Source organism: Streptomyces flaveus (genome assembly GCF_014647675.1).
In the GTDB taxonomy this organism is placed as follows: Bacteria; Actinomycetota; Actinomycetes; order Streptomycetales; family Streptomycetaceae; genus Streptomyces; species Streptomyces flaveus.
Genome location: NZ_BMPQ01000003.1, coordinates 1 through 55,804, shown reverse-complemented (window position 1 = coordinate 55,804; position 55,804 = coordinate 1). Strand labels below are relative to the sequence as shown.

General features: G+C 69.9%; 55 protein-coding genes, 2 pseudogenes and 1 riboswitch (1 of these 58 cut by a window edge). Of the genes and pseudogenes, 30 read left to right on the top strand and 27 right to left on the bottom strand.

The genetic code is table 11. The annotated features are described in order from the left end of the window. The 3 genes from IEZ21_RS06985 to IEZ21_RS06975 all read right to left on the bottom strand — a co-directional run. Positions 1–244, bottom strand: the 5' end (the start) of a protein-coding gene (locus tag IEZ21_RS06985) for an ABC transporter substrate-binding protein (protein WP_189321004.1). 1,091 nt of this gene lie to the left of the window's left edge; the window shows 244 of its 1,335 coding nt (coding positions 1–244); it begins with the start codon at positions 242–244; its stop codon lies off the left edge, out of view. 104 nt (positions 245–348) lie between these two features. Next, the gene (locus IEZ21_RS06980) at positions 349–1,299 is read right to left on the bottom strand and encodes a carbohydrate ABC transporter permease (RefSeq protein ID WP_033324525.1); all 951 of its coding nucleotides are present in this window, start codon (positions 1,297–1,299) and stop codon (positions 349–351) included. 4 nt (positions 1,300–1,303) lie between these two features. After that, entirely contained in the window at positions 1,304–2,233 is a 930-nt protein-coding gene (locus IEZ21_RS06975; RefSeq protein ID WP_033324526.1) for a carbohydrate ABC transporter permease, read from the bottom strand. 279 nt (positions 2,234–2,512) lie between these two features. On the opposite strand from IEZ21_RS06975, the gene IEZ21_RS06970 reads away from it, so the two are divergent. Further along, on the top strand, positions 2,513–3,502 hold the full coding sequence (locus IEZ21_RS06970; RefSeq protein ID WP_189321003.1) for a LacI family DNA-binding transcriptional regulator: 990 nt from the start codon (positions 2,513–2,515) through the stop codon (positions 3,500–3,502). A gap of 59 nt (positions 3,503–3,561) precedes the next feature. On the opposite strand, the gene IEZ21_RS06965 is transcribed toward IEZ21_RS06970, so the two are convergent. The 3 genes from IEZ21_RS06965 to IEZ21_RS06955 all read right to left on the bottom strand — a co-directional run bounded on the left by IEZ21_RS06965 (position 3,562) and on the right by IEZ21_RS06955 (position 6,625). Continuing rightward, positions 3,562–3,867 (bottom strand): transcriptional regulator, encoded by a 306-nt coding sequence (locus tag IEZ21_RS06965; RefSeq protein WP_373302184.1) that lies wholly within the window; start codon positions 3,865–3,867, stop codon positions 3,562–3,564. Then, a complete protein-coding gene (locus tag IEZ21_RS06960; protein ID WP_189321002.1) occupies positions 3,864–4,361 on the bottom strand; it encodes a hypothetical protein in 498 nt (165 codons plus the stop codon). The genes IEZ21_RS06965 and IEZ21_RS06960 overlap by 4 nt, the downstream gene beginning before the upstream one ends. 95 nt (positions 4,362–4,456) lie before the next feature. Then, the gene (locus IEZ21_RS06955; RefSeq protein ID WP_189321001.1) at positions 4,457–6,625 is read right to left on the bottom strand and encodes an acyl-CoA dehydrogenase family protein; all 2,169 of its coding nucleotides are present in this window, start codon (positions 6,623–6,625) and stop codon (positions 4,457–4,459) included. Between the two features lie 196 nt (positions 6,626–6,821). Here IEZ21_RS06955 and IEZ21_RS06950 point away from each other — a divergent pair, with 196 nt between their 5' ends. The 6 genes from IEZ21_RS06950 (at position 6,822) to IEZ21_RS06925 (ending at position 12,751) form a co-directional block, all read left to right on the top strand. Then, the gene (locus tag IEZ21_RS06950) at positions 6,822–8,396 is read left to right on the top strand and encodes an MFS transporter (RefSeq protein ID WP_189321000.1); all 1,575 of its coding nucleotides are present in this window, start codon (positions 6,822–6,824) and stop codon (positions 8,394–8,396) included. A gap of 153 nt (positions 8,397–8,549) precedes the next feature. Next, positions 8,550–9,200 carry a class I SAM-dependent methyltransferase gene (locus tag IEZ21_RS06945; protein WP_189320999.1) on the top strand — a complete coding sequence of 217 codons (651 nt, stop codon included), beginning with the start codon at positions 8,550–8,552 and terminating at the stop codon, positions 9,198–9,200. Positions 9,201–9,234: 34 nt separating this feature from the next. Then, positions 9,235–10,215: an N-acetylmuramoyl-L-alanine amidase gene (locus IEZ21_RS06940; RefSeq protein WP_189320998.1), complete on the top strand. Its 981-nt coding sequence runs from the start codon at positions 9,235–9,237 to the stop codon at positions 10,213–10,215. A gap of 161 nt (positions 10,216–10,376) precedes the next feature. Continuing rightward, a complete protein-coding gene (locus tag IEZ21_RS06935; RefSeq protein ID WP_189320997.1) occupies positions 10,377–11,273 on the top strand; it encodes a DUF5336 domain-containing protein in 897 nt (298 codons plus the stop codon). A gap of 112 nt (positions 11,274–11,385) precedes the next feature. Beyond that, positions 11,386–12,405 carry an LLM class F420-dependent oxidoreductase gene (locus tag IEZ21_RS06930; protein ID WP_189320996.1) on the top strand — a complete coding sequence of 340 codons (1,020 nt, stop codon included), beginning with the start codon at positions 11,386–11,388 and terminating at the stop codon, positions 12,403–12,405. 49 nt (positions 12,406–12,454) lie between these two features. Then, entirely contained in the window at positions 12,455–12,751 is a 297-nt protein-coding gene (locus IEZ21_RS06925) for a hypothetical protein (protein ID WP_189320995.1), read from the top strand. Positions 12,752–12,755: 4 nt separating this feature from the next. Here IEZ21_RS06925 and IEZ21_RS06920 read toward each other — a convergent pair whose 3' ends face one another. From IEZ21_RS06920 to IEZ21_RS06910, 3 genes are read right to left on the bottom strand one after another with little or no spacing between them, the layout of a single operon-like run. Further along, complete coding sequence (locus tag IEZ21_RS06920) at positions 12,756–13,826, bottom strand: prenyltransferase/squalene oxidase repeat-containing protein (protein ID WP_189320994.1); 1,071 nt, start codon at positions 13,824–13,826, stop codon at positions 12,756–12,758. Then, positions 13,823–14,581 (bottom strand): class I SAM-dependent methyltransferase, encoded by a 759-nt coding sequence (locus tag IEZ21_RS06915; protein WP_189320993.1) that lies wholly within the window; start codon positions 14,579–14,581, stop codon positions 13,823–13,825. Before IEZ21_RS06915 ends, IEZ21_RS06920 begins: the two co-directional genes overlap by 4 nt. After that, on the bottom strand, positions 14,575–16,002 hold the full coding sequence (locus tag IEZ21_RS06910) for a glycosyltransferase family 4 protein (protein WP_189320992.1): 1,428 nt from the start codon (positions 16,000–16,002) through the stop codon (positions 14,575–14,577). Before IEZ21_RS06910 ends, IEZ21_RS06915 begins: the two co-directional genes overlap by 7 nt. Before the next feature lie 220 nt (positions 16,003–16,222). On the opposite strand from IEZ21_RS06910, the gene IEZ21_RS06905 reads away from it, so the two are divergent. Next, a complete protein-coding gene (locus IEZ21_RS06905; RefSeq protein ID WP_189320991.1) occupies positions 16,223–16,927 on the top strand; it encodes a TetR family transcriptional regulator in 705 nt (234 codons plus the stop codon). Between the two features lie 26 nt (positions 16,928–16,953). On the opposite strand, the gene IEZ21_RS06900 is transcribed toward IEZ21_RS06905, so the two are convergent. After that, positions 16,954–17,187 carry a ferredoxin gene (locus tag IEZ21_RS06900; protein WP_033324547.1) on the bottom strand — a complete coding sequence of 78 codons (234 nt, stop codon included), beginning with the start codon at positions 17,185–17,187 and terminating at the stop codon, positions 16,954–16,956. A gap of 3 nt (positions 17,188–17,190) precedes the next feature. Next, positions 17,191–18,654, bottom strand: coding sequence for an aldehyde dehydrogenase (locus IEZ21_RS06895; protein ID WP_189320990.1), 1,464 nt, complete (start codon positions 18,652–18,654; stop codon positions 17,191–17,193). A 193-nt stretch (positions 18,655–18,847) separates the two neighbouring features. Between IEZ21_RS06895 and IEZ21_RS06890 the strand changes: the two genes are divergently transcribed. The 6 genes from IEZ21_RS06890 (at position 18,848) to IEZ21_RS06865 (ending at position 25,877) form a co-directional block, all read left to right on the top strand. After that, positions 18,848–19,873, top strand: a complete 1,026-nt coding sequence (locus IEZ21_RS06890) for a Strvi_7410 family MBL fold metallo-hydrolase (RefSeq protein WP_189320989.1) — start codon at positions 18,848–18,850, stop codon at positions 19,871–19,873. Between the two features lie 115 nt (positions 19,874–19,988). Then, positions 19,989–20,076, top strand: a riboswitch (cobalamin riboswitch). 144 nt (positions 20,077–20,220) lie between these two features. Next, positions 20,221–21,468: an SCO2321 family membrane protein gene (locus tag IEZ21_RS06885; RefSeq protein WP_189321380.1), complete on the top strand. Its 1,248-nt coding sequence runs from the start codon at positions 20,221–20,223 to the stop codon at positions 21,466–21,468. A gap of 59 nt (positions 21,469–21,527) precedes the next feature. After that, positions 21,528–22,151, top strand: a complete 624-nt coding sequence (locus IEZ21_RS06880) for an SCO2322 family protein (protein ID WP_189321381.1) — start codon at positions 21,528–21,530, stop codon at positions 22,149–22,151. 11 nt (positions 22,152–22,162) lie between these two features. After that, entirely contained in the window at positions 22,163–23,278 is a 1,116-nt protein-coding gene (locus tag IEZ21_RS06875; RefSeq protein WP_189320988.1) for an energy-coupling factor transporter transmembrane component T, read from the top strand. Then, positions 23,275–25,023, top strand: a complete 1,749-nt coding sequence (locus IEZ21_RS06870) for an ABC transporter ATP-binding protein (RefSeq protein WP_189320987.1) — start codon at positions 23,275–23,277, stop codon at positions 25,021–25,023. The genes IEZ21_RS06875 and IEZ21_RS06870 overlap by 4 nt, the downstream gene beginning before the upstream one ends. After that, positions 25,020–25,877 (top strand): ECF transporter S component, encoded by an 858-nt coding sequence (locus IEZ21_RS06865; protein ID WP_246567351.1) that lies wholly within the window; start codon positions 25,020–25,022, stop codon positions 25,875–25,877. The genes IEZ21_RS06870 and IEZ21_RS06865 overlap by 4 nt, the downstream gene beginning before the upstream one ends. Positions 25,878–25,981: 104 nt before the next feature. Here the strand turns inward: IEZ21_RS06865 and IEZ21_RS06860 are convergent, their stop codons facing one another. The 3 genes from IEZ21_RS06860 to IEZ21_RS06850 form a co-directional block, all read right to left on the bottom strand. Then, the gene (locus IEZ21_RS06860; protein ID WP_189320985.1) at positions 25,982–26,872 is read right to left on the bottom strand and encodes an LLM class flavin-dependent oxidoreductase; all 891 of its coding nucleotides are present in this window, start codon (positions 26,870–26,872) and stop codon (positions 25,982–25,984) included. Between the two features lie 48 nt (positions 26,873–26,920). Then, entirely contained in the window at positions 26,921–27,670 is a 750-nt protein-coding gene (locus IEZ21_RS06855) for a phosphotransferase family protein (protein WP_189320984.1), read from the bottom strand. Between the two features lie 205 nt (positions 27,671–27,875). Continuing rightward, the gene (locus IEZ21_RS06850) at positions 27,876–28,232 is read right to left on the bottom strand and encodes a DoxX family protein (RefSeq protein WP_189320983.1); all 357 of its coding nucleotides are present in this window, start codon (positions 28,230–28,232) and stop codon (positions 27,876–27,878) included. A 234-nt stretch (positions 28,233–28,466) separates the two neighbouring features. Here IEZ21_RS06850 and IEZ21_RS06845 point away from each other — a divergent pair. Further along, positions 28,467–29,030, top strand: a pseudogene (locus tag IEZ21_RS06845) (APC family permease); the annotation flags it as partial. A gap of 11 nt (positions 29,031–29,041) precedes the next feature. On the opposite strand, the gene IEZ21_RS06840 reads toward IEZ21_RS06845, so the two are convergent. Further along, a complete protein-coding gene (locus IEZ21_RS06840) occupies positions 29,042–29,416 on the bottom strand; it encodes a DUF6223 family protein (RefSeq protein WP_189320982.1) in 375 nt (124 codons plus the stop codon). A gap of 228 nt (positions 29,417–29,644) precedes the next feature. Between IEZ21_RS06840 and IEZ21_RS06835 the strand changes: the two genes are divergently transcribed. Then, complete coding sequence (locus IEZ21_RS06835; RefSeq protein WP_189320981.1) at positions 29,645–30,772, top strand: sensor histidine kinase; 1,128 nt, start codon at positions 29,645–29,647, stop codon at positions 30,770–30,772. Further along, positions 30,769–31,431: a response regulator gene (locus tag IEZ21_RS06830; RefSeq protein WP_189320980.1), complete on the top strand. Its 663-nt coding sequence runs from the start codon at positions 30,769–30,771 to the stop codon at positions 31,429–31,431. Before IEZ21_RS06835 ends, IEZ21_RS06830 begins: the two co-directional genes overlap by 4 nt. Positions 31,432–31,460: 29 nt before the next feature. Here the strand turns inward: IEZ21_RS06830 and IEZ21_RS06825 are convergent, their stop codons facing one another. The 4 genes from IEZ21_RS06825 to IEZ21_RS06810 form a co-directional block, all read right to left on the bottom strand. Then, positions 31,461–31,766 carry an Rv3488 family transcriptional regulator gene (locus tag IEZ21_RS06825; protein WP_189320979.1) on the bottom strand — a complete coding sequence of 102 codons (306 nt, stop codon included), beginning with the start codon at positions 31,764–31,766 and terminating at the stop codon, positions 31,461–31,463. Positions 31,767–31,891: 125 nt separating this feature from the next. Continuing rightward, positions 31,892–32,380 (bottom strand): pyridoxamine 5'-phosphate oxidase family protein, encoded by a 489-nt coding sequence (locus tag IEZ21_RS06820; RefSeq protein ID WP_189320978.1) that lies wholly within the window; start codon positions 32,378–32,380, stop codon positions 31,892–31,894. 1 nt (position 32,381) lies between these two features. Next, a complete protein-coding gene (locus IEZ21_RS06815; RefSeq protein WP_213089270.1) occupies positions 32,382–32,732 on the bottom strand; it encodes a hypothetical protein in 351 nt (116 codons plus the stop codon). Positions 32,733–32,885: 153 nt separating this feature from the next. After that, positions 32,886–33,320, bottom strand: a complete 435-nt coding sequence (locus IEZ21_RS06810; RefSeq protein WP_373302183.1) for an ATP-binding protein — start codon at positions 33,318–33,320, stop codon at positions 32,886–32,888. 93 nt (positions 33,321–33,413) lie between these two features. Here IEZ21_RS06810 and IEZ21_RS06805 point away from each other — a divergent pair, with 93 nt between their 5' ends. Together IEZ21_RS06805 and IEZ21_RS06800 are read left to right on the top strand one after the other, a co-directional pair. After that, positions 33,414–34,262 carry a helix-turn-helix domain-containing protein gene (locus tag IEZ21_RS06805; RefSeq protein ID WP_189320977.1) on the top strand — a complete coding sequence of 283 codons (849 nt, stop codon included), beginning with the start codon at positions 33,414–33,416 and terminating at the stop codon, positions 34,260–34,262. Then, on the top strand, positions 34,222–34,509 hold the full coding sequence (locus IEZ21_RS06800; RefSeq protein WP_189320976.1) for a DUF397 domain-containing protein: 288 nt from the start codon (positions 34,222–34,224) through the stop codon (positions 34,507–34,509). The genes IEZ21_RS06805 and IEZ21_RS06800 overlap by 41 nt, the downstream gene beginning before the upstream one ends. Here IEZ21_RS06800 and IEZ21_RS06795 read toward each other — a convergent pair. Beyond that, positions 34,493–34,639: pseudogene (locus IEZ21_RS06795) on the bottom strand (steroid 3-ketoacyl-CoA thiolase); the annotation flags it as partial. The gene IEZ21_RS06800 and the pseudogene IEZ21_RS06795 overlap by 17 nt on opposite strands. A gap of 246 nt (positions 34,640–34,885) precedes the next feature. Here IEZ21_RS06795 and IEZ21_RS06790 point away from each other — a divergent pair. Together IEZ21_RS06790 and IEZ21_RS06785 are read left to right on the top strand one after the other, a co-directional pair. Then, a complete protein-coding gene (locus IEZ21_RS06790) occupies positions 34,886–37,369 on the top strand; it encodes a beta-glucosidase family protein (RefSeq protein ID WP_189320975.1) in 2,484 nt (827 codons plus the stop codon). After that, the gene (locus IEZ21_RS06785; RefSeq protein WP_246567346.1) at positions 37,366–38,976 is read left to right on the top strand and encodes a carboxylesterase/lipase family protein; all 1,611 of its coding nucleotides are present in this window, start codon (positions 37,366–37,368) and stop codon (positions 38,974–38,976) included. Before IEZ21_RS06790 ends, IEZ21_RS06785 begins: the two co-directional genes overlap by 4 nt. A 52-nt stretch (positions 38,977–39,028) precedes the next feature. On the opposite strand, the gene IEZ21_RS06780 is transcribed toward IEZ21_RS06785, so the two are convergent. After that, complete coding sequence (locus IEZ21_RS06780; protein ID WP_189320974.1) at positions 39,029–40,198, bottom strand: steroid 3-ketoacyl-CoA thiolase; 1,170 nt, start codon at positions 40,196–40,198, stop codon at positions 39,029–39,031. A gap of 309 nt (positions 40,199–40,507) precedes the next feature. Between IEZ21_RS06780 and IEZ21_RS06775 the strand changes: the two genes are divergently transcribed. From IEZ21_RS06775 to IEZ21_RS06755, 5 genes are all read left to right on the top strand, one after another. After that, positions 40,508–41,743: a cytochrome P450 gene (locus IEZ21_RS06775; protein WP_189320973.1), complete on the top strand. Its 1,236-nt coding sequence runs from the start codon at positions 40,508–40,510 to the stop codon at positions 41,741–41,743. Between the two features lie 508 nt (positions 41,744–42,251). Beyond that, positions 42,252–42,674: a hypothetical protein gene (locus tag IEZ21_RS06770; RefSeq protein WP_246567343.1), complete on the top strand. Its 423-nt coding sequence runs from the start codon at positions 42,252–42,254 to the stop codon at positions 42,672–42,674. Between the two features lie 58 nt (positions 42,675–42,732). Further along, a complete protein-coding gene (locus IEZ21_RS06765; RefSeq protein WP_189320971.1) occupies positions 42,733–43,197 on the top strand; it encodes a hypothetical protein in 465 nt (154 codons plus the stop codon). Between the two features lie 133 nt (positions 43,198–43,330). Continuing rightward, positions 43,331–43,504 carry a hypothetical protein gene (locus IEZ21_RS06760; protein ID WP_189320970.1) on the top strand — a complete coding sequence of 58 codons (174 nt, stop codon included), beginning with the start codon at positions 43,331–43,333 and terminating at the stop codon, positions 43,502–43,504. Positions 43,505–43,678: 174 nt separating this feature from the next. Further along, positions 43,679–45,331: a DUF8823 domain-containing protein gene (locus IEZ21_RS06755; protein ID WP_373302198.1), complete on the top strand. Its 1,653-nt coding sequence runs from the start codon at positions 43,679–43,681 to the stop codon at positions 45,329–45,331. Here the strand turns inward: IEZ21_RS06755 and IEZ21_RS06750 are convergent. Further along, complete coding sequence (locus IEZ21_RS06750; protein ID WP_189320968.1) at positions 45,285–47,336, bottom strand: bifunctional glycosyltransferase 87/phosphatase PAP2 family protein; 2,052 nt, start codon at positions 47,334–47,336, stop codon at positions 45,285–45,287. The two genes, IEZ21_RS06755 and IEZ21_RS06750, sit on opposite strands and share 47 nt — an antisense overlap. Before the next feature lie 301 nt (positions 47,337–47,637). Between IEZ21_RS06750 and IEZ21_RS06745 the strand changes: the two genes are divergently transcribed. Next, positions 47,638–48,309, top strand: coding sequence for an O-methyltransferase (locus IEZ21_RS06745; protein ID WP_189320967.1), 672 nt, complete (start codon positions 47,638–47,640; stop codon positions 48,307–48,309). Between the two features lie 252 nt (positions 48,310–48,561). Here the strand turns inward: IEZ21_RS06745 and IEZ21_RS06740 are convergent, their stop codons facing one another. Continuing rightward, complete coding sequence (locus IEZ21_RS06740) at positions 48,562–48,957, bottom strand: hypothetical protein (RefSeq protein WP_033320636.1); 396 nt, start codon at positions 48,955–48,957, stop codon at positions 48,562–48,564. Positions 48,958–49,082: 125 nt separating this feature from the next. On the opposite strand from IEZ21_RS06740, the gene IEZ21_RS06735 reads away from it, so the two are divergent. Then, positions 49,083–49,496: a DnaJ family domain-containing protein gene (locus IEZ21_RS06735; RefSeq protein ID WP_189320966.1), complete on the top strand. Its 414-nt coding sequence runs from the start codon at positions 49,083–49,085 to the stop codon at positions 49,494–49,496. 67 nt (positions 49,497–49,563) lie between these two features. On the opposite strand, the gene IEZ21_RS47410 is transcribed toward IEZ21_RS06735, so the two are convergent. Beyond that, a complete protein-coding gene (locus tag IEZ21_RS47410) occupies positions 49,564–49,959 on the bottom strand; it encodes a hypothetical protein (RefSeq protein WP_373302182.1) in 396 nt (131 codons plus the stop codon). A gap of 5 nt (positions 49,960–49,964) precedes the next feature. Continuing rightward, entirely contained in the window at positions 49,965–50,645 is a 681-nt protein-coding gene (locus tag IEZ21_RS06725; RefSeq protein WP_189320964.1) for a hypothetical protein, read from the bottom strand. 144 nt (positions 50,646–50,789) lie between these two features. Between IEZ21_RS06725 and IEZ21_RS06720 the strand changes: the two genes are divergently transcribed. Continuing rightward, positions 50,790–51,320: a GNAT family N-acetyltransferase gene (locus tag IEZ21_RS06720; RefSeq protein ID WP_189320963.1), complete on the top strand. Its 531-nt coding sequence runs from the start codon at positions 50,790–50,792 to the stop codon at positions 51,318–51,320. Here the strand turns inward: IEZ21_RS06720 and IEZ21_RS06715 are convergent. Continuing rightward, positions 51,317–53,419, bottom strand: a complete 2,103-nt coding sequence (locus tag IEZ21_RS06715) for an MDR family MFS transporter (protein WP_189320962.1) — start codon at positions 53,417–53,419, stop codon at positions 51,317–51,319. The genes IEZ21_RS06720 and IEZ21_RS06715 overlap by 4 nt on opposite strands. 177 nt (positions 53,420–53,596) lie before the next feature. Here IEZ21_RS06715 and IEZ21_RS06710 point away from each other — a divergent pair, with 177 nt between their 5' ends. After that, positions 53,597–55,039, top strand: coding sequence for a peptidoglycan-binding domain-containing protein (locus tag IEZ21_RS06710; RefSeq protein ID WP_189320961.1), 1,443 nt, complete (start codon positions 53,597–53,599; stop codon positions 55,037–55,039). Between the two features lie 119 nt (positions 55,040–55,158). On the opposite strand, the gene IEZ21_RS06705 is transcribed toward IEZ21_RS06710, so the two are convergent. Beyond that, positions 55,159–55,602 (bottom strand): GNAT family N-acetyltransferase, encoded by a 444-nt coding sequence (locus IEZ21_RS06705; RefSeq protein WP_189320960.1) that lies wholly within the window; start codon positions 55,600–55,602, stop codon positions 55,159–55,161. Positions 55,603–55,804: the final 202 nt, after the last annotated feature.

Here is a 55,804-nt window from a genome sequence, read left to right as displayed (position 1 = left end):
CGGCGACGAGGTTGATCTTGACCTTGGGGTACTTCTTCTCGAAGTCGGCGGCGACCGTCTTGAGCGTCGGCTCCCAGGCCCAGACCGTGACCGTGCCGCCCTTCTCCAGGGCCGCCGTGATGTCGTCGCCGGAGACCGGCTCCCCGCCGGCGCTGTCGTCGGAGCCGCCGCAGGCGGTCGCGCCGAGGGCGAGGACGGAGAGGACTGCTATGCCGCGCATCAGGCGGCTTGTGGTTCTGCGCATGGAGGTGCTTCCACTTCTTCGTGGGTGGGACAGGGTGAGGGTTTTGACGTTGTGTGGGGGCGTGGGGCCTTCGGGGAGGGTCAGGGGGCTTCTGATGGGTCCCCCTATTCCTTGACGCTTCCGGCGGCGAGCCCGGACTGCCAGTACTTCTGCAGCAGCAGGAACGCGGCGATCAGCGGCACGATGGTGAGCAGCGAACCGGTGATCACCAGGTTGAAGATCACGTCACCGCCGATCGTCTCTGCCTGGGAGTTCCAGGCGCTCAGCCCCAGGGTCAGCGGATACCAGTCCGGGTCCTTGAGCATGATCAGCGGCAGGAAGTAGTTGTTCCAGGTCGCGACCGTGGTGAACAGCAGGACGGTCACGATGCCGGGGGCGAGCAGCGGCAGGGCGACCTGGAAGAAGGTGCGCGCCTCGCTCGCTCCGTCGACCCGGGCGGCCTCAAGGAGTTCGACGGGGATGGCCTCGGTGGCGAACACCCACATCAGGTACAGGCCGAAGGGCGAGACGAGCGAGGGCAGGATCACCGCCCACGGGGTGTCGGTCAGCCCCATCTTGCTGAACATCAGGAAGGTCGGCACCGCGAGAGCCGTACCCGGGACCGCGACCGCGCCGATGACCGTGGCGAAGACAGCGCGCTTGCCGGGGAAGTCGAACTTCGCCAGCGCGTAGCCGCCCAGGATCGCCAGGAAGGTGGCGCCGCCGGCCCCGAGGACGACGTACAGCAGGGTGTTCAGCAGCCAGCGGGTGAAGATGCCGTCGTTGTACGTGAACGTGTCGCTGATGTTGGACCACAGGGCGAAGTCGTCGGCGAACCACAGCCCGGAGGAGTCGGCAAGACCTTCCTGGGTCTTGGTGGCGCTGATGACCAGCCAGATCAACGGCACCACGGTGTAGAGCAGCATCAGGCCGGTGAGCACGGTCAGCAGAACACTGCGCTTGGGGCGCCCGGGGGTGTGCTTCTTGCCGGGCGTACGCAGCCGGGGGGTGCCCTTGCCGGAGCCTGCGGCCGGAGCGGCCGGGGTCTTGGCGGCGGCGGTGAGAGGGGTGCTCATCGGGTCACGCTCCCTTGCGCATGCCGCGAAGCTGCACGATGTAGGCGATCACCATGGTGATCAGCCCCATGATGATGGCGACCGCCGCAGAGTAGTTCTGCTGCTGGCCGTTGAAGGACAGCGAGTACGTGTAGAAGTTCGGCGTGTAGTCCGTGGTGATGGCGTTGCGCGCCAACTGCCGCAGGATGTTCGGCTCGTTGAAGAGCTGGAAGCTGCCGATGATCGAGAAGATCGTCGCGATGACGAGGGCACCGCGGATGGCGGGGAGCTTGATGGCGGTGATGACGCGGAACTGTCCGGCGCCGTCGATCTCCGCGGCCTCGTAGAGGGAGTGCGGGATGACCCGCAGCGCGGAGTAGAAGATCAGCATGTTGTAGCCGACGAACTCCCAGGTGACGATGTTGCCGATCGACGCCAGGACCAGGTCGGTCGAGAGCGGGTCGGGCAGCGTGACACCGAAGGCTTCGTTGATGTCGCCCACCAGGCCGTAGCGGGTGCCGTACATGAAGCCCCACATCAGGGTGGCGACCACGGCGGGCACCGCGTACGGCAGGAAGATCGTGATCCGGAAGAAGTCCTTGCCGTACAGCCGTCCGCTGTCCAGGGCGAGCGCGATCAGCAGGGCGATGCCGAGCATGATCGGCACCTGGACGACGAGGAAGAGCGAGACCCGTATGAGGGAGTCCCAGAACCGGTCGTCCTCGATGGCCTGGGTGTAGTTGTCCAGGCCGACGAACTGGTTGCCGCCGATCAGCTGGTCCCGGAAGAGGCTGAGGTAGATCGAGTAGGCGATGGGGGCCAGGAAGACGAGGGCGAAGACCGCCACGAAGGGGCCGATGAACCCCCACCCCTTCCAGGAGCGGCGGTTCCGTTTTGCCGGGGGCCGGGGGCCAGGGGGCCGGTCCGCGGCCACCGGCGGTTCTAGCGTCGTCATGTCGTTCCTCGTTCAATCCATCCCGGAACCGGCGTTGTGCGCCGCCGAAGATGTTTGCGTAAACATTCCTCTTTGCGAGGGTCCATGGGCTGTTATGTTTACGTAAACATCTGATGGCGGAATGTCTACACTGCCCCGATGACGACGGTCAAGGGTCGGCAGCGGAAACTGCGCCCCGAGCGACAAGGGAGACGGGTGGACACTGCGGACGGTGCGCCGGCGCCCCGGGCACGAGTGCGTACCAGAACAAGAGCAGGTCGTCGCGCACAGAGCGCTTCCATGGCGGATGTCGCCCGGCTGGCCGGCGTCTCCTCACAGACGGTCTCCCGCGTTTCCAATGGTTATGAAGGCGTGACCGAGGAGACCCGCCGCCAGGTGCTCGCGGCGATGGAGGAACTGGGCTACCGCCCCAACAGCGCCGCACGCGCACTCAAACGCGGCGAGTTCCGCACCATAGGGGTCATCACCTTCGGCCTGGCCACCACGGGCAACGTCCGCACCCTGGAGGCGATCGCCACCTCCGCGGCCCACGAGGGCTACGCCGTCACACTCCTGCCCGTGGCCCTCCCCACCCAGAACGAGGTCCGCGGCGCGTTCTCCCGCCTGGGGGAACTGGCCGTCGACGCCGTCATCGTCATCCTGGAGGTGCACCTGCTGGACGCGGTGACCCTCTCCCTGCCACCGCACGTCCACATCGTCGTGGCCGACTCGGACGCCGACGACCGCTACACCGTGGTCGACAGCGACCAGGCAGGCGGCAGCCGCACCGCCGTACGCCACCTCCTGGACCTCGGCCACTACACGGTCTGGCACCTGGCCGGCCCCGAGGAGTCGTACGCGGCGGAGCGCCGCGCCCAGGCCTGGCGCACCGAACTCACCGAGGCCGGACGCCCCACCCCGCCTCTCGTACGGGGCGACTGGTCGGCCGAGTCCGGCTACCGCGCCGGGCTCGAACTGGCCCGCCAGAAGGACTGCACGGCGATCTTCGCCGCCAACGACCAGATGGCGCTCGGCCTGCTGCGTGCCCTGCACGAACAGGGCCGGAAGGTACCGGAGGACGTCAGCGTCATCGGCTTCGACGACATCGCCGAGGCCGGGTCCTTTCTGCCTCCCTTGACCACCGTTCACCAGGACTTCGCCGAGGTGGGGCGGCTGTGCGTGGAAGGGGTGCTGCGGCAGATGCGGCACGACGAAACCGAACACGGCACCACGCTCGTCCCGACACGACTGGTGGTACGCGACAGCACGGCACCGCCGCCGCCCCGGTAACCGCCTCACCCCACCGGCTCCGGACTGTACGACGACCGTGCGCAGACGCGGCAGAAGCCCTACGGCCCGACGATGGCGCGCAGGGCGGCGAGATGGGCCTGATAGGCATCGCGTCCCTGGCGGGTCAGGCGTAGCCATACGCGTTGGCGGGTGTCACGGACGGCCTTGCGCTGTTCGACATAGCCGGCCTCCATCAGCACGGTGACGTGCTTGCTCAGCACCGAGGCGGAGACGTCGAGCTGCCGCTGGACCACAGCGAACTCGGCCTCGCCGGCGGTGTCGAGCAGGGCGCAGATGCGCAGCCGGTTGGGGGCATGGATGGTGGTGTCGAAACCGTCCATGGGGTCGGTGACGGCGTTGTTCACGAGGCTTTCCGGTGCAGGCGTACGAAGGCGAGGTGGAAGCCGATCGACACCGCGACGCCGACGACGGAAGCGGCGAACAGCCACAGCGGCTCACCGGTGAGGCGGAAGACGAGGGGCGAGCCCACCAACAGCGCGGGCAGCCCGATCATGAGCGGCACGACGGCACGCTTGGGCAATACGTCCAGGCGCAGCGCCACGCCGGTCGCCTTGCGCCAGTTCGCGGCGGCGACCCCGAACAGCACGAAGAAAGCCGCGGTCATCACCGCCATGAGGACGCCCCAGGCCAGATTGGGCAGCAGCCACTCGGGGCTTGCCACCATGCCCCCGTAGACCGGCGGGAAGGCAGCGATGTACAGCGCGTGTGCGGTGACGAACCAACGCGGCCACGGGGTGGCGGACAGAGCGGCGGCGGACGCCCGGACCTGCTCGGTGTCGGCGAGCGCGGCGCGGGCCTGCTCCGGGGTCGGGCGGACGACGCCTCCGTTGGTTTCCATAACGGAAAGACTAGCCGTGTGTTTCCAGCACGGCAAGACGCGACTTTCCATTACGGAAAACATCGGGCGCGGCGAGTCCGTACAACGGAGAAACGTCAGTCCCGCGGCAGTCCGAGAATCCGCTCAGCGACCACGTTCAGCTGTACCTGTGTCGTGCCGCCGGCGATGGTGAGGCACCGGGAGAGCAGGAAGCTGTGTACGGCCCGCTCCCCCGGTCCCTCGCACAACGCGCCCTCCGGGCCGAGGAGTTCGAGGGCGAGTTCGGCGACCTTCTGCTGGTGCACCGTCTGCATGAGCTTGCGTACGGAAGCTCCCGCGCCCGGCTCGAGGCCCGACACCTGCTGCATGGTCGTACGGAGGCCTATACAGGCCAGCGTGTGCGCCTCCGTGATCAGGGCGCTGAGCCGGAGCCGTACGGCATCGTCCAAGTCCCTGGCCAGGAGCGCCTCGATACCGGTGCCGAAGGTCAACTGGTCGGCCATGTGGACGCGTTCGTTGCCGAGGGTGTTGCGGGCGACCTTCCAGCCGTCGTCGACGGAACCGACCACCGCGTCCGCGGGAAGCAGGGCATCGTCGAAGTAGACCTCGTTGAAGAGGGATTCGCCGGTGATCTCCTTCAGCGGGCGGACATCGATACCCTCCGTGTTCTTCATGTCGACGACGAAGTACGTGAGCCCCTTGTGCTTGGGCGCTTCCGGGTTCGTACGGGCGAGGAGGATCCCGTAGTCCGCCCAGCGGGCCGAACTCGTCCACACCTTCTGCCCGTTGACCCGCCAACACCCGTCCTCCATCCGCTCGGCGCGCGTCCGCAGCGAGGCGAGGTCGGACCCGGCGCCGGGTTCCGAGAACAGCTGGCACCACAGCACGTCCCCGCACAGCGTCGGCAGCAGATACCGCTCCTGCTGCTCCCGCGTCCCGTACGCGATGAGTGACGGTACGACCCAGGTGGCGATCCCCAGATCACTCAGCCGTACGCCCGCCGCTGCCAACTCCTCCTGTGTGGCGAGCTGTTGGACGGGCCCGGCGCCGAGTCCGTACGGGGCGGGCAGATGCGGGGCGGCATATCCGGTGGGCGCCAACTCCCTTCGTACGGCGGCCGGTTCGAGCCCTCGCACGCGCTCGACGACCGCCCGGGCCTGAGCACGGTAGGCCGCTGCCTCCTCCGGCAGATCCAGCCGCAACTCCCTCCGTACGCCGCCCTCCGCGAGCCGCACGGCACGCAGCCGGTGTGCGTCACCGGTGCCGAACAGCTGCCGCGCCACCACCGCCCGCCGCAGATACAGATGGGCGTCGTGCTCCCAGGTGAACCCGATCCCGCCGAGGACCTGGATGCAGTCCTTGGCGCAGGAGTACGCGGCGTCCAGGGCATCGGCGGCGGCAAGGGCAACCACCAACTCCCGTACGTCGTCCGGTTCTTGAACCGCCCGTGCCGCGTCCCAGGTGAGCGCCCGGGCCCGTTCGACCCGTACCAGCATGTCGGCGCACAGATGCTTCACGCCCTGGAAACGCCCGATGGGCTGCCCGAACTGCTCACGGACCTTGGCGTATTCGGAGGCGGTGTGCAACGCCCAGGCGGCGGTGCCGCAGGCGTCCGCGGCGAGAACGACGGCGGCCAGGTCTCGCACCAGCGCGGAGTCGACGGCCTCGACGGGGAGCACGCGCTCGGCGGGGACGCGCACCCCGTCCGCCCGGACCTCGGCGGTCGCGCGCGTAGGGTCGGCGCTCTCGTGCGCCCGTACGACCAGGTCGGCGGCATCGACGGCCAACCACACCGGACCGCTTGCGCTGTCCGAGGCGGTCAGGATCAGCAGGTCGGCGTCGGCCCCGGACAGCACGGGCGGGGCGGTCCCGTCGAGGAGATACCCGCCCCCCTCACACGAGACAGCGGTCAGCGACCCCGCCCCGAACGCGACAGCCGCCACCCGCTCCCCCGAGGCCAGCGCCCGCACCAACTCGTCCGCGCCCGCGCGGACGAGCACGAGCGAAGCGATCAGGCTCGGGACGTACGGCCCCGGCAGCGCGGCCCGCGCGGCCTCCTCCACCACGACGGCCAGATCGAGGAGATCGCCGCCTCCACCGCCGTACGCCTCGGGCAGATGCACACCGAGCAGCCCCTGCGCGGCGAGCCCGTCCCAGTACGGAGGTCTGCCCTCGCCGGGCGAATCGAGGAGTTTGCGCACTTCTTCGGGCGGCACCGCACGCGCGATCCACCCGCGCACGGCTTCGGCCAACTCCCGCTGTTCACGCGTGATCCCGATGCCCATACAGGCCTCGCCTCCCCAAGGTCGGCGAAAGAGTAGAACACGTTCCAATCCGATGGAAGGTCAGACACTGCCCGGATACTGACGCCGGGTCAGATGGTCAAGAATTCGTTAGGGACCCGAAGCAACGGAATAGTTGCCTTGGCGCACGGGGTTCACCATGCACGTACCGCACTCACGTCCCCGGAGGCCCAACCCGATGCCCGAGACCCAGACAACGACGGACCAAGGCCCCACACGGAGGCCGATCGGGGCAGGCGCCGGCACCGGCGCCGGAATCGTCCCGGTACTGGCCTTCGCGGGCATCGTTGTCGCGGTGATGCAGACCCTGCTCGTGCCGCTCATCAAGGACCTGCCGGAGCTGCTGAACACCTCGCCCGGCAACGCCACCTGGGTCATGACCTCGACCCTGCTCGCCGGCGCCGTGGCCACCCCGATCATGGGCCGCCTGGGCGACCTCTACGGCAAGCGGCGGATGCTGCTGACGAGCCTGGCCGTGATGGTGGCGGGTTCGCTGATCGCCGCTTCAACCAGCGAACTGCTGGTGATGATCATCGGCCGCGCCCTCCAGGGCTTCGCGATGGGCGCCATCCCGCTCGGCATCGGCCTGATGCGCGACGCGCTCCCGCGCGAGAAGCTCGGCTCGGCGATGGCCCTGATGAGCTCGTCGATCGGCGTAGGCGGCGGACTGGCACTGCCCCTGGCCGCCCTGGTCGCACAGAACGCCGACTGGCACGCGCTGTTCTTCGGCTCGGCGGCCCTCGGCACCCTCTCCATCCTCCTCACCCTCGCCTTCGTACCGGAGTCCCCGCTGCGCGCAAAGGGCACCTTCGACGTACTGGGCGCACTCGGCCTCTCCGCGGGCCTGGTCCTCTTCCTCCTGCCGATCACGAAGGGCAGCGACTGGGGCTGGAGTTCGGGCACGACGCTCGGACTGTTCGCAGCGGCGGCGGTCGTCCTCTTCCTGTGGGGCGTGATGGAACTCCGCGTCCAGGCCCCCCTCGTGGACCTGCGCACCACAGCCCGCCGCCCCGTGCTCTTCACCAACCTCGCCTCGATCATGGTCGGCGTAGCCTTCTACGCCGTATCCCTGGTCCTCCCCCAACTGCTCCAGCTACCCACGACGACCGGCTACGGCCTCGGCCAGTCGATGGTCGTAGCCGGCCTGTGCGTGGCACCGCTCGGCCTGACGATGATGTTCACGGCTCCGGTGTACGGGCGCCTGTCCGCCAAGTACGGCCCTAGGACCACGCTCATGATCGGCATGCTGATCATCGCGGTCGGCTACGGCGCCGGCCTCGGCCTGATGAGCGCGGCCTGGCAGACGGTGGTCATCGCGGTGGTCCTGGGCGCGGGCATCGGCCTCGCGTACTCCTCGCTGCCCGCACTGATCATCGGCGCCGTCGACCCGTCCGAGACGGGAGCGGCGAACGGCCTCAACACGTTGATGCGCTCGATCGGTACGTCGGTGTCGAGTGCCGTGATCGGAATGGTGCTGGCGAACACGGCGAACCAGGTGAACGGGGTCGCGGTTCCCACGATGCACGGGTTCAGGGTGTCGTTCTTGATCGCAGCCGGGGCTGTGGCGGTGGGGCTGCTGTTCGCACTGCTGCTGCCACGCGCTCCGCGGGAAGGGCGGTTGAAAAGCCGCGGGTCGGCTGTAGCTGAGCACCAACCGCTCCGCGGGAAAGGGCCGCACGAAAGCCACGAGCCGGCTGTGGCCGAGCACGCCCGCGCGGCGGATCCGACCATGGATACAGCCGCTCGCCCCTGAAGGGACGCCCCGCCCTCTGCGCGGGCCGCCCGGGCACGGGGCGACATGTGTCCACCGCGAATGTGACACTTCGGGGGTCACCTGTCACATTTTCCAGAAACAGCCTCCCCCTCCCCGGCTGGCCGCCGCCCACGCACAATCAGGAGGATCCTCATGCCCGCGGCCCCCAAGCCCGAGACCCTCGCCGCCTTCGAGCGGGCCAAGGGCTTCATGCCCACCCGCGAGGGCCTCGCTCTGTACGCCGCCGCAGCAGAAGCGGGCACACTCGGCCTCCCCCTCCTGGAAGTCGGCACGTACTGCGGACGCTCCACCATCCTGCTCGCAGCCGCCGCCCGCGAGACCGGCGTCACCGCGATCACCATCGACCACCACCGCGGCAGCGAGGAGCAGCAGCCCGGCTGGGAGTACCACGACCCGGAGACGGTCGACCCGGAACTCGGCCGGATGGACACGCTCCCCACCTTCCGCCGCACCCTCCACAAGGCCGGCCTGGAGGACCACGTGGTCGCGATGGTCGGCCGCTCACCCCAGATCGCGGCCTTCTGGCGAACACCCCTCGGCCTCGTCTTCATCGACGGCGGCCACACCGACGAACACGCGACCGCTGACTACGAGGGCTGGGCCCCGCACCTCGCCGAGGGCGGCCTCCTCCTGATCCACGACGTCTTCCCCGACCCGGAGGACGAGTTCACCGGCCAGGCCCCGTACCGCGTGTACCTCCGCGCCCTCGCCTCCGGCGCATTCACCGAGGTCTCGGCCACCGACTCGCTGCGGGTCCTCCGGCGGACGAGCACGGGGATCTGACGGCGCCCGGCGGCAGCCCCGTAAGGTGGCTGCCGTGTCGTATGTAGGTCCGGACTTCGATCCTCCCCGCCCGCCGCGCCGTTCCCGGCGCGGACCCCTGACCATCGCTGTTGCCGCGCTCGTACCGGGCGCGTTGGTGGGGTGGCTGGTGTGGCAGGCGGTGGGGGACTCGGGCGGGGGCGGCTCGGACGGATCGGTGGCGCAGTCGTCGCCGTCGCCGGATACGTCCGCATCGGACACGTCCTCCTCACCCACCACCGGGACGGACGACGCCGACGCCAAGGAGCCCGGCAAGTCCCCCTCCCCCTCCAACTCCTCGACCTCACGCCCCGCCGCTTCCGGCCCTCTCAAGGGCAAGGTCGTCGTGATCGACCCGGGTCACAACCCGGGCAACTTCCGCCACACCGCCGAGATCAACCGCCAAGTCGACATCGGTACGAACTCCAAGGAATGCGACACGACGGGTACGTCCACCAACGACGGCTATACGGAAGCCCGCTTCACCCTCGACCTCTCCCACCGCATCCGCACACTGCTCGAAAAGCAGGGCGCCACAGTCAAGTTCACGCAGGACGGCGACCGCCCCTGGGGCCCGTGCGTCGACGAGCGCGCCCGCATCGGCAACAAGGCGAAGGCGGACGCCGTGGTCTCCATCCACGCGGACGGCTCGGGCGCCGGAAACCGCGGCTTCCACGTGATCCTGCCGGGCGCCGTGAACGAGGGCGAAGCCGACACCCGCCCGATCGTCGCCCCGTCCCGCGAACTCGGCGAGCGCATCGCCGGCAACTTCGTCAGCGCCACCGGCAGCGCACCCTCGAACTACATCGGCGACGGCACCGGCCTCGACGTACGCACGGATCTCGGCGGTCTCAATCTGTCAACGGTTCCCAAGGTGTTCCTCGAGTGCGGCAACATGCGCGACAGCAAGGACGCGGCACTGCTGACCAGCGGCACGTGGAGGCAGAAGGCGGCGCGTGGGATCTCTGCGGGAATCGTGAGTTTCCTGCGGGGGTAATGATCTGCGAACGGATCCGGACACCCACCCCTCGCGGTCGGACGATAGTGTCGTCCCTACGATGAGGGGCCACTCCCGCGCTTCACACCGCGGCCATACGGCGACATGGTGACAGCGACGCCTCCACCGGAGACGAGACGACGACTGATGAAGGACACGAAGTGAATATCCGCTCTCTCACTCGAGGCGACGGCGTGGTGATCGGAGCAGCGGTGTTGCTGTTCATCGCGTCGTTCCTCGAGATCTACTCCGTCGAAGGGGCCGGCGAAGGCGCCGACATCCCGAGCGCCTGGGGCAGTGGCCCGCTCCTCATGAGCGTCACCCTGGCCGGCATCATCGGCGCCGCGCTGATCGTCGTCGCCCATGGCCTGCCGCAGGTGCCGAAAGTCGCCGGTCTCGACCTCGGCCAGTTCGGCATCGCCTTCACGGTGTTCGCCGCATGGAGTGCGCTCGGGAACGTCTTCGACCCGGCCGGCGGCTTCGACAATAACGGTGGGCTCAGCACCATCAGCGCCGGAACCGGCCTCATCCTCAGCCTGGTCGCCGCCCTCATCCTCGCCGCCGCCGCGATCGCAGCTCCGCTGGTGCCCGCGCTGAAGGGCCCCCTCCTCCCCGCCCCCAAGCCTGCCGCCCCCCAGCCCTACGGCGCCCAGCCGCAGGGCGGTTACGGCTACCCGGGCGCCCAGCAGCAGCCGGGCCAGCCGTTCGGCGGTCAGCCCGGTCAGCCGCAGCAGGGGCAGCCGTTCGGCGCGCAGGGCCCGCAGCCCGGTCAGCAGCAGCCCCATCCGCAGCAGGCACAGGCTCCCCAGCCGCAGCAGGCCCAGGCCCCGCAGGCACAGCACCAGCAACCGCCCGCCGCGGACTTCTCGCCGTTCTGGTTCGCGGTGCCGCAGCCGCGTCCGCTGTACGGGGAGGACGGCTCGCCGACGCCGATCGCCGAACTGGCGCCCGGTACCTGGTACTTGGCCGTCGAGCAGCGCGGCCCCGGCCTGGTGGCCCAGACACAGGACGGCCGTCGAGGCGTACTGCAGGACACCAGCGGAATCCAGCGCGGCTGACCCGCCCGCTCCCGCGCACGACTCACGGCTTACGGCCCTTCGCTCTTCCGAGCGGGGGGCCGTTGTCGTACAGTCACCGTCTTGGCTGACGCTCCGTCAGAAAGGGGCAGACATGCGACTCGGCCTCGCACTCGGCTACTGGGGACGCGGCCCCAACCCGGACCACGTCCCGCTGGCGCAGGAGGCGGAACGCCTCGGCTACGACTCCGTGTGGACCGCCGAGTCCTGGGGCTCCGACGTCTTCACCCCGCTGACCTGGCTCGCGGCGCACACGTCCCGTATCAAACTGGGCACGGCCGTGGCGCAGATGGCCGCCCGCTCCCCCACGACGACCGCCATGCACGCGCTCACCCTCGACCACCTCTCGGGCGGCCGCATGATGCTCGGCCTCGGCCTTTCGGGCCCGCAGGTCGTGGAGGGCTGGTACGGCCGCCCGTTCCCGAAGTCACCGCTCACAGCGACGCGGGAGTACGTCGATGTCGTACGCCAAGTCCTGAGCCGCGAGGCCCCCGTTGAGCTGAACGGCCGCTTTCACACCCACCCGTACCAAGGCCCGGACGCCACAGGCCTGGGCAAACCCCTCAAGCCCATCACCCACCCCCTGCGCCCCGAACTCCCCATCCTCCTGGGCGCGGAGGGCCCGAAGAACATCGCGCAGACGACTCGGATCGCGGACGGCTGGCTCCCGTTGTACTGGTCTCCCCTGCGCCCCGACGTGTACGAGGCGTCCCTGACGGACGTACGCGACGACTTCCTGATCGCCCCCATGGCCCAGGCCAGAGTCTGCGACGACGTGTCGGAAGGCCTGCTCCCCGTAAAGACGATGCTCGGCTTCTACATCGGCGGCATGGGCCACGCAAAGCACAACTTCCACGCCGACCTGATGGCGCGTATGGGATATGAGGAGGAGGCGCGGCGGATCCAGCGCCTGTTCCTGGAGGGCCGCCGGGAGGAGGCGGTCCTCGCCGTACCGGACGCCTTCGCGGACGAGATCTCCCTGGTCGGTCCCCGCGAACGGATCGCGGAACGCCTGGAGTTGTGGCGCAAGGGCCCGGTGACCGACCTGCTGGTCCTGTCCCCCGACCGTCACACCCTCCAAGTCCTGGCGGAGCTCAACGAGGCCTCGACGTAAGGCGAATCGAACCCCTGGGCGGTTTCATTCAGAATTCAAGGGGCAATCGATGAGCATGCCCTCTCGATCTCGCAGCAACCAGGCAGGCAGAGCCATCGCGATCGTCGCCGACATCATGGCGGCGATCCTCGGCCTGTGGATCCTGATGTACCTACTGGACGCGAACCGAGCGAACGACTTCGTGCAGTTCATCCAGGATGCGGCCCGCTGGCTCGCCGGCTGGTCCTACGACCTGTTCACCTTCGACGAGGACTGGGCCCGGGTCGTCGCCGGGTACGGGCTGGCCGCCATCGTGTACCTCTTCGTGGGTCACGTGATCGCCAACCGCATGTACCGCCATCACTGAGGCGTTACGAGCAACAGTCGGCGTCCAGCCCCCACGGCAGCCGCTCCCCGCTGAACACCGCGCACGTCGCCTCGTCCCCACCCAGTGCGGCCACGGCGAGCAGCAGCGAGCCCGCCGTCCAGGCCGTCAGCTCCTCGGGCCAGACCGCCCCGTCCTCGAAGACGTAGCCCGTCCAGTACAGGCCGGTCTTCGGGTCGCGCAGGTGCTGGATGGACTGGAGGATCTCCAGGGCCCGGTCGGACTCGCCCACGACCCAGAGCGCCAGGGCGAGTTCGGCGGACTCGCCGCCCGTCACCCACGGGTTGGGGACGACGCACCGTACGCCGGCTTCCGGCACCACGAAGCGATCCCAGTCCCGCTCGATGCGTTCCTTCGCCTCGGCCCCGGTGAGCGCTCCGCCCAGCACGGGGTAGTACCAGTCCATGGAGTAGCGGCTCTTGTCGAGGAACCGCTCGGGATGCCGCCGTATCGCATGCCGCAGCGCCCCCACCGCCAACTCCCAGTCCGGCTGCGCCTCTTCCCGCTCCTCGGCGATCGCGAGCGCGCAGCGCAGGGCGTGGTGGACGGACGAACTCCCGGTCAGCAGCGCATCGTCGGCTCCGCTCCCGTCGTCCTCGCACCGCCAGCTGATCTGCCCGCCCGGCAGCTGGAGTCGCAGGACGAACTCCATGGCCGAGTAGACGGTGGGCCACATCCGGTCCAGGAAGGTGTCGTCGCCGGTCGCCAGGTAGTGGTGCCAGACGCCGACGGCGACGTACGCGCAGAAGTTGGTCTCCCGGCCGCGGTCGGTGACGTCGGCGGCGTCCCCGTCGGCGTACGCCGCGTACCAGGAACCGTCCTCGTTCTGATGCCGGGCCAGCCAGTCGTACGCCCGCTCGGCGGCCTCGTGCTCGCCCGCCGCGTCCAGCGCCATCGCGGCCTCGGTGTGGTCCCACGGGTCGAGGTGGTGCCCGCGGAACCACGGTATGGCGCCGTCCGCTCGCTGCACGGCGAGCATGCCCCGCACCGTCTGGGCGGCCTGCTCCGCGGTGAGCACCCCGGTCAGGACGAGGTGTTCTGTACGGGGCGTCGTCACGAAGCGTCCACCGAGGCGTCGGTCGAAGCGGCCTCGACCGGCAGATGCGGCTTGGTCGCGTACGCCACGAAGCTCTTGCCCATCAGCGGGTTCAGCGCCTGCTCGGCGACCCGCGTGGCCAGCGGCTTCTTCATGATGTCCCAGACCAGAAGCTTGTGATACGCCCGCACCGGCAGCGCCTTGTCGTTGTCGACGCCGAACGCGCACTTCAGCCACCAGTACGGCGAGTGCAGCGCGTGGGCGTGATGCGTGCCGTACGGCTTCAGCCCCGCCTCGCGCATTCTGCCGAGCAGTTGGTCGGCCTTGTAGATGCGGATGTGTCCGCCCTCGACCTCGTGATACGCGTCGGACAGCGCCCAGCACACCTTCTCGGGCCCGTAACGCGGGACCGTGACGGCGATCCGCCCGCCCGGCTTCAGCACGCGCACCATCTCCGCGAGCACGCCCTTGTCATCGGGTATGTGCTCCATGACCTCGGAGATGATCACGACGTCGAACGACTCGTCGGGGAACGGGAGTTGAAGCGCGTTGCCCTCCATGGCGACGGCGCTCGCGCCCTCCGGCGCCTCCCCCGCCTCCTTCATCGCGGCGAACCATGTGGCGACCTCGCGGATCTCCTCGCCGTTCTGGTCCAGCGCCACGACGTGCGCCCCGCGCCGGTAGCACTCGAAGGCGTGCCGGCCGGCTCCGCACCCGAGGTCCAGTACGCGGTCGCCCGGGGCGAGCGGGAACCGGGAGAAGTCGACGGTCAGCACGTGGCCCTGCTTTCGCGATCGGTTACGACTACTTCTGCGGCTGCTTCTTCGACGGCTGCGGCTTCAACAGCGCTTACGGCGGCGGGCCGCGGGGCTGCCCCGGCGTCGGCGATCGCCTCGCGGTACCGCGCCACCGTTCCCTCGGCCGCCCGCGCCCAGGTGAACCGCTCAAGGACCCGCGCACGCCCGGCGGTTCCGAGCCGCGCACGCAGCGAGGGATCCGAGAGGAGCCTGCTCAGGGAGGCGGCCAGCGCCCCGGGATCGCCCGGCGGGACGGCCAGGCAGGTCTTGCCGTCAGGTCCGGCGACCTCCGGGATGGCTCCGCCGGTGGTGGCGACGAGCGGCGTGCCCGTCGCCATCGCCTCCGCGGCGGGCAGCGAGAAGCCCTCGTACAGGGAGGGCACGCAGGCGGCCTCGGCGGACCGTACGAGGTCGACCAGTTCCTCGTCCGAGATCCCCTTCACGAACTCGACGGCGCCTTCGAGCCCGTACCGCTCGATGGCCTGGGCGACCGGTCCGTCCTCGGCACGCCTGCCGACGACGACGAGGTGGGCGGCGGGGTGCTCGGTGCGCACCTTCGCGAGCGCCTCGACGAGGAAGACGAGTCCCTTCAGCGGCACGTCCGCACTGGAGGTCGTGACGATCCGCCCCGGCACCTGCGGCACGGACGGATCCGGCGAGAAGAGGTCGGTGTCGGCGCCGATGTGCACGACGTGGATACGTTCGTCGCGTACGCCGAGCTGGTCGACGATCTCCTGGCGTGACGTACCGGAGACGGTGAGGACGGACGGGAGGCGGCGCGCGACGCGCTTCTGCATGCGGGTGAAGGCGTACCAGCGGCGTTTGGAGGCCCGCTCGCGCCAGCCGTTCGCCGCGTCCAGCTCCAACTGGCGGTCCACGGTGATGGGGTGGTGGATCGTCGTGACGAGCGGCGCGCCGATGTCGCCCAACAGGCCGTAGCCAAGTGTCTGGTTGTCGTGCACGATGTCGAACTCGCCGCGGCGGGCGCGGAGATGGCGCCGGGCGCGCAGCGAGAAGGTCAGCGGCTCGGGGAAGCCGCCGGTCCACATCGTGCCGACCTCGAGGGCGTCGATCCAGTCGCGGAACTCGCCGGGCTTCGGGGTGCGAAAGGGGTCCTCGGGGCGGTACAGGTCGAGGCTGGGCAGCTCGGTGAGGGAGAGCCTGCCCGGGCCCTCACCCGCGTCGAGTACGTCCGCGTCGAGTACGGGGTACGGCTGGGCGCCGATGACCTCGATCCGGTGACCGAGGCGGGCGAGCTCGCGCGAGAGGTGCCGTACGTAGACGCCCTGGCCGCCGCAGAACGGGTTCCCTTTGTAGGTGAGGAGCGCGATGCGCAACGGTCGGTCGCCGTCGGCGGCCGAGCCCTCCTCGGGACCCGCCTCCCTGGCCTCAGCGGTCACTCCGGGCCCCTTTCTTCCAGCAGTTTCCCGCGAGATTACTTCGGGACGGTAATCTAGAACAAGTTTCAGAGTTGATCGTTCAGGGAGCACTGAATCTACCGGCAGGTAGTCCTCCTGTGAGCGGTGGATGGGGTGATTCACGCCACGACGAGGCCCTAATCTGCTGTCGCTCACCCCACCCCCCACCGACCCTCTGCACGAACGTCACGGAACGGGACACATGCCAGCGGAAGCCAACCCACCGGCGAAGACTGCGCTGCCGAAGAACGCACAACCGAAGACCGCGCAGCCGAAGAGCGCGCAAGCGACGACGAGTTCGGCGGTACGAACGGTCCAGTCGGACTCGCCGCCGCTCACCGAGCGGCAGGAGGCGCGGCGGCGGCGCATCCTGCACGCGAGCGCGCAGCTGGCCAGCCGGGGCGGTTTCGACGCGGTGCAGATGCGCGAGGTCGCGGAGTCCTCGCAGGTCGCCTTGGGCACTCTCTACCGCTACTTCCCGTCGAAGATCCACCTGCTGGTCGCCACGATGCAGGACCAGCTCGCCCACATGCACGGCACCCTCCGCAAGAAGCCCCCGGCCGGCGACACGGCGGCGGAACGCGTCGCCGAGACCCTGATGCGCGCCTTCCGCGCCCTCCAGCGCGAGCCGCACCTCGCCGACGCCATGGTCCGCGCCCTGACGTTCGCGGACCGCAGCGTCAGCCCGGAGGTGGACCAGGTCTCCCGCCAGACCACCATGATCATCCTGGACGCCATGGGCCTGGACGACCCCACCCCCGACCAGCTCTCCGCGGTCCGCGTGATCGGCCACACCTGGCACTCGGCCCTCATCACCTGGCTCTCGGGCCGCGCCTCCATCGCCCAGGTCAAGATCGACATCGAGACGGTGTGCCGCCTGATCGACCTGACGTCACCCTCCGACTGAGCGGAGCCCACCGAGGCGCAGGACTGCTACTCCTCCGGCGGAAACACCGGCTCCCCCGAGCCCACCAGGCTGATCATGATCGCCTCCACCGGGCAGCCCTCCGCCGCCTCCAGGACCTTCTCGTTGGCGTCCGTGTCCGGGTCCAGGGGGTGGGACTGGCGGGCGGAGTCGAGGTGGAAGGCGTGGGGTGCCTGGTTGACGCACTGGGACGAGCCGATGCAGACCGAGCGGTCGACCTCGATGTGCCAGCGATCACCCATCTTCTAGGCCTCACCCTCGTAGCCGTTGGGCAGGTGGATCATCTTGTGCTCGAAGTACTCGCCGTACCCCTCGGGCCCGAACTCCCGCCCAAGACCGGAGTTCTTGTAGCCGCCGAACGGGCCGAGCATGTCGAGGCTGAAGGTGTTGACGGAGTACGTGCCTGTACGGACCTGACGCGCGACCTCGATGCCGCGCTCGACGTCCGCGGTCCACACGCTGCCGCTCAGCCCGTACTCCGAGTCGTTCGCGATCTTCACAGCCTCGCTCTCGTCGCCGTACGGGATGAGGCAGATGACCGGCCCGAAGATCTCCTCGCGAGCGATCCGCATGGAATTGTCGACGTCGCCGAAGAGCGTCGGCTCGACGTACCAGCCCTTGTCGAAGCCGGCCGGACGCCCGCCACCGGTGAGGATCTTGGCGCCCTCCTCCTGGCCGATGCGGATGTAGTCGAGGGAACGCTGCTGCTGACGCCGGGCGACCAGCGGGCCGAGTTCGGTGGCCGGGTCGAGCGGATCGCCGATCTTCAGCGCGCCCGCGACGGCGGCGAAGGCCTCGGCGAACTCGTCGTAGCGGGAGCGCGGCACGAGGATGCGGGTCTGGGCGACGCACGCCTGCCCGTTGATCATCCACGCGAAGGGCGCGATGCCGCCCACCGCCGTCTGGGCGTCGGCGTCCGGCAGGATCACCGCGGCCGACTTACCGCCCAGTTCGAGAGTGACGCGGGTGAGGTTGCGCGAGCAGACCTCCATGACCCGCTTTCCGGCGCCGACCGACCCGGTGAAGGACACCTTGTCGACCCCCGGATGCCCGACCAGGTACTCACTCACCTCACGGTCGGCGGGCAGGATCGACAGCACACCCTCCGGCAGCCCGGCCTCGGCCGCGATCTCCGCCAACAAATAGGCGTCGAGCGGGGTTTCGGGCGACACCTTCAGGATCGCGGTGCAGCCCGCGAGCAGCGCGGGCGCGAGTTTGGCGGCGGCCGTGAACTGCGGCACGTTCCACGGCACGACGGCCGCGACCACACCGACGGGTTCGCGCCGCACCAGGATCTTCCCGAGCACGCCGTCGCGCTGCTCCTCGTACGTGAAGCCGCGCGCGGTGGTGATCGCCGCGTCCCACACCATCATCGAGGCGAGCGCCTGCACCATCACGGAGGAGGTGTACGGAGTGCCGTTCTCGGAGGAGATGACGCGGGCGATCTCCTCGTGCCGTACGGCGAACGCGTCCTTGATCCTGCTGATGACCTCGATCCGCTCGTCAAGGGTCATACGAGGCCAGGGCCCCTCGTCGAACGCCGTACGCGCCGCCGCGACCGCCCGGTCCACATCGGCCGCCGAGGCGTGCGGCACCCTCCCGATGACCTCTTCCGTGTGCGGCGAGACCACCTCGATGACGTCCTGGCCCAGGGGGTCCGTCAACTCCCCGCCGATGAACAGCTGTCCGTGTTCCACGAGCTCGGTCATGAGCGACTGCCTCCTGCGGAGCCGGGCGATCCCAGTTGCTGATCTCAGTTACTGATCTCAGGTACTGACACTTTCTGACGCTGTTTCAGATGCGTACGAGGAACTGATACCAGTTCTAGTTACCATGAGCAATGGCCATGTCGAAGAGGAGCAGGATGAGGACCAGGATGGGGAATCGATGGACGGGGAATCGATGACGCAAGTGACCGACCATGGCGGGGGCGTACGGTCCATCAGGGTCCCCATTCCGGACAACCCGCTCGGCTACACGCTGGTGTACGTGCTCGACACCGACCGCGGCCCGGTCCTGGTCGACACGGGCTGGGACGATCCCGAGTCCTGGGAGACACTGGCCAACGGCCTTGCCGGGTGCGGCACTTCGGCATCCGAGATCCACGGGGTCGTCATCACCCACCACCACCCCGACCACCACGGACTCTCCGGCAAGGTACGGGAGGCCTCCGGCGCCTGGGTCGCGATGCACGAGGCGGACGCCTCGATCGTGCGGCGCACGCGCGGGACGCGGCCGGAGCGCTGGTTCACGTACATGACGGACAAGCTGACAGCCGCCGGCGCGCCCGAGGAACACGTGGCGCCCATGCGCACAGCCCAGCCCCGCAACCTCCCCGGCCTCTCCCCCGCCCTCCCCGACCGCGAGATAGTCCCCGGCGAACTCCTCGACCTCGCGGGCCGTCGACTCCGCGCGATCTGGACGCCCGGCCACACTCCGGGCCACGTCTGCCTCCACCTGGAGGAGGACCACCCGGCCCAACTCCCCGGCAAGGGCCGCCTGTTCTCCGGCGACCACCTCCTCCCGGAGATCACCCCGCACATCGGCCTGTACGAGGACCCCGACGACGCCACGGTCATGGACCCCCTCGGCGACTACCTCGCCTCCCTCGAACGCATCGGCCGCCTGGCCCCCGCCGAGGTCCTCCCGGCCCACCAGCACGCCTTCACCGACGCCCCGTCCCGCGTACGGGAACTGCTGACCCACCACGAGTCCCGCCTGACCGACCTCCTCTCCCTCCTCACCACTCCCCTCACCCCCTGGCAGCTGGCCGAACGCATGGAGTGGAACCGCCCCTGGGCCCAAATCCCGTACGGCTCACGGAACATCGCCGTCTCGGAGGCTGAGGCCCATCTGCGGCGACTGGTGAAACTGGGGCGGGCGGAGGCGGTTACGGGGAGCGATCCGGTGACGTATGTGGCGGCGTGAGGGCGGAGGCTGGCTCAGCAGCGTACGGAGTCGCCGAACCGGCGCCACATAGCCAGGCCTCAGCGTCTCCCTACGGGCCGGTACAGTAAACAGGTCGTCATCACGCTCGTACGGGGGGAAGCCGGTGCAAAACCGGCGCTGACCCGCAGCCGTGAATCGCCCAGCGCATCAGAGCAGAGCAACGGGCGGTGAGCCGGAATGCCTCGTGCGGAAGTGACCGGCTCGCGTCACCGGGAATCGCCGGTGACCGGCACCGTCGAGGCATACGGAGCCGAGCCGCCCGGGGCTCTGGGCTGCCCGGCTCCCTGTAGGGAGAGCCGATGAGCTCAGAGAGGCACTCGCCGATCATGATTGTTCGCCGTAGCGCCGCGGTACTGGCCGCCACCGCCGTGATCGGTGCGGCATGCGCGCCGGTCGCCCTCGCCGCCGAGTCGCCCTCCCCGTCGCCGTCGTCCAAGGCGTTGCCGTCCGGGCTGTTCGGCAGCGCCGATCCGACGTACGACGGCGTATGGCGGCAGTCGCTCGCGCTACTCGCCCAGCACACCGTGGGTGTGAAGCCCGCGAAGTCGGCCGTCGACTGGCTGGTCGGGCAGCAGTGTGAGAGCGGGGCGTTCGCGCCGTACCGCGCGGACGTGAGCGTGAAGTGCGATGCCAAGACGATGGTCGACACGAACAGTACGGCCGCCGCGGTGCAGGCCCTGGAGGCGCTGGGCGCCGATGACGCCGTGACCGGCGCCGCCGTGAAGTGGCTGAAGTCCGTGCAGAACGCGGACGGCGGCTGGGGGTACGCCCCGGGCGGAGCCAGCGACGCGAACTCGACCTCCGTCGTGATCAGCGCCCTGGAATCCGCGGACAGCGACCCCGAGGACCAGCTGACGAACGAGGAGAAGACTCCGTACGACGCCCTGCTCACGCTCTCCGTTCCGTGCGAGGAGGACGGCGGGGGCGCGTTCGCCTTCCAGCCCGACAAGAAGGGCAAGCTCGTCGCGAACGCGGACGCCACGGCGGCGGGTGTGCTCGGCGCGCTGGGGAAGGGGCTGGTGACGGAGGCCGGGGACACCACGAAGGGTTCCGAGAAGTGCGTACGCGGTGACTCTTTTACGCGCGAGAACGCGGCTACGAACGGTGCCTTGTATCTCGCCGACGCGATCGCCAAGGACGGCTACCTGAAGTCCGCCCTCGCAGGCGCCGAGGACCAGCCCGACCACGGCAACACCGCCGACGCGGTCGTCGCGCTCGCCGCCGCGGGCCGGACCGCCGACGCCACGAAGGCGCTCGCCTGGCTGGAGAAGAACTCCCGCGCCTGGGCGGCGCAGAGCGGCCCGGCCGCGTACGCACAGCTGATCTTCGCCGCGCACGCGACGGGTACCGACCCGCGCGACTTCGGCGGCGTGGACCTGGTGAAGCAGCTCGGCGCGACCGGCCCGGCGGGCTCGAACGCCACCGCCACCGACACCGCCGTCCCCAGCAAGGAGAAGGACCAGGACGAGGACAGCGGCGTCAGCGTCTGGTGGATCGTCGGCGTCGGCCTGGTCGGCGGCATCGGCGTCGGCTTCCTGATCAGCAGCCGCAACAAGAAGCAGCCGCAGCCGTGATCCGCCTCCGCCGTCGTACGTTCCTGCTGGTCCTGGCCCCACTGTTCGCCGTCATCACCATGCTCGCCTCGTCGGGGCAGGCCCACGCGGCCGGTTATCGCTACTGGTCCTTCTGGGACCGCGACGGCGACACCTGGGTGTACGCGACCCAGGGCCCGTCGACCGCCAGCCCCTCCGACGGCGACGTACAGGGCTTCCGCTTCTCGGTGAGCGAGGACTCCCGGGACGCCGCGAAGCCGCGCGGGGCCGCGGAGTTCGCGACGATCTGCGCGAAGACGCCCGCGCGGGACGGCTCGAAACGGGTCGCCCTGGTCCTCGACTTCGGCACGAGCGCGGACGCGCCGTCCGGCGAGACACCGCCCCGTCCGCGTACGGCCTGCGCCCGCGTCCCCGAGGACGCGACGACGGCGGACGCCCTCGCCACGGTCGCGAAGCCGCTCCGCTACGACACGAACGCCCTGCTGTGCGCCATCGCGGGCTACCCGCGTACGGGTTGCGGCGAACAGATCTCGGCCACGGAGCCGACTACGACGCCTTCGGCCACTCCTCGCGATACGAGCGCCTCCGGCAAGAGCGACTCCGACGACCAGGGCCCGTCGCTGGGCCTGCTCGCGGGCATCGGGGCCGTTGCCGTGCTGGGCGCGGCGGCGGTCTGGCAGACGCGTCGGCGGCGCAGCGGCTGACGGTGGACGCGATGAGCGAGGTCAGCCGTCCCGCCGCACCGGGTGCGCAGGCAAGCAGGGCCCAACGACGGAACGCCCTGCACCCGGGCGCCTGGTGGCTCTGGTCCCTGGGCCTGGCCACCGCCGCCTCCCGCACCACGAACCCCCTCCTCCTCGGCCTCCTCATAGCGGTGACGGGCTACGTCATAGCCACCCACCGCATGCAATCCCCCTGGTCCCGCTCCTACACCGCCTTCGTCAAACTCGCCCTCGCCGTACTCGCCATCCGCCTCGTCTTCGCCGTCTTCCTCGGCTCCCCCATCCCCGGCACCCACACTCTCGTCACCCTCCCCGAACTCCCCCTCCCCGACTGGGCGCAGGGCATCCGCATCGGCGGCCGGGTCACCGCGGAGGGCCTGGTCTTCGCGCTGTACGACGGCCTGAAACTGGCCACGCTCCTCATCTGCGTGGGCGCCGCGAACGCCCTCGCCAACCCCGCCCGCCTCCTCAAGTCCCTCCCGGGCGCCTTGTACGAGGCGGGAGTTGCCGTGGTCGTCGCACTCACCTTCGCCCCGAACCTGATCGCGGACGTCCAACGCCTACGCGCCGCACGCCGCCTCCGCGGACGACCCGACAAGGGGATACGCGGACTGCTCCAGGTCGGACTCCCGGTCCTGGAGGGCGCGTTGGAGCGCTCGGTCGCGCTCGCGGCGGCGATGGACGCCCGCGGTTACGGCCGCAGCGCCGAGGTGGCGCCCGCCGTCCGCCGCACCACCGCCGTACTCACGCTCGGCGGCCTGGTCGGCGTCTGCGCGGGAACGTACGGCCTGCTCACCGCCGAAGGCGGCACGTACGGCCTGCCCGTGCTGCTCGCCGGACTCGGCGCGGCCCTCGCGGGGCTCCGGCTCGGCGGCCGACGCTCGCTGCGCACGCGGTACCGGCCGGACGTGTGGGGCGTACGGGCGTGGCTGGTCGCCGCGTCCGGCGCGGGGGTCGCGGCGCTGCTGATCCTGTACGCCGCGTACGACTCCGCCGCCCTGCACCCCGGCGTCGTACCCCTGACGTCCCCCACCCTCCCCCTCTGGCCGGCCGCCGCGATCCTGCTCGGCCTCGCCCCGTCCTTCATCGCCCCCAGGGAGCCGTCGTGATCCGCTTCGAGGATGTCTCCGTGACGTACGACGGGGCGACCGAGCCGACCGTACGGGGTCTTGAACTCACCGTTCCAGAGGGCGAGTTGGTGCTGCTGGTCGGGCCGTCCGGAGTCGGTAAGTCGACGATCCTCGGAGCGGTGAGCGGTCTGGTCCCGCACTTCACGGGCGGCACCCTGCGCGGACGCGTCACGGTGGCCGGCCGGGACACCCGTACGCACAAGCCGCGCGAACTCGCCGACGTCGTCGGCACGGTGGGCCAGGACCCGCTCGCGCACTTCGTGACGGACACGGTCGAGGACGAACTCGCGTACGGGATGGAGTCGTTGGGCCTCGCACCGGACGTGATGCGCCGCCGTGTCGAGGAGACCCTGGACCTGCTGGGCCTCGCGGACCTCCGCGACCGCCCGATCGCCACCCTCTCCGGCGGCCAGCAGCAGCGCGTCGCGATCGGCTCGGTCCTCACCCCGCACCCCAGGGTCCTGGTCCTCGACGAGCCGACCTCGGCGCTCGACCCGGCCGCCGCGGAGGAGGTCCTCGCCGTCCTCCAACGCCTCGTCCACGACCTCGGCACCACGGTCCTCATGGCCGAACACCGCCTGGAACGCGTCATCCAGTACGCCGACCAGGTCGCCCTCCTCCCGGCCCCGGGCGCCCCGCTCGTGCTGGGCCCGCCGTCCGAGGTCATGGCCGTCTCCCCCGTGTACCCACCGGTCGTCGCCCTGGGCCGCTTCGCCGGATGGTCACCGCTGCCGCTGACGGTGCGCGACGCACGCCGGAGGGCGGGGGCGCTGCGGGAACGGCTGGAGGGGATGAAGGGGGTGGCGTACGAGGACGAGTCCGCAGGCCTGACTCCGGCTGCGCCCGCACCCCGCCCCGCACCACCCCGCTCCCGCCTCTTCCGCAAGCGCGACACACCAACTGCCCCGGCGGGAACCGCAGTTGCCGCGGTCGACCACCTCACCGTCCGCCGAGGCCGTATCGAGGCACTCCACGACGTCACCCTGACCGTCGCCCCCGGCGAGACCATCGCCCTCATGGGCCGCAACGGGGCCGGAAAGTCCACGCTGCTCAGCGCACTCGTCGGGCTGGTCGAGCCGGCGTCGGGTTCCGTACGGGTCGGTGGCGCCGTACCGCACCGGACGGCGCCCCCTGAACTCGTCCGCCGCGTCGGCCTCGTACCGCAGGAGCCTCGCGACCTGCTGTACGCGGACACGGTGGCCGCCGAGTGCACGGCCGCGGACCGCGACGCGGACGCGGAACCGGGCACCTGCCGCGCCCTCGTCTCCGAACTGCTCCCCGGAATCGCGGACGACACCCACCCCCGCGACCTCTCCGAGGGCCAACGACTCACCCTGGCCCTGGCCCTCGTCCTCACGGCCCGCCCCCCACTCCTCCTCCTGGACGAGCCGACCCGCGGCCTCGACTACGCGGCCAAGTCCCGCCTGGTCACAGTCCTACGGGACCTGGCAACCACGGGCCACGCCATCATCCTGGCCACCCATGACGTGGAACTGGCCGCCGAACTCGCCCACCGGGTAGTGATCCTGGCCGACGGCGAACCGGTGGCCGACGGCCCCACCGTCGAGGTGGTCATGGCGTCCCCGTCCTTCGCCCCGCAGGTGGCGAAGATCCTGGCCCCGCAGAAATGGCTGACGGTCTCCCAGGTACGCGCTGCTGTGGGCGCAACGGAGCGGGAGCCGGAAGGCCGGGAGACGACGGCAGACCGGGAGGCGAAGGCGTGACCCCCCAGTCGATCCTCCAAGCCCGCGCGACCCCTCAAGCCCGCGCCATCCGACTCGGCCCCCGCTCCGTCGCCGCCCTCGCGCTCGTCAGCGCCATCGGCCTCGCGGCCTTCACCTGGCCCCTCTTCTCCGGGCCGACGTCCCAGGTCAGCGCCCATGCACAGGATGCGCCCTGGTTGTTCGCGGGGCTGCTGGTGCTGCTGGTCGGGGTCGTGGGTGCGGCGGTCTCGGAGTCGGGGATCGGGGCGAAGGCCGTGGCCATGCTCGGGGTGCTGGCGGCGACGGGGGCGGCGTTGCGGCCGATCGGGGCCGGGACGGCCGGGATCGAGCCGATGTTCTTCCTGATGGTGCTGAGCGGCAGGGTGCTGGGCCCCGGCTTCGGCTTCGTGCTCGGGGCGGTCACGATGTTCGCGTCCGCGCTGCTGACCGGCGGGGTCGGACCGTGGATGCCGTTCCAGATGCTCAGCATGGGCTGGTTCGCGATGGGCGCGGGCCTGCTACCGGGTCCCGACCGGCTACGCGGCCGAGCCGAGCTGCTCATGCTCGCCGCGTACGGCTTCGTCGCGGCCTTCGCCTACGGCACGCTCATGAACCTGGCCGGCTGGCCCTTCATGAACGCACTGACGTCGAGCGTCGCCTTCAACCCGGACGCGGACGTCACCACCAACCTGACCCGCTTCCTCGCGTACTGCCTGGCCACCTCCCTCGGCTGGGACCTCGGCCGAGCGGCCATCACCGTCGCCCTGACCCTCACCCTGGGCCCAACCATCCTCAAGGCCCTGCGCCGGGCCACCCGCCGAGCGGCTTTCGAGACGGCGGTTACGTTCGAGCACCCGCGCACCCAGCAGCCCTGAAGACTCCTAACAAAAAGTGGCTTCTGGACCTCTGGGGCAGTTTCCTGAGTGGCGAAGCCTGCCAGTCAGGAGCATCGCTGTGATGCCCCGACCGTTGGTGACGGTCAGTCCTTTCCTGAAGTCCGCCACCGGGGAAGAACGTCCGCGGCGATCCGGTCGACCACCGACCGCGGCGCGGAGAAGGGACCCTGCGCACGCGGCCACGGGGCGACGACATCGGTGAACCCCAGCTCGTCGGCCCGGCCCAGAAAATCGTCGAAGCAGTCGGCCGACTGGATACTGAGCACCGGTGCGGCATCGGTCTGCAGCACCCGCCGGAACTGCGGATCGGCCTCGCGTCCGTGCGTCGCAAGGGCAGCCGTCATCCGGTCGCTCGCCTCCGAGACAAGACCCCACCACGCGTCGAGCCGCTCCGCCATCCCGCCGATCGTCACCCACCCCTGCCCGTACCGCGCCGCGACAGACGCTGCCCCGGGACCGTTGGCCGCCACTATGAACGGCAGCCGCGGCCGCTGCCGGCACCCGGGCACCGAACGAGCGTCGACGGCGGAGTAGTAGTCACCCTGGAAGGAGACATGGTCCTCGCGCAGGAGCCGATCGAGCAGCTCGACGAACTCGCCGAACCTGCGAACCCGGCTCTTCGGCGCTCCCGCCCCGAAAACGTCGACGTCGTACCCGCCCGTCGCGCCGGCGCCGACGCCGAGAGTGAGACGCCCTTCGCTGATCTCGTCGAGGCCGATCAGGTCGCGGGAGAAGGCCACCGGGTGGCGGAAATTCGGGCTGGCCACAAGCGTGCCGATCTCCAGCCGCGACGTGACCAGTGCGGCGAGGGTCAGCGTCGGCACCGTGCCGTACCACGGGCCGTCGAGCAGCCCGTCCCAGCCCAGATGGTCGAAAGTCCAGCCGTGGTCGAACCCGTACTCTTCGACACTTGCCCAGATCTTCCGGGCGGATTCCCCGGAATACTCCGGCAATACCGTCATCCCCACGCGCATGTGCGCCTCCTCGTCCTCGATGGCAGTACTTCTATGTCCGCGTATCGGTCACTGCATCCGGGATCTCAGCACGTCGACCTCACAGCCCGGCGCGAACGGGTCGAAGCCGTGCTCGATCAGCCAGCGAACCGCCAGCAGGCTTCGCAACGACCACCACGCGTGGATCACGTCGAGGTCGATGTCGGTGCCATAGCCGGCGACGACGTCGTCGAGGTGCTCCTCGTGTCCGAGCGTGAAGGTGGCGAGGTCGTACAGGGCATCACCCTGGCCCGCCTCGGACCAGTCGATGATGCCGGTGACCTCGTCGCCGTCGACGAAGACGTGCGCGATCTGCAGGTCGCCGTGCGTGAACGCCGGAGTCCACGGCCGGAGCGCGGCCTCGGCGACCTGGCGGTTGCGGGTGACCACGTCGGCGGGCAGGACACCGTTCGTCACGAGCAACTCGCACTCGTCGTCGAGTTCCGCCGCCAGCGCGACGACGCTCCGGCCGGCCCGGCCCGGCCGGGGCGGCAGGGGCGCTTCGTGCAGCTTCCGGATGGTGGCACCCGCCGCGGCCCACGCCGCCGGCGACCCGGTCGACGGCCCGCCAAGGCGGCCGAGCGTCGTCCCCGGGAGTGCGGCGATCGCGAGCACGGGCGGCCTGCGCCACAGGACCTCCGGGGTCGGGACCGGCGCCAGGGCCATCGCATCGACCTCGACGTCGATGCGCGCCTGATCGGCGTCCACCTTCAAGAACACGTCACCGACGCGCAGAGTCGCGCGCTCGGAATGGGCGACGACGACTTTGACCTCATCCATGGGCGACCAGTATCCCGAGGATGATCGCCGACGTCGCCAGGTTTATCGCGGCCAGGTTTATCGCGTGCGATTACGCGGCTGACCGCGTCCCGCCACCCGGCGGCCTCGTGCACGGCACCGACCCCTGACCAGGTCAAGCCCACCACTTTTGTCAGGAGTCCTGAAACTAGGACGAGGGCCATGGCCAACCTGTGGATCCCGCGGGTCACCAGAGACCGTGGTAGAGCAGGCCCAGGGTAAGGGCGGCCACCGCGATGGCCAGGAACGCGATCCCGCCTACGATGTCGCGGGAGCCCACCCGCAGGTGGGCGATGATTGCGCCGATGAAGTACAGCACGAGGCCGGAGGCGGCGAGAGTTCCCAGTAGCGGAACGGCGAGCCCGGCCAGCAGCCCCACGGTGCCCGCTGCCAGCAACATGCCCAGCACCGGTACATACTTCCGAGGTATGCCCTTCATGTCCGCCTGGGTCTTGGGGTATTCATGGCCGATCAGGTACGTGACAGCGGCGGCACCGTTGAAGACCGCGCCGAGGATGGTGACCGTGACGAAGGCGACGAACACGTTCTCTCCGCTCTGTGGGGACGATGTTGCTGGGCGCCCCGTTGTGGGATGCCGTTCTCTGGATGACAAGCCGGCGACTCGATTTGTGACATCGGTTGGCCGCCGGGTGTGCCAGTGGCTCGAACGCCTGGTAGTCGTTGCGCAACACCACGCGATGGTGCTGTCGGGAGGGATGCTTCCTGTGCGCTGATGCTCGCACCGGCCGCCCCGGGGCGAGCAACTGGCCGTACGTGCTACTCCTCCGTCGCCATCGCCGTCCTGGCGGTCCTCGGCCCGAAGGAGTTGACGGAGGCTGCCGCACCGTTGTCGGACGCGGCCAGGGCGACAGGCGCCGACTGGCTTACACCGGTCGTACGTGTCGGTGCTGCCGTGGCCGCGCTCGGCTCGCTGCTCGCGTTGATCCTCGGCGTCTCCCGCACCACGCTGGCCATGGCCCGTGATGGGCACCTGCCGCGTGCTGTGACCGCGGTGCACCTGCGGTTCAAGGTGCCGCACCGCGCCGAGTTGGTGGTCGGCGCGGTGGTGGCGCTTGCTGGCGGCGACCACGGACGTACGCGGGGCGATCGGGTTCTCCTCGTTCGGTGTGCTGGCGTACTACGCCGTCGCCAACGCCTGCGCCTGGACCCTGCGGCCGCAGGAGGGCCGTCCCGCGCGGATCACCCCCGTGGTCGGGCTTGCCAGCGCCTGCTCCTGGCCTTCGCTCTGCCGCTGTCCTCGGTGCTCTCCGGGGCTGCAGTGCTGGCTGTCGGTGCCGCCGCCTACGGGGTCCGGCGCGCGGTGGCCGCACGCACGCCGTGACCCGGTGGCGGTCAGACGGTCATCCGATCGATCGGCCGGTCGGCGCCGCGGGAGCGGGTCAGCGCCCGACGGCCGAGGAGCGCGGCGCCCAGCCCCAGCGGGACGGCGACGATGGCGCCGACGAGCCCGTTGCCGGTGCCGGGGCCGCCGCTGGAGGTGGCCAGGTGCAGCACCGCGAGGGCCGTGCCGGCCAGACCCACCGCGATGGCCGACATCCCGCCGGTGCGCGCGTTGCCGATGCTGATCCGGCCGCCGGCGCGGGCCAGGGCCAGCCAGCCGATAGCCAGGCCGAGCAGCCCTACCCCCAGGGCCAGGTTGGCCCCGGTCCGCCCGTCGCCGATGATCCCGCCCTCGGCGGCCACCATCAGCGCTGCTGAAGCACTCATGCCGCTCTCCTCCTTCTCCGTCGCTGACTGCGAGGTTCGATGCGTCTTGAGCATGCGCGCCGGCCTCCTGCCGATCGTCCAGCAGACGCAGGCACTTTCCACTGCCGCATCCGCGGCATCCGGATGCCGCGGATGCGGCAGACGGCGCGCCGGTACCGCATACGCGGTAGCCGACCGCTCGTCCAAGAGCCGGACTCGCCCACAACCGCACCCGGCTACGGTGCACCCATGGACAAAGGACGGTTCGCTGTCCCGGCCCCGGTCACCGACTGGGCGATCGCCGTGGGCGTGGCGGCGCTGCTGCTGGGCACCGGGCTGTCCGGGCCACCCCCGGCCGGGGGCCGCGAGTTGCTCGGCTCCGTGCTGCTGGCGGCCGGCGGGCTGGCGCTGGCCGCGCGCCGCCGGGCACCGCTCGTGGTCCTGGCCCTCACCGGGCTGTCTGCGGTGGGCTATCTGGCGGCCGGGTTCGAGGTGCTCGCCGTCTCCTACCTGGTCGCCGTCTACGGCGCGGTACGTGCCGGGCACCGCGCCGTCGCAGTGGTCGCATCCGTGGGCCTGGTGGCCGTGCTCCACCTCACCTCCCTGGTCTTCCACGACGGGCCCGCGCGCGAGGTCGTGGCGCAGGCCCGGAACACCCTTGAGATCGCCTGGCTGATCGCCGCCTTCGCCGCGGGGGAGGCGGTGCGGCAGGCCGAACGGCGGGCGGACGAGGCCGAGCGCACCCGCGAGGAGACCGCCAGGCGCCGGGCCGACGAGGAGCGGCTGCGCATCGCGCGGGAGCTGCACGACTCGCTCACCCACCAGATCTCGGTCATCAAGGTGCAGTCCGAGGTCGCCGTCCACGTGGCCCGGCGGCGGGGCGAGCAGGTGCCAGAGGCCCTGCTCGCGATCCAGCAGGCCGGCCGGGAGGCGAGCCGGGAGCTGCGCGCGACCCTTGAGGCGCTGCGCGACGACGACACCACCCCGCCGCACGGACTCGACCACATCTCGAACCTGGTGAAAGGGTTCCAAACAACCGGCCTGGAGACGACGCTGACGATCGAAGGACATCCGCACGCCGTGCCGGCCACAGTGAGCCGTACCGCTTACCGGATCGTTCAGGAGTCGCTCACCAACGTCGCCCGGCACGCCGCCGCAACCACTGCCTCGGTGCTCATCGACTACCGGCCGGACGCCCTCGCCATCCGCGTCGACGACAACGGAAAGGCCACCCCGCACCCCGCGCCGACGCCCGGCCTCGGGCTGCTCGGCATGCGCGAACGCGTCACGGCCCTGGGCGGCCGATTGCGCACCGGGCCGCGCAGCGCGGGCGGCTTCACCGTCCAGGCCGAACTCCCCACGAACGGAGCGTCGTGATCCGGGTCCTGCTGGTCGACGACCAGCCGCTCATCCGCAGCGGCTTCCGCGCGCTGCTCGACCTCGAAGACGACATCGAGGTCGTGGCCGAGGCCGCCGACGGCCAAGAGGGCCTGGCGCTCATCAAGGAGCAGCTGCCCGACGTCGTGCTCATCGACATCCAGATGCCCGTCATGGACGGCATCGAAGCGACCCGGCGCATCGCCGCAGACCCGGCCCTGGCCGGCGTACACGTCGTCGTGCTGACCAACTACGGCATGGACGAGTACGTCTTCGACGCGCTGCGCGCCGGCGCCGCCGGGTTCCTTGTCAAAGACATCGTGCCGGAGGACTTCCTGCACGCCGTACGTGTCGCCGCCCGCGGCGACGCCCTGCTCGCGCCCGCGATCACCCGCAAACTCATCGACCGGTACGTCACCCAGCCGCCCCCCACCCGCGCCGGCAGCGGGCTGGAGGAGCTGACCAGCCGCGAACGCGAGGCCGTCGCCCTGGCTGCACAGGGCCTGTCCAACGACGAGATCGCCGACCGCCTGGTCATCAGCCCGTTGACCGCCAAGACCCACATCAACCGGGCCATGGCCAAGCTCCACGCCCGTGATCGCGCCCAGCTCGTGGTCCTTGCCTACGAATCCGGCCTGGTAGCCCCGCGCAACTCCTGACCCCAGCGCGCCGTTGACTGGCCAGGACGCTACGGCGCCTCGTCGCCCAGGACCTCGCGGGCCAGTTCCTTGAGCGCCTTGCGGTCCTGCGCGAGGGCCTGCTTCCCGGCCTCGGTCGCCCGGTAGACGCGCCGGACCCGGCCGTCGACCACCCGCTGCTCGGAGACCAGCAGCCCGTCGGCCTCCAGCCGGTGCAGCGTCGGGTACAAGGTGCCGGGGCTGATCTGGTAGTCGTGGCGGGCCAGTTCCTCGGTCATCCAGGCGCCGTGGATCTCCTCCTCGGCCGCGTGGTGCAGGATATGCAGCCGCACCGCACCCCGCTGGAACTCCCGCACCGCAGCTGTTACAGATCTCCCGTCATTGTCACATTCGCAGCCGGTACACCATGCCCGCGGACGTGGCCTGCTCCCATGTGCGCCCGGCCGGCTGGTGAGACGGAGTAGGTCAGGTACGGAGCAGGTCAAGCGAGGTCGACCGGGACCCGATGGTCCGGTTGGCCATCCTTGGCCAGGATCGAGTGGTCGTCGGCCACCGCGCGGTACAGCCTCAGGCCGGAGATCTCGTTCACGTCGGCGGCTGTCCAGGCGCGGTCTCCGTGTGAGAGGGAGCGGCGGGAGAACACCTCTATCGCGCGCTCGAGCCCGGGGCCGTCCACCGGTTCGGCGACTGCGGACATGTAGACGCCTTGGCCGGTGCCGATCGGGGCCGACGAGTCGAAGATCGCGATGCCCACCTCGGGGCGCACCGCGATGTTGCATGAATGGACGGCCTCGGGCGAGGAGAGCCAGAAGAACTCGCGGCACCCCACGTGAGCGAAGTACACCGGCGAACTCCACGGCCGTCCGGCCGCGTCGGCGGTGGCCAGCACCATGTACAGGCTCGCGTCGATGATGCCGCGCGCGATCTCGGCAGGTGACCCAAGTGATCCAGGTGATCCAGCGGGAGTCATCTCAGCTGCTCCTTCGGTACGTGAGCTCGAAGTCCTTCTCCCATGCGGCCGAGCCGTCCGACGACATCTCCCAGACGCCACGGATCGTATTGCCGTCGTCGCCGACCTGCCCGGTGAACCGCTGCCGGAACGCCAGTGGCGAAAAGTCCGGCGCCTCCCGCAGCAGCCGCCACACCCCGTCGGCGAAGGTCATCGCGTACACCCGTACGACGCCCCGCGAGTCGAAGTAGTGCTGTGTGTACGTGCCCGTCTCCGGGTCGACCGCGACGATCGCCATGCTGTCCGGGGCCTCGGCCAGCGAGATCTCCGTGCGCTGGACCAGGAAACGTCCGTCCAGTGTCCACTCGAACACGCTGCGTGCAGCAGGGGTGGCCAGACCGGGAAAGTCGGCCTCCACCGCCTATTCGCCGACCAGAACGTCCAGCCTCTCCAGGGCTTCCTGCCGTGCCGATTCACTCATTGCCAACACCTCCTCGTCGTATATGACGGCAGCGGCAAGGAAAACTCATCGCTCCCCGCACTCGAACCACACCGTCTTGCCGCCCCCGGCCTCCGGCCACACGCCCCACTTCGCGACCACCGCATCGAGCAGGACCAGCCCGCGCCCACCCTCCGACTCCATCGACAACTCGGCTGACGTGGTTGGCAGTTGGGGCGAGCCGTCCGTGACCTCCACCCGTACCCCCGCCGCCCCCTGCCGCAGCAACAGCAACTCGCACCGCCGGTCCGGGACATGGCGTACGACATTGGCGATCAGCTCGGTCACGCCGAGTTCCACGGCGTCGGACAGCTCGGCCATGTCCCACTCGTCGAGAAGCGAGCGGACGATGCGGCGGATGTACAGCGCCGAGTGGTCGCCTGCGGTGAGTCGCATGCGGTACTGGGCGGGGCGGGGGCTCATGAGGAAGCCCGGGAGCGTGGGAGGAATGTGTTCGTTCACACCACGAGAGTGACCCAGCGCAACTACTCTCGGCTACTGAATGGATACAACCGGTCCCGCAGTGGGCCGAGTTGCGCGAGAGGGGATCGCCGCGTGACCCACATCAACATCCTCGACCCAGGCGCTTCGCCGCTCGACTACTACGGCTTCGAGCTGCGCCGCCACCGCGAAGCCGCCGGGCTGACGCAGAAGCAGCTCGGCGAAATCGTCAACTACACCGGCTCGCTGATCGGCCAGATCGAGACGGCGCGGAAGCTGCCGACCCCGACATTCAGCGAGCGGGTGGACGCTGCGCTGGGGACGGGCGGGCTGCTGACGCGACTGGTCGACCTTGTGATGCGCAGTCAACTTCCGGCCTGGTTCCAACAAGTGGCGGAGTTGGAGGCTCGGGCCCTTGAGATCTGCACCTTCCAGACGCACATGGTCCACGGGCTCCTCCAGACCGAGGCATACGCGCGTGCCGTGCTCGGTTCGCTGGACCAGACCGACCTCGACGACCGCACCGCCGTACGCATGGCCCGTCAGCGCATCTTCGAGAAGAACGAGCCGCCGGTCTTTTGGGCGGTCATCAGCGAGGCCGCGCTGCACCAGGAGATCGGCGGACCCGAGACCATGCGCGCGCAACTGGCCCGCCTGTTGTCCTTCGAAGGCAATCCCCGGATCAACATCCAAGTGCTGCCGTACTCGGCAGGCGCGCACGCGGGGCTCCAAGGCTCGTTCAACCTCTACCGCTTCGCGAGCGATCCGGACATCGTCTACACCGAGGGCTACGGCAGCGGGCATCCGACCGCCAACCCGGACACCGTCAAGGACTGCTCACTCCGTTACGATCATCTTCAGGCCGCCGCCCTCTCCCTCAGGGACTCGGCGGAGCTGATCCGGCGGGTGATGGAGGAACGCTATGGAGGACAACTCGATGCCGACGGGGATCCAGTGGCGTAAGTCCAGTTACAGCAGCGACCAGGGCGGCGAGTGCGTAGAGTGCGCGCCGCTCGGCCCCCTGGCCTGGCGCAAGTCGACGTACAGCGGCGACCAGGGTGGCGACTGCCTGGAGGTCGCCGAAACCCCCCGCACCACCCTCGCCGTACGCGACTCAAAGAACCCGACGGGCCCTCATCTCACCTTCGCCCCCGCCACGTTCACCACCTTCATCGACTGGACGAGGAACGCGACTACAGCCGCTGAATGATCGTCCCGGTGGCCGACGCCCCACCCGCGCACATCGTGACGAGCGCGAACTCCTAACCCCTGCACTCCAGTTCATGCAACGCGGTCGTGATGAGCCGCGCTCCCATGCCGCCCACGGGGTGACCCGATGCCCCCCGCACCACCACCCCGTGGCGTGATTCCTTCGTTTCTTGTGGAGACCTCAGGCCTCTTCTGTTCACTTCGTTGACACGAGTCATCAGCGGACATAGTTTCCGCCGCGTACTCGTGGCACCTGATGGCACGTCAATAGCTCTGGCCCCACAGCGGGTTCAAGGGTCGAACGCCGACTGCCGCTGGTGGCACGTGTACACACGGTCCCCACAACGACGTGCCCGCACACGAAGGAGTGACGGCTCTTGTCCGACACCGTGTCCCGGCGATCGGCCCTGCGTCTGCTGGGCGGTTCGATCGCGGTCGCAGCCGCGGCCACCTCCACCGGATTCACCACCTCCTCGCACACCACCGCGCTCAAGAGAGCCGAACCGAGCGCGGGTCCGCGCGTGGAAGGCCTGATCGCCAAACTCACCCTCGACGAGAAGATCTCCCTGCTGCACGGCGCCACCGACCCGAACTCGCTCGGCCAGGCCGGCTACATCCCCGGCGTGGAGCGCCTCGACATCCCCCCACTCCGTCTCGCCGACGGCCCCGCCGGAGTCCGTATCACCCGGCACGCCACAGCGCTGCCCGCCCCCGTCCTCCTCGCCTCCGCCTTCGACCTCGAACTGGCGCGCCGCTACGGCCAGGTCATCGGCCGCGAGGGCCGCGCCCTCGGCCAGGACGTACTGCTCTCACCGATGGTCAACGTCATCCGCACCCCGTACGCGGGCCGCAACTTCGAGACCTTCGGCGAGGATCCGCTGCTCTGCGCCGACCTTGTGGCGGAGGAGATCAAGGGCATCCAGGGCGAGGGCCTCATCGCGACGGTCAAGCACTATGCGATGAACAACCAGGAGAAGGACCGCATGACCATAGACGTGCGGGTCGACGAGCAGACGATGAACGAGGTCGAACTGCGCGGCTTCGAGTCCGCCGTCCGCGCCGGCACGGGCGCGTTCATGGGCGCCTACAACAAGGTCAAGGGCACCTACGCCTGCGAGAACCAGGAGCTCCTCACCGACATCCTCCGCGACCGCTGGGGCTTCGAGGGCTGGGTGATGTCCGACTGGTACGCCACCCACAGCACGGTCGCCGCGATCACCGCCGGCCTCGACATGGAGATGCCGGACGGCAAGTACCTGGGCAAGGCCCTGAAGAGGGCGGTCGAGAACGGCAGCGTCTCCGAGGAGTACCTCGACCGCGCCGTACGCCGCACCCTCGCGACGATGGACGACTTCGGGCTGCTCGACGGCAGTGCACCGCCCCGTCCGGACCGCGACCCGGCGGCGGGCGCGGCGGTCGCCCTGGACGTGGCGAAGGCCGGAGCCACGCTGCTGCGCAACGAGAACCGCGCCCTTCCCCTGACCGGCGCCGCCGCCCGGAGCATCGCCGTCATCGGACCCACCGGCTCCATCCCGTTCGTCAGTGGCGGCGGCAGCGCCCATGTCATTCCGGACCGGGCCGACAGTCCGCTCGACGCCATCAAGTCCCGCGCGGGACACGGCGCCCAGGTGTCCTACGCACTGGGCGAGGACATCTTCGGCAAGGCCATCCCCGAGGGCGCCTTCTCGCCGGGTTTCGACGCGGAGGGGCAGCGGGTCGCCGCCGGGGAAACCTGGACGTACGAGGGAACGCTCACCGCACAGGACGCCGACGAGTGGACCTTCGTCATCCACTACTCGGGGACTACGCGCCCCAAGGTGCTCCTCGACGGCGAGGAACTCTTCCCGGTGCTGCCCGACTTCGGCGAGTACTTCACCGGCGGCCTCGTGTCGGCGGCGCCAGACGGGCTCGCCGTGCGCCGCAAGACACTCGACCTCGCCAAGGGCACGCACAAGGTGGAGATCACCGCAGAGGGCGGCGACAAGGGGCAGTTGTTCCGGCTGCGGCGCATCACCGGGGCGACCCGCGCCCAGGACGTCGCCCAGGCCGTGCGGGCCGCGCGCGCCGCCCACAGCGTGGTGCTCTTCGCGTACGAGGACGCCACCGAGGGCCAGGACCGCACGACTGTCGCGCTGCCCGGTCACCAGGTGCGCCTCATCGAGGCGGTGACGGCGGTGAATCCCCGTACCACCGTCGTCCTCAACACCTCGTCCTCGACGTCGATGCCCTGGCTGCGGCGTGCCGCCGCCGTGCTGCAGATGTACTACCCGGGCCAGGAGGGCGCGGCCGCCACCACGGCTGTCCTGTTCGGCGACTGCGACCCCGGGGGACGCCTCACCCAGTCCTTCCCGGTGGACGACGATCACCACCCGGTCGCCGGTGACCCGCGCCGTTACCCGGGCGTGGACGGCATCGAGGAGTACTCGGAGGGCATCCACGTCGGCTACCGCTGGTACGACGCCGAGGGCGTGCGCCCGCTGTTCCCGTTCGGGCACGGCCTCTCGTACACCACGTTCTCCTACAGCGACCTGCGCGTACGCGGGTCACGACATGGTCTGGAGGTGACCTTCACCGTGCGCAACACCGGGCGCCGTGACGGCGTCGACATCCCACAGGTGTATGTCGGCCCCTCACCGGAACTCCAACTCGACCAGCCGGTAAAGGTGTTGGGCGGATATCGGCGGCTCGCACTGCGGGCGGGAGAGGAGCGCCGGGTCACCGTACGCGTCGACGAACGCACCCTCTCCTCATGGGACCCCGAACGCCACGACTGGGTGCTCGGAACCGGCCGCCGCACCGTATGGGTCGGAGCCTCGGCGGGCGAACTGCGCCTGCGTACGGTCGCGGAGGTGCACGCGTGATACGCCGACTCACCATCCGTCGTCTCGCTGTCATGCTGACCGCACTGGCGACCACCGTCCTCACGGCGGCCGGTTCCACCGCGGCGGCGCCCGCCCCGACCGCGCAGAACCCCCCACTCGTCCGGACCGAGTCCGGCTGGATCCGCGGGGAGACCACCGCCGAGGGGCGGCAGTTCCTCGGCATCCCCTACGCGCAGCCGCCCGTCGGCGACCTCCGCTGGCGAGCCCCACGGCCCGTCGAGCCGTGGTCCGGCGTGCGCACCGCAAGCGACTTCGGCAACCGCTGCGTACAGACAGCGAGTTGGGACCCCGGCTACGAGAATCCCAGCCACACCGAGGACTGCCTCGACCTGAATGTGTACGTCCCCGAAGGCTCCGTCGGCTCCGTCGGCTCCGCACAGCGGCCGGTCATGGTCTGGCTGCACGGCGGCGGACTCACCGCCGGCGCGGGTGAGGACATCGTGCCGGACACCTTCGCGCGGCAGACCGGTGCGGTCGTGGTGACCGTCAACTACCGCCTGGGCGCGATGGGTTTCCTCGCCACCTCCGGTCTCGACCGCGAGGCGCGCGACCGCGTCTCGGGCAACTTCGGGATGCTCGACCAGCAGGCGGCCCTGCGCTGGGTGCGGGCCAACATCGCCCGCTTCGGCGGCGATCCGGGCCGCGTCACCATCGCGGGTGAGTCCGCCGGGGGCCGCTCGGTCTGCACGCAGATGGCCTCGCCGACATCAAGGGGCCTGTTCCACGCGGGGATCGTCCAGAGTGGTGCGTACGCCGACTGCGCGGCCCGTACGCACAAGGAGGCGGTGGCTCAGGGCGCCGACTTCATGGAGAAGCTGGGGTGCGCGAGCGTCGCGTGTGTGCGCGGCAAGCCCGCCAAGGAAGTTCTCGCCGCCCAGGCCGACTTCGACTGGGGGCCCGTGGTCGGCGGCGACTTCCTGCCGGTGCAGCCCTTCGAGGCGTACGCGAACGGAGCGGCTGCCCGCGTCCCGGTACTCAACGGAGCCAACCAGGACGAGGGGCGGATGTTCGCTTTCGCCCAGTTCGACAACAACGGCACCCCGCTCACGGCCGAGCAGTATCCCCAGGTGGTGCGCGCCGTGTTCGGTGCCGAGCAGGGCGAGCGGGTGCTCCGGCGCTACCCGCTGTCGGACCACGCGTCGCCGACCCTCGCGTACGCCGCCGCCTACGGCGACTACCTGTTTGCCTGCCCCGCGCTCCGGCTCGACGACGTGCTCGCGGCCCGCGGACCGGTCTACGCGTACGAGTTCGCCGACCGCACCTCGCCGCCTTTCGCCTCGCTGCGGAACCTCGGCACGGACTTCGACTTCGGCGCGACCCATGTGAACGAGGTGCAGTACCTCTTCAAGCACTTCGGTCTGAAGTCTCCGCTGAACGCCGAGCAGCGGGTGCTCTCGCGGCAGATGATCCAGTACTGGGGGTCGTTCATCCGGAACGGCGTGCCGCGTGCCGACGGGCAGCCGACGATGCCGGACGGCCAGGAGAGGGTGCTCTCCCTGCGCACCGCCTCCCACGGCGGCAACAACCAGAGCACGACGGTCCATCGTGAGCATCAGTGCGACCTCTGGGACCGAGACCGTCCTTAGAGCTTTAGAGACTGTGGCGGCGGCCTTCGATCCCTGGGCCGCCGCCTTCCCTCTACAGCCGCTGGATGATCGTCCCCGTCGCCAGCGCCCCACCCGCGCACATGGTGACGAGCGCGAACTCCTTGTCCCTGCGCTCCAGTTCATGCAGCGCGGTCGTCAGGAGCCGCGCCCCCGTCGCACCCACCGGATGCCCCAGCGCAATCGCGCCACCATTCACGTTCACCTTCTCCAGGTCCTGCTCGAAGACCTGCGCCCAGCTCAACACCACTGAAGCGAACGCCTCGTTGATCTCGACGACGTCGATGTCCTTCAGCGACATGCCCGCCTTGCCGAGCACGGCCCGCGTCGCGTCGATCGGCCCGTCCAGGTGGAAGTGCGGGTCCGAGCCCACCAGCGCCTGGGCGACGATCCGTGCCCGTGGCCGGAGTTTCAGCGCCCGCGCCATCCGCTTGGACGCCCACATCAGGGCCGAGGCGCCGTCGGAGATCTGCGACGAGTTCCCCGCCGTATGGACCGCCGTCGGCATGACCGGCTTCAGGCCGGCCAGCGCCTCCATGGACGTGTCCCGCAAGCCCTCGTCCCGGTCGACGAGCCGCCACATGCCCTGACCGGCCCGCTGCTCGTCCTCCGTGGTCGGGACCTGAACGGCGAACGTCTCCCGCTTGAAGCGTTCCTCGGACCAGGCGTTCGCGGCGCGCTCCTGCGAGATCAGGCCCAGCGCGTCCACGTTCTCGCGCGTCAGCCCACGGTGACGAGCGATCCGCTCCGCCGCCTCGAACTGGTTCGGGAGGTCTACGTTCCACTCGTCGGGCGTCGGCTTTCCGGGCCCGTGCTTGGAGGCCGAGCCGAGCGGCACCCGGGACATGGCCTCGACGCCGCAGCTGATGCCGACGTCCACGACCCCGGCCGCGATCATGTTGGCGACCATGTGCGAGGCCTGCTGCGAGGAGCCGCACTGGGCGTTCACGGTCGTCGCGGCCGTCTCGTAGGGCAGGCCCATGGCGAGCCACGCGGTACGGGCGGGGTTGCCCGACTGTTCGCCGGCGTGGGTGACGGCGCCGCCGACGATCTGCTCTACGCAGTCGGCGGGGATGTTCGTACGGCCCAGCAGTTCACGGTAGGTCTCGCCCAGGAGATAGGCGGGATGCAGATTGGCGAGCGCGCCACCGCGCCTGCCGATCGGAGTGCGTACGGCTTCGACGATGACGGGTTCCGCGACCATGCTCTCGCCCCTTCCTCGCGCCGAACTAGAACGCGTACTAGTTCTTAGTGCAGTCTGCTGACCGGACACCCGGCACCGCAAGGGTCTTGCACGCTCCGAAGTCGCGATCTGCACGAACTCCGCACGCAATTAGCCCTGTCGCGCCTCTTGCTACTTCTAGAACCCGTTACTACCTTCACGGCAATTCACAGTTCCTGATGGACCGTCAGAACCTCGATCGCCCCCGAGCGCTTCCGACCCTCCAGAGCTCCAGACCGCCAACGATTCCGACCTCCAGAACCCGACCGTCGTACGACTTCGGAGTTGCCGATGCCCTGTCCAGCGCTGCCCGACGGGTTCGATTTCACCGATCCCGATCTGCTGCACCACCGCGTGCCTCTCCCTGAGTTCGCCGAGCTGCGTCAGGCCGAACCGGTCCACTGGATCCCCCAGCAGCCCGGTATCGCGGGCTTCGAGGACGAGGGTTACTGGGCCGTCACGCGGCATGCGGACGTCAAATACGTCTCCACGCACCCCGAGCTGTTCTCCTCCTGGCTCAACACCGCGATCATCCGCTTCAACGAGCACATCCCGCGCGACGCCATCGAGGTCCAGCGGCTGATCCTGCTCAACATGGACCCGCCCGAGCACACCCGCGTCCGCGGCATCGTGCAGCGCGGCTTCACCCCGCGTGCGATCCGCGCGCTGGAGGACACGCTGCGCCGGCGCGCCCACTCGATCGTCCAGGAGGCCGTCGCACAGACCGGCCCCTTCGACTTCGTCACCCAGGTCGCCTGCGAACTGCCGCTCCAGGCGATAGCCGAGCTCATCGGCATCCCGCAGGAGGACCGCCTCAAGATCTTCGACTGGTCCAACAAGATGATCTCGTACGACGACCCGGAGTACGCGATCACCGAGGAGGTCGGCCAGGAGTCGGCCACCGAACTCATCTCGTACGCCATGAACATGGCCGCCGACCGCAAACAGTGCCCCGCCAAGGACATCGTGACGCGGCTGGTGGCGGCCGAGGACGAGGGCAACCTCACCTCGGACGAGTTCGGCTTCTTCGTCCTCATGCTGGCCGTCGCGGGCAACGAGACGACCCGTAACGCGATCACGCACGGCATGCACGCGCTGCTCACCCACCCCGACCAGTGGGATCTCTACAAGAGGGAACGCCCCTCGACCACGGCCGAGGAGCTGGTCCGCTGGGCGACCCCCGTCGTCTCCTTCCAGCGCACCGCGACCCAGGACACCGAACTGGGCGGCCAGCTGATCAAGAAGGGCGACCGCGTAGGCATCTTCTACTCCTCCGCGAACAACGACCCCACCGTCTTCGACTCCCCCGAAGTCCTCGACATCACCCGCGACCCGAACCCCCACCTCGGCTTCGGCGGCGGAGGCCCGCACTACTGCCTCGGCAAGTCCCTGGCCACCCTAGAGATGGACCTCATCTTCAACGCCATCGCCGACGCCATGCCCGGCCTCCGCCTCGTCGGCGACCCACGCCGGCTGCGCTCGGCCTGGCTGAACGGCGTCAAGGAGCTCCAGGTCAGCGCCAGTTGACCCACGCAGTAGACCCCATCAGGTCCCGCAGATCAGGAGGCGGGGGCATCCCCCCTACGCCCCGCCCCCGCCTCCTGCCACCGCGCCGGCGAAGGCAGTCGGCTCCGGCGGTGCGAGAGGAATAAACACGCCAATTGACCGGTAACCGTCGAGCCTTTGTCTGAACAAATGCCCGTTGCCGCGATCCGGCTCATTCCGTGACCGGAGTCACGGACTCACGTTGAGTGGTGGAGATCGCAGGGAGAAGACGTGACAGAAGTTCACATCTTCGCCTGTTGATCAATACACATCGCTACGGCTCGCGCGGCGAGCTTTACAGCTCGCTGCCGGTTGACTGGTATACACCTTTTCCTTCGGGGCCAACCTGTGCGTAAGTTGTGGCTGCCTCGCCCGCGGGACCTCACGCGCTCTGCGTGCAGCGGGCGGGTGAGCCCGGTTCGCCGGGCTGTTCAGTCATCCATGTGCAGACACCAGGGGGATACCTATGTCCATCTTCAGGAGATCGACCATGTGTGCGACCGTCGCGGCGGTCGCGATGGCGGCCTTAGGGCTGGCCGCCCCGCAGGCGTCGGCCGCCTCGGAGGCAGCTGCCGCCACTGTGTGCGGCTCCGGGTACACGCTGAAGAAGGCGATTCCTCTGCCGGTCGGGACTGCTCCCGCAGAGCGCCTGGCCACCCTCTTCGCCTATGAGAACGGCGGAAAGGGCTGCGCCATCCTCGACAACAACGCGGGGAACTCGGAGTACATGTACCTCAAGGTCTGCAAGGTGGACGGCACCGGCTGCGACACCGACTCGGGCAACTTCAGCGAGTACGCGGGCCCTGTGTACGCCTCAAGCTTCGCCTGCGCACCGGTGACCGCCAAGATGGGGCAGACGTCCGGCAGCCTCTACATCGACTACAAGTCCAGCCGTGTGTTCCCCTGTGGCTGACGGTACGTCCGGCCGGTCCCGGAACCGGAAGTCCGTACGTTCTCTGTTCCTCGCCCTGGTGACCGCACCACTCGTCCTGACGGCCTGCGGATTCCAGGACGAAGGGGTGGCGGAGAGCAGGTCCACGGCAGATGCTGCGGCTCCCGCGGACGGCGAATCCGCCGGGCCCAGCAAAACCGACGTCCCCGAGGCCGAGGACTTCGACTTCGGCCCTCCGGCGGCCACGGCGCACAACGGAGAGGTCGTCGCCTACGTGCCGCGCCTGGACAACCGCCGCGTGGTCGTGCCTCTCACGATGCACAACACAGGCGAAAAGCGTGCATCTTACACGGTCACGGTTACGGCCGACAGAGGCGAGAGGGGTGCTCCGGTGACGGTGACGAAGAAGGCCCTCAACGTGGCCTCCGGCACGACCTGGCCGACCAAGGCCGACATCAGCGCTCCCGGGGTCTGGGTCCCCGAGGACACGAAGATCAGCCTGACGGTGACCAAGGACAACTACCCCTTGGGCGACTCTCGCTGACCGGCCGGCGGCCTTCCGACGGCTCGCTTCGCCGAGAACATGACGCCGTAGCGCGCGTACGCACGCCGTAAAACCGCACACGACCGGGGCCGCCGCACGGCGGCTCCGGTACCGCACTGAAAGGGAATCATCCATGGGGTCCGGCGCAGGCGTCATCATCGCGATGCCGCTGTTCCTCTATCTCGCTCTGATGACGCTGCTCTGCGTCAAAGTCGGTGACAAGACGTCATGGAAGGTGGGCTGGCTGATGGCCGCGGGCTCCGTCTTCATGCCGCTCGCCTTGTTCGTCGCCTTCCTGGTCCCTTGAACCTCACCGGTGATTCGGGGTACCGGCTGGTGACCACGGTTGGGATGAGTCGTTGCACGGCTCGTGAGTCCCCGGCGCCCGTATCGCAGTGACCCAGTGAACGTTTCCGTGCCGCTCGACGTCTTCGCACGTGACACAGCACAGACACAGCCTCGACGACTTCGAACGGAAACGCTGACCGTGGGCTCTGCCGCCGAGCTGTCCTCCGCCCGTCCGGTCGAACCGGCTGCCGGTACGCGGAAGGAGCCGTTCCGGGAGTTCAAAGGGTTCTGCCGGCGGCATCGTGTGCCGCTGCTCGCCACGCTCCCGACCGTTCCGCTGTACGGGCTGTGGTTCGCGTTTCTCGCCACCGGTGGCGGGGATCTCGCGGCGCAGCAGGCGTGGGCCCAGTTCGTGTCGCGGCACGGAGACTCGGCGTACAGCCTCTTCTGGTACGGCGGGATGCACACCGCCAACTACAGCCTGATCTCGCCGTACCTGATGGCCACCTTCGGTGTGCGCACGGTCACGGTCGTCGCCGGGCTGCTCGCGACCTGGCTGGCCGCGGTGCTGCTCGTGCGTACGGGAATCCGCCGTCCCCTCGGCCCCGCGCTCCTCGCGTCGCTCGCGCTGTGGTGCAACGTCGCGTCCGGCCGTACGACCTTCGCGCTCGGCGTCGCCTTCGGGATCGCGGCCCTGGTGCCGCTCACGCGGGAGCGGCGGCTGCCGCTGGCGGTGGCGTACGCGGCGCTTGCGACCATGGCGAGCCCGGTGGCCGGACTGTTCCTGGTGGTGGCGGGGGCCGGTTACGTCCTCGTACGGGACTGGGGGCGGGCCGCCGCTCTCATCGTGCCGCCGTTCGTGGTGGTCGCGGTGACCACGTTGCTGTTCCCGTTCAAGGGCGAGCAGTTGATGCCCGCTGCCCGGATCTGGCCGCCCGTCCTGTTCGGTGTCGTACTGCTGGTCTTCGCTCCGCGCCGCTGGTGGGTGCTGCGGTGGGGCGCTCTGGTGTACGCGGCCGGGACGGTGCTGACGTATCTCATCCCCTCGCCGATCGGCACGAACGTGGAGCGGCTGGCCGAGCTGTTCGCGCCCACCGCCCTGCTCGCCGCGCTGCTCGCGCAGAAGGGGCAGAAGGGGCCGAGATACAGGCGTCTCGCCCTCACCGCGACGCTGGTCTTCTCCGTAGCCTGGGTGGGCACGAAGACCGTCGACGATCTGCGGATCTCCACCAAGGTGCCCGCCTGGGCCGCCGACACGCGCGGTGTCGTCCGCGCCCTGGACCGGCTCGGCGCCGAGCGCACCCGGGTCGAGGTGGTCCCGGCCCGCAACCACCGCGAGGCCACCGCGCTCGCCCCGCATGTGAACCTCGCCCGCGGCTGGAACCGGCAGCTGGACATCGAGCGCGGGCGGCTCTTCTACGACGGAACGTTCTCGGAGTCGACGTACCGGGCCTGGCTGGACCGTTGGGCCGTCGGCTTCGTCGTGCTGCCCGCCGGGAAGCCGGACGGCTTCGCCGAGGACGAGGCGCGCCTGGTCAGGAGCCGGCCCGCCTGGCTGGAGCCGGTCTGGCAGGACGCGCACTGGCAGGTGTACCGGGTGCGCGACGCGGTGCCCCTGGTGACGTCGCCCGGCTCCGTCGTACGGGCCTCCAGCGCCGAGGTCGTCGTACGGATGCCGAAGCCAGGCTCGGTCACCGTGCGCGTCGCCTACTCGCCGTGGCTGTACGCCGAGGGCGGCTGCCTCAAGAAGCGGGGCGAGTTCACGCGGCTGACGGTGACCGAACCGGGCGTGTACCGGATCAGCTCGGGGTACGGTCCTTCGCCTGGTCCGGCTCCTCGATGCTGACCTCGGCGGGCTTGCCGCGCGAGCTGCCCCGGGGCCCCTGGAGCAGGTAGGTCAGCGCGAAGCCGGTGCCGACGACGGCCGCGCCGCCCGCCGCGTCCAGCACCCAGTGGTTGGCGGTCGCCACGATCGCCGAGACCGTGAACAGCGGATGCAGGAGACCGAGTGCCTTCATCCACCACTTCGGCGCGAGGATCGCGATCACCAGACCGCACCACAGCGACCAGCCGAAGTGCAGCGAGGGCATCGCCGCGTACTGGTTCGTCAGCGCGGTCAGCGTCCCGTAGTCCGGCTGGGAGAAGTCCTGCACGCCGTGCACGGTGTCGATGTAGCCGAGGCCCGGCATCAGGCGCGGCGGGGCCAGCGGGTAGAGCCAGAAGCCGAGCAGCGCGAGGATCGTGGCGAAACCGAGCGCCGAGCGGGCCCAGCGGTACTCGGCGGGGCGGCGCACGTAGAGGACGCCGAGGACGCTGAGCGGCACCACGAAGTGGAACGACGTGTAGTAGAAGTCGAAGAAGGCGCGCAGCCAGTCGACGTTCACCACCGCGTGGTTGACCCAGTGCTCGACGTCCAGGAACAGGAACTTCTCGATCGCCAGGATCTGCTCGCCGTGCTGCTCGGCGGTGGCCCGGGCCGCCTCGTTGGAGCCGCCGTGCGCCTCCAGCCTGACCTGCTGGTACGCGGAGTAGCCGACGCGGATCAGCAGCAGTTCGAGGAGCAGGTTCGGGCGGGAGAGGACCCGGCGCAGGAACGGCAGCAGGGGTACGAATTTCCAGCGGGCCTCGACCGGTGGCGCGTACTGCGTGGGGATCGGGACCTGGTAGTGCGGCGAGGTGCGGGACAGGAACGGAACCACGCAGGCGGCGCTGAGCGCGGCGAGCAGGACGACGTTGTCACGCAGCGGATGGAGCACCGGCATGTTCGGCAGCATCATCTTCGCCGGGAGCGTCATCACCAGGACGACGGCGACCGGCCATACGTACCGGTCCGAGGCCTTCTTGCCGACCCGGCCGACCAGCGCGAGCAGCACCCACAGCAGCTGGTGCTGCCAGGTGGTGGGCGACACCACGATCGCCACGCAGCCGGTCACCGCGACGGCGAGCAGCAGCTGCCCGTCGCGCGCGTAGCGCACGGCACGGCGCAGGCCGAGGACCGCGACGGCCGCGCCGAGGAGCAGGAAGAGCGCGATCTCCAGGGGCCCGGTCAGGCCGAACCGCAGCAGCGCGCCGTGCAGCGACTGGTTGGCGAGGTCGTCGGCGGGCCGGCCGAGGCCGACTCCGGCCAGGTGGTTCACCCAGTACGTGTACGAGTCGTGCGGCATCGCCGCCCAGGCCAGCGCCGTGGTCGCGGCGAAGGTGACGCCGGTGGAGAGCGCGGCCCGGCGGCGGCCGGTGAACCACAGCAGCGGGGCGAAGAGCAGCACGGTCGGCTGGAGGGCCGCGGCGACGCCGATCAGCAGCCCGCTGGTCCGCTCCCCCCGGACCGCGAAGCAGCCGAGCAGCACCAACAGCACGGGGATGATGCTGGTCTGGCCCAGATACAGCGTGTTGCGCACCGGCAGGGACAGCATCAGCAGGCTGATCGCCACGGGCGCGGCGAGCAGGGCCGTGCGTCTGCTCACGGGCTGCGGCAGGGCACGGGCCGCGACCAGGCCGAGCGCGACGACCAGCAGCAGGGTGCCGAAGGTCCAGCCCCAGCCGAGGGCCTCCTCGGCCGCGCGCGTGAGCGGTTTGAGGACGAGTCCGCCGAACGGCGTGCCCGTGAAGCGCGTCGAGTCGTACAAGGATCCGTTCACATGCAGCACGCCGCCCGGGCCCACCCAGGTCTCCAGATCCGTCAGGCGTTCCCCCTTCGGCGTGCTCAGGACGACGGCGACCTGCCGTACCGCCAGTACGGCGGCTACCAGCCACAGGGCTGCGCGCACCATGCCCAGCCGTGCCTTCGCCGTGCCCGCGGTTCCCGCCGCGAAGGCCTCACCTGGTCGCCCGCCGTGCTCCACATTCGCCACGCCCCGTCGGCCCTCCCGCCCCGTTGGTCACCCGTGTCCCGTGGGTGTCAGCTGTTCGTTTTCACTGCGCGAACTCTATGAGGCTCGCACTACCCCCGCGGAGAGACGCAGGCAACCCCTGCTTTACCTGACGTCCTTCCATCTTTTGTCCGGAAGAGGGTGTGACGCGACCGGAGGTTGCGGTGGCGTCCCGGCGGATTACGCGACCCTGCGTCACAGCCGGGCGGATCCGGTGGTGGCGGGCTATATTCGACGGAGAACTAGTTAGCTCCTCTAACTAGGCAGACGAAAGGCATGGTGCATGACCGAGCCACGACTGTGGAACGACGTGGACGACTACTTCACCGCTCTCCTCGCTCCGCCCGACGACGCCCTGTCCGCCGCGCTGCGCGACAGCGACGCCGCCGGGCTGCCGCACATCAACGTCGCCCCGACCCACGGCAAGCTGCTGCACCTGCTCGCCGTGATCCAGGGCGCCCGACGCATCCTGGAGATCGGCACCCTCGGCGGCTACAGCACCATCTGGCTGGGCCGCGCCCTCCCGGCTGACGGGCGCCTGATCAGCCTCGAGTACGCCGAGAAGCACGCGGAGGTGGCCCGCCGCAACCTCGCCCGGGCCGGCCTCGACAAGATCACCGAGGTACGGGTGGGCCCCGCCCTGGACTCGCTGGCGGAACTGGCCGACGAGCGCCCCGATCCCTTCGACCTGGTCTTCATCGACGCGGACAAGGTGAACAACCCGCACTACGTCGAGTGGGCCGTCAAACTCACCCGTCCCGGCAGCCTGATCGTCCTCGACAATGTCGTACGCGGCGGCGCCGTCACCGACGCCACCGGCGACGACCCGAACATCCGAGGCACCCGCGCGGCCCTCGAACTCTTCGCCTCCCACCCGAAGCTGGACGCCACGGCGATCCAGACGGTGGGAGTGAAGGGGTACGACGGGTTTGCGCTGGCGCGCGTACTGCCGTAAACCGCCCGCCAGCCGCCCGGACCTACGCCGCCTGGCCTGAGGGGTCCTTGCACTATGCCCGCCCGGGTCGCGCGGCCTGGCACCGCACCTCGCCGCGTTGCCGAAAAGCCCTAGTAGCTCCTCCCCCACTCTCGGCTTCGCTCGAGCGGGGGGACCCCCATCGAGGGCTCTCCGGCGCCTTGCGATGCACGGCACCAGACCACGCGACCTGATCGGGCGCTCATAGTGCAAGGACCCCTTACGCGCCCGGCCTCAGGCCTCGTGGTAGAAGCCCACGTTCACGCTGCGCGGGGCGGTGCGGTCCTGGATGACCAGTTCACCGGAACCGTTCCGGGGCAGCTTCGCCGTCCCGCCGTACGGCAGGGGCTGCGGGGTCCCGCCGACCAGCACGAGCCGCACCTCGGAGGAGGGGTCGGCGTGCGAGCCCCGCAGCCACGTCACCTGCCACGTCCCGTCGGGCCCGCACAGGAACTCCAGGTGCACCCGCGAGACGAACAGCCAGTCGTCGGGCGTCGCGAGGCGGCAGAAGCCCCGGTCCCGCCCCACCCGCAACACGGCCCCCGGTTCGCTGGGCGAGTCGGCCATCTGCATCCCTGCCGTGGCGCCCGCGTCCGCCTCCGACACCGTGGCCATGGTGAGCTCGAGCACGTGCGCTCCTTCGGTTCCCGCAATCCAATGGTTCGGCGCCGGAGCATGGTGGCGCACCGGCGACGATGTATCGCGGCCGAATGATAGATCGCCCGGGTGACATGCTGTCCGGCACACTGGGCTACATGACCGAGCGAAAACCTCCCGGTGTCAGCTTCGAGTCCTGGATCGACAAGCAGATCCGCGAGGCGGAGGCGCGTGGGGAGTTCGATCAACTCCCTGGTGCGGGGAAGCCGCTGCCTGCCGCCAGCGACACCACGTACGACGAACTGTGGTGGATCAAGCAGAAGATGGCCCGCGAGGGGCTGTCCGTGCTCCCGCCGACGCTGGCGTTGCGCAAGGAGGCGGAGGACGAGCTCGCGCGGGCGTTGGACGCCCCTTCGGAGCGAGTGGTTCGGGAGATCATCACGGCGATCAACGTGAAGATCCGTGACGTGATGTTCAAGCCGCCGCCGGGGCCGCCGCTGGGCCTGAAGCCGTACGACGTGGAGGAGATCGTACGGGACTGGCGCGAGCGGCGTGGGCGGCACGAGGACTGACGCGCACAACCCTCGTACGCAGACTGTGCTGCGTACGAGGGTTGCTTGCTGTGCTGTGTACGGGAGTTCAGATACGCAGGAGGCGTTCCGCGAGCTCCCGGTAGTCGCGCAGGGCGAGCCGTAGTTGCTCGGTGTCGGCCTTCTCGTCGCCGGTGGTCTGCCAGGACGTGCGCAGGGTGCGGCGGCGCTGGGTGACGGCGTCCGTGAAGCGGGCCGTGACCTCCTCCAGTACCTGGTCCGCTTCTTCGAGGGACTCCCGCGGGCCGTCGACGAAGCCGGAGACCGCGTGCTGCAAGCGCAGGGTCCACTTGTCGGCCTCGTCGTGGGACATCAGTCGGCCGCCGGAGCCGCCGATCGTCTTGCCGGTGTCGACCGTCTTGCCGGAGCCGATCGTCGTGTCGGGACCGACCGTGCTCTCACGCTCCGGCTGCTTCGCCGGCAGACCGGCCATGTTGCCTGTCATACGTCTCAACTCCCCTTTGCGTGACGCCTGTTGAACGCCCATGGCGTGTGCAGGCGTTCGCCGAGGCGGTTGGAGCGGGCGGGGGCGGGCTCGTCGGCCGCGCCACGGTGCCGCGTCGTGTCCTCGCGGCCCGGTGTCACCAGGTCCTCGAAGAGGGCGCGGGCCTCGATCATGGCTTCGCGGAGTTCCTCCGTACCGGTGCGGCTCTCGTCGCCGTCGGCGAGGGGCGCGTGTGCGGCCCGGTGGATGCGCCGGTAGCCGTGGACGTGGGGTGCGTGGTGCACGGAGAGAGCGGCGAGCTGCTCGTCGTAGCGGTCGCCGTCGGGGAAACCGCGGGCGCCGGCCAGTTCGCCGAGCAGCCGGTCCGCCTCGGCCACGGCCTCCCGCGGCGAGTCGACGAACCGCTCCTGGGCGGCGGCCCAGCGCGCCTCGTACCGCTCCCGCGCCGCGGGCTCCAGCGGCTGACTGCGCAGCGAACCGTGCCGCTTCACACGATCCGCCAAGTCGCGTTCGGCGGCCTTGGCGTCGCCGTCGTGCTGGGCTACGGTCCGGTCGTACTCGGGCCCGAAGCGCCGCCGCAGGTTACGCCCGCCGCCGCCCGCTCCACGGGACATGGCAAGCCAGACGGCCGCGCCGATGATGATCGCCGCGACCACGATCAGAACGATGATCACGCCTGTGGACATGGAATACCTTCCGGTTACGGCCCGTTGGGGCCGGCTCCCTGACCGAGTTGCCCTCAGAACGCCGCCCAAACGACTCTGCCGCGGGCCGAGGGCTCCGGTAATTGGCTTGCGGACGGCGGACCGTACGTACCGACAATGCCCGCCATGACCACTCGTACCGAGACGTCCTGGAGCGTCGCCCCCGAGCCCTTCGACTCACCCGCCGCGGCTGCCCTCTGGCGGGCGTACTACACGGAGGTCAGCGACCGCTGGTATCTGCTCCACGAGGGGCACGCCACCGACCCGGCCGAGCTGGAGCGCGAGATCGCCGCCGGGACCGGGGCCGAACTCGCCCCGCCCACCGGTGTGTTACTGCTCGCGCGCTACGACGGCGAGCCGGCCGGCACGGTGGGCGTGCGCCTGCTCATGCGCGAAGGAACCTCCGTCGCGGGCACGGGCGAACTCAAGCGGATGTTCGTACGGAAGGAAATGCGCGGCAAGGGCGGCGGCTCCGTACTCCTCGAGGCAGCCGAGGAGGCTGCGCGCGGGCTCGGCGTGGAACGTCTCGTGCTCGACACCCGCAACGACCTCGTCGAGGCCCGCGCGATGTACGCGCGGCACGGATACGTGGAGATCGAGCGGTACAACGACGAGGAGTACGCCGAGCATTGGTTCGCCAAAGGGTTGGTTGGTTAGACCGCCCTGCCCAGCGCCCTCGGCGCCCCCCGCTCGTGTGGGCGTTCCGCGTCCGAGCCGCACATCTCCGCGTTCAGTTCCTTGATGAGCTGGGCCAGGTCGGTGGGGCGGTCCGGGGTCCACCAGTCGCCCAGCAGTTCGGCGAGGGATTCCTCGCGGGCCTTGGCGAGTTGGTCGGCGACCTCCCGGCCCTCGGCGGTGAGGACGAGGTCGAGGCCCTCGCGCAGGGCCAGGCGGCGTTCCTCGACCTGGCGGGACGCCTCCATGATGACGTGCAGCGGGACGGCGCTGTGTTCGGCGAGGACGGCGGGCTCGGCCCAGCCGTAGCGCCGGATGCGCAGCAGCAGCCAACTCGCCGCGGGCAGCAGGTCGTAGCCGGCGCGGGCGGTGATCTTCTCGTAGATCGCGCGCCGCCCCTCGCGCGTGCCGAGCACGGACAGCGCACGGCAGACCTCGTCGTACGAGGAGCGCTCCACCGGATTGCTGGCCAGCGTCTCCGTGGCGTCGGGCACCGTCACCGAGCCCCGCAACTTGTCCTCGCGCAGGAACCAGGCCAGTACGAAGCCGAGTACGGCGACGGGAGCCGCGTACAGGAAGACGTCCGTGATCGCCGAGGCGTACGACTGCACGGCCGACAGGCGCAGTGCGGAAGGGAGTTCGGCGATGCCGCGCGGGTCGCTCTCGAGGGCGTCCGGGGTGATGCCGGGCGGCAGCGGCTGCCCGGCGAGCGCGGTCGTCAGCTTGTCGGCGAGGCGGCTCGCGAAGATCGTGCCGAAGATGGCGACGCCGAACGCGGCGCCGATGGAGCGGAAGAAGGTGGCGCCGGAGGTGGCGACGCCGAGATCCTCGTACGAGACGGCGTTCTGCACGATCAGCACCAGGACCTGCATGACCAGGCCGAGACCCAGGCCGAACACGGCGAAGTACGCGCTCATCTCGAACGTGGAGCTGTTCTCGTCGAGTTGGTGGAGCAGCAGCAGGCCGACCGTGGTGACGCCCGTGCCCGCGACCGGGAACACCTTCCAGCGGCCGGTACGGCTGACGATCTGGCCGGACGCCGTCGAGGCGAGCAGCAGACCGGCCACCATCGGCAGCATGTGCACGCCCGACATGGTGGGCGAGACGCCCTGGACGACCTGCAGGAACGTCGGCAGGTACGTCAGCGCGCCGAACATCGCGAAGCCCACGATCAGGCTGATCACGGCGGAGAGGGTGAAGGTGCGGATACGGAAGAGCTTCAGGGGGAGTACGGGCTCGGCGGCCCTCCGTTCGACGGACACGAAGGCCACGGCCAGCACGAGGGCGAGCGCCGCGAGGCCGATGATCTGCGGCGAGGCCCAGCCCCAGGTGGTTCCGCCGAGCGAGGCGACGAGGACGAGGCAGGCGGCGACGGCCGCGATCAGGAACGTACCGAGATAGTCGATCGTGTGCCGCGTCGTCCGGACCGGGATGCGCAGGACGGTGGCGATGACGGCGAGCGCGACCACGCCGACGGGAAGGTTGACGTAGAAGACCCAGCGCCAGCTCAGATGCTCGGTGAACAGCCCGCCGAGCAGCGGGCCGAGCACACTGGTCGCGCCGAAGACGGCACCGAACAGGCCCTGGTACTTGCCCCGTTCGCGGGGCGGAACGAGGTCGCCGACGATCGCCATCGACAGCACCATCAACCCGCCGCCGCCCAGGCCCTGGAGCGCCCGGAAGCCGATCAACTGGGGCATGTTCTGCGCCATTCCGCAGAGCGCCGAGCCGATGAGAAAGATCACAATCGCCGTCTGGAACAGCTTCTTGCGTCCGTACTGGTCACCGAGCTTGCCCCAGAGCGGGGTGGCGGCGGTGGCCGCGAGCAGATACGCCGTGACCACCCAGGACAGATGGTCCAGGCCGCCGAGTTCGCTGACGATGGTCGGCAGCGCCGTCGACACGATCGTCTGGTCCAGCGCCGCGAGCAGCATGCCCAGCAGCAGGGCGCCGATCGAGACAAGGACGCCGCCCCGTACGTATTCCTCACCGGGGGCGCCGCGTGTGTGGTCACGGGGCGGTGGCAGGTGGCCCCCGTCCGCCGTCTCGTGGGCGTTCGTGCGGTGCGCTTCCTCGGCCATGCAGACCTCCCGGCCGCGAGGGTCCCCTGGGCCCCCGTCGTCCTTGCATTCTGGTCGGAGTGACCGGTTATGGCCTGTTGAATCCGCAGAGGAGTTCGAGATTCCGGCGGTAACTGGGAGATGGTGTGGAGGAGGTCTGCATAATCGCTGAAGTTCGTTTTGGGGAGGGATCCATACGTGAGTGACCGGAGCGTGCACGTCTGCCCGGAGTGCGGGACACCGCGTGAGCCGGGAGGTGCGCCGTCGTGCGCGTGTGCGCAACGGGCGGCGGACGAACTGCTGGAGACCCGCTACGCGGAGACTGCCGCGGCGGAGGACTTCGATCCGTTGCGGATACGGCCCTATGTGGATCTGGAGGCGATCGAGGTCGAGGTCGACGCCGAGGAGGGCTCGGCGGCGGGGGCTTGGGCGGGCTCAGGCTCGGGAGCGAGCTCGGGTTCGGGGGCGGGGTCGGGCATGGGGCCGCCGGAATCGTTAAGCGAGCCCGGGTCCTCGGCGGCCGGCGATGTGCTGGACGGGGCCGGGGCCTCCCGGGCGGCTGACCCGCTGGTCGAGCACACGTCCTCGGGGGCGGCTGACCCGTTCGTCGAGCACAACTCCCCGGCGTCGGGCGACCCGCTGGTCGAGCCCGGTGAGCCGGGCCCGCCCGCGGCCCCGCCGTGGCCGTCCGAGACGCCCGCGGGGCAGCATTCGCCCGAGCCGCTCGCAGGGGAGCAGTGGTCCGAGCCTCCGTCGGTACCGAGCTCGCCTCCGGCGGCTCAGGCCCCGACTTCGGGTGGCCAGGCCCCGACTTCGAGGGGCCGAGTTCCGTCTTCGGGGACCCAGGTCCCGTCTTCAGCGGCTCAGGGCGCGTCAGCGGCGGCCCAAGCTCCCTCGGCCTACGACGCCCCGACGACCGACCTCCATCTGACGGACCTCCACCGGTTCGGAGCGCAGGCCCCCGGCCCGGACCCGGTTACCGGCCCTCTGCCCCTGCCCGAGCCCGAGCAGCCCGCTCGCAGGGGCGGCCGTCGGCGTCGGCTCGCCTTCGTCGGTACCGCGGTCGGCGTCGTGGTGATGACCGCCGCCGGGTTCGCGAGCGGGCTGTTCTCGTACGACACGCCGTCGCGGGACAGCGCGGGCCCTCCGGGCGACATGCGCGCGAGCATCCCGGACGCGGTCTCGCCGGAGCCGCCGTCACCGTCCCCGTCGAAGACGACACCGCCGGCCCAGCCACCCCCGTCGACCCCACCGACCGAGCCGTCCGAACCAGCCACCCCGAGCACGTCCCCGCCGACCCAGGAGCCGACGGACCGGACCACCCCGCCCCGCGAGACCCCCTCGACCCGCCCACCGTCGACCAAGCCCCCCGCCGACTCGGCACCCCCCGACTCCGGCGGAGGCGGCGAGCGCAGCAACCAGCAGGTCCTACGCCCCGGCGACTCCGGCGACGACGTCACGGAACTCCAACTGCGCCTACGCCAGCTCTTCCTCTACGCAGGCCCCACCACGGGCACGTACGACGACCAGACGGAAAACTCCGTACGGAGCTTCCAGGGTTCCCGAAACGTCGACGACGAACTGGGCATCTACGGCGAACCGACGCGAGAAAGCCTGGAGTCGGAGACGGACGAACCGTAACGAGGGTGTGAGCGAATACGGTTTGGACGTGCCGGCCTTGCCGGGGCTCTCCTGGTGGGACGTCAGTGGGCAGCGGCGCGGATGAAGAACGAGTTCGACATGAACACCCGCTGCCCTCTTCAGGTTCCGAGGGAGCCCGCACCCGGCCGTCGCACCATGTAGACGTCGATCGGGTCCTGAACCTCCGCGGTGAACCCGTGGCGCTCGTACAGCCGCCGGGCAGCGCTGCCCTGCAGGACGTTCAGGCGGACGAGCACGCCGTCGGCATCGGTCCGCTTCAGCAGTGTCCTCAGGACAGCCGATCCGAGCCCCCGGCCCTGCAGGCCCGGAGCGAGATAGAAATGCTCCAGCCACCGCCCGTCCTCGGCCGGGCGCACAGTGACGCAGCCCGCGAAGGCGCCATCGGCCACGATGACCGACGTGTGCTGCGCGGAGAAAGAATCCCGCAGCCGCTGCCGGACCCGATGCTCGTCGAACCGTCCCAACCGCTCCAGGTCCGGGCGCATCACCGTTGCCCGCAGCTCCGCGATCGCCTCGACATCTGTCGGCTCCGCGGGACGCATGGCCCATTCCATGGGACAGCCCGACTCGGTCCCCGGCGCCGGTCGGCCCGGCCGTATCCCGTCCGCCATCGCACTCGTATCCACGGCCGGAGTATCTCAACGGTCCGCTTTGAATCCTCCCCTCCCTGAAGGGGGAGGGGATTCCTGGCTCAGGCCGCCTCCTGGAGCAGCGCTCCAGGAGGTCTTGTGCCCTCGGCACCAG

What these genes read in the sequence shown, in the direction of transcription:
- IEZ21_RS06980 (WP_033324525.1), bottom strand. Translation starts at nt 1,299, where the DNA reads ATGAGCACCCCTCTCACCGCCGCCGCCAAGACCCCGGCCGCTCCGGCC.
- IEZ21_RS06975 (WP_033324526.1), bottom strand. Translation starts at nt 2,233, where the DNA reads ATGACGACGCTAGAACCGCCGGTGGCCGCGGACCGGCCCCCTGGCCCC.
- IEZ21_RS06970 (WP_189321003.1), top strand. Translation starts at nt 2,513, where the DNA reads ATGGCGGATGTCGCCCGGCTGGCCGGCGTCTCCTCACAGACGGTCTCC.
- IEZ21_RS06960 (WP_189321002.1), bottom strand. Translation starts at nt 4,361, where the DNA reads ATGGAAACCAACGGAGGCGTCGTCCGCCCGACCCCGGAGCAGGCCCGC.
- IEZ21_RS06955 (WP_189321001.1), bottom strand. Translation starts at nt 6,625, where the DNA reads ATGGGCATCGGGATCACGCGTGAACAGCGGGAGTTGGCCGAAGCCGTG.
- IEZ21_RS06950 (WP_189321000.1), top strand. Translation starts at nt 6,822, where the DNA reads ATGCCCGAGACCCAGACAACGACGGACCAAGGCCCCACACGGAGGCCG.
- IEZ21_RS06945 (WP_189320999.1), top strand. Translation starts at nt 8,550, where the DNA reads ATGCCCGCGGCCCCCAAGCCCGAGACCCTCGCCGCCTTCGAGCGGGCC.
- IEZ21_RS06930 (WP_189320996.1), top strand. Translation starts at nt 11,386, where the DNA reads ATGCGACTCGGCCTCGCACTCGGCTACTGGGGACGCGGCCCCAACCCG.
- IEZ21_RS06925 (WP_189320995.1), top strand. Translation starts at nt 12,455, where the DNA reads ATGAGCATGCCCTCTCGATCTCGCAGCAACCAGGCAGGCAGAGCCATC.
- IEZ21_RS06905 (WP_189320991.1), top strand. Translation starts at nt 16,223, where the DNA reads ATGCCAGCGGAAGCCAACCCACCGGCGAAGACTGCGCTGCCGAAGAAC.
- IEZ21_RS06900 (WP_033324547.1), bottom strand. Translation starts at nt 17,187, where the DNA reads ATGGGTGATCGCTGGCACATCGAGGTCGACCGCTCGGTCTGCATCGGC.
- IEZ21_RS06895 (WP_189320990.1), bottom strand. Translation starts at nt 18,654, where the DNA reads ATGACCGAGCTCGTGGAACACGGACAGCTGTTCATCGGCGGGGAGTTG.
- IEZ21_RS06890 (WP_189320989.1), top strand. Translation starts at nt 18,848, where the DNA reads ATGACGCAAGTGACCGACCATGGCGGGGGCGTACGGTCCATCAGGGTC.
- IEZ21_RS06885 (WP_189321380.1), top strand. Translation starts at nt 20,221, where the DNA reads ATGATTGTTCGCCGTAGCGCCGCGGTACTGGCCGCCACCGCCGTGATC.
- IEZ21_RS06880 (WP_189321381.1), top strand. Translation starts at nt 21,528, where the DNA reads ATGCTCGCCTCGTCGGGGCAGGCCCACGCGGCCGGTTATCGCTACTGG.
- IEZ21_RS06875 (WP_189320988.1), top strand. Translation starts at nt 22,163, where the DNA reads ATGAGCGAGGTCAGCCGTCCCGCCGCACCGGGTGCGCAGGCAAGCAGG.
- IEZ21_RS06860 (WP_189320985.1), bottom strand. Translation starts at nt 26,872, where the DNA reads ATGCGCGTGGGGATGACGGTATTGCCGGAGTATTCCGGGGAATCCGCC.
- IEZ21_RS06855 (WP_189320984.1), bottom strand. Translation starts at nt 27,670, where the DNA reads ATGGATGAGGTCAAAGTCGTCGTCGCCCATTCCGAGCGCGCGACTCTG.
- IEZ21_RS06840 (WP_189320982.1), bottom strand. Translation starts at nt 29,416, where the DNA reads ATGAGTGCTTCAGCAGCGCTGATGGTGGCCGCCGAGGGCGGGATCATC.
- IEZ21_RS06835 (WP_189320981.1), top strand. Translation starts at nt 29,645, where the DNA reads ATGGACAAAGGACGGTTCGCTGTCCCGGCCCCGGTCACCGACTGGGCG.
- IEZ21_RS06820 (WP_189320978.1), bottom strand. Translation starts at nt 32,380, where the DNA reads ATGACTCCCGCTGGATCACCTGGATCACTTGGGTCACCTGCCGAGATC.
- IEZ21_RS06800 (WP_189320976.1), top strand. Translation starts at nt 34,222, where the DNA reads ATGGAGGACAACTCGATGCCGACGGGGATCCAGTGGCGTAAGTCCAGT.
- IEZ21_RS06780 (WP_189320974.1), bottom strand. Translation starts at nt 40,198, where the DNA reads ATGGTCGCGGAACCCGTCATCGTCGAAGCCGTACGCACTCCGATCGGC.
- IEZ21_RS06775 (WP_189320973.1), top strand. Translation starts at nt 40,508, where the DNA reads ATGCCCTGTCCAGCGCTGCCCGACGGGTTCGATTTCACCGATCCCGAT.
- IEZ21_RS06770 (WP_246567343.1), top strand. Translation starts at nt 42,252, where the DNA reads ATGTGTGCGACCGTCGCGGCGGTCGCGATGGCGGCCTTAGGGCTGGCC.
- IEZ21_RS06760 (WP_189320970.1), top strand. Translation starts at nt 43,331, where the DNA reads ATGGGGTCCGGCGCAGGCGTCATCATCGCGATGCCGCTGTTCCTCTAT.
- IEZ21_RS06745 (WP_189320967.1), top strand. Translation starts at nt 47,638, where the DNA reads ATGACCGAGCCACGACTGTGGAACGACGTGGACGACTACTTCACCGCT.
- IEZ21_RS06735 (WP_189320966.1), top strand. Translation starts at nt 49,083, where the DNA reads ATGACCGAGCGAAAACCTCCCGGTGTCAGCTTCGAGTCCTGGATCGAC.
- IEZ21_RS47410 (WP_373302182.1), bottom strand. Translation starts at nt 49,959, where the DNA reads ATGACAGGCAACATGGCCGGTCTGCCGGCGAAGCAGCCGGAGCGTGAG.
- IEZ21_RS06725 (WP_189320964.1), bottom strand. Translation starts at nt 50,645, where the DNA reads ATGTCCACAGGCGTGATCATCGTTCTGATCGTGGTCGCGGCGATCATC.
- IEZ21_RS06720 (WP_189320963.1), top strand. Translation starts at nt 50,790, where the DNA reads ATGACCACTCGTACCGAGACGTCCTGGAGCGTCGCCCCCGAGCCCTTC.
- IEZ21_RS06715 (WP_189320962.1), bottom strand. Translation starts at nt 53,419, where the DNA reads ATGGCCGAGGAAGCGCACCGCACGAACGCCCACGAGACGGCGGACGGG.
- IEZ21_RS06705 (WP_189320960.1), bottom strand. Translation starts at nt 55,602, where the DNA reads ATGCGTCCCGCGGAGCCGACAGATGTCGAGGCGATCGCGGAGCTGCGG.